Origin of the sequence: Pantoea sp. alder81 (genome assembly GCF_020179835.1) — a bacterium.
GTDB lineage: Bacteria > Pseudomonadota > Gammaproteobacteria > Enterobacterales > Enterobacteriaceae > Pantoea.
Window position 1 is genome coordinate 1 of sequence record NZ_JAIUDA010000016.1, and the last position, 43,694, is coordinate 43,694.

At 47.8% G+C, this 43,694-nt stretch carries 47 protein-coding genes and 2 pseudogenes; 7 read left to right on the top strand and 42 right to left on the bottom strand.

The features are described from left to right. Positions 1 to 123 precede the first annotated feature (123 nt). The 12 genes from LBW88_RS25325 to LBW88_RS25380 form a co-directional block, all read right to left on the bottom strand. Positions 124 to 951: a hypothetical protein gene (locus LBW88_RS25325; RefSeq protein ID WP_224935317.1), complete on the bottom strand. Its 828-nt coding sequence runs from the start codon at positions 949 to 951 to the stop codon at positions 124 to 126. A 58-nt stretch (positions 952 to 1,009) separates the two neighbouring features. Then, entirely contained in the window at positions 1,010 to 1,669 is a 660-nt protein-coding gene (locus tag LBW88_RS25330; RefSeq protein WP_224935319.1) for a hypothetical protein, read from the bottom strand. Then, positions 1,662 to 2,795 carry a baseplate J/gp47 family protein gene (locus tag LBW88_RS25335; RefSeq protein ID WP_224935322.1) on the bottom strand — a complete coding sequence of 378 codons (1,134 nt, stop codon included), beginning with the start codon at positions 2,793 to 2,795 and terminating at the stop codon, positions 1,662 to 1,664. The genes LBW88_RS25330 and LBW88_RS25335 overlap by 8 nt, the downstream gene beginning before the upstream one ends. A 3-nt stretch (positions 2,796 to 2,798) precedes the next feature. Beyond that, on the bottom strand, positions 2,799 to 3,164 hold the full coding sequence (locus LBW88_RS25340; protein ID WP_224935324.1) for a phage tail protein: 366 nt from the start codon (positions 3,162 to 3,164) through the stop codon (positions 2,799 to 2,801). Continuing rightward, entirely contained in the window at positions 3,164 to 3,778 is a 615-nt protein-coding gene (locus LBW88_RS25345; protein ID WP_224935327.1) for a phage baseplate assembly protein V, read from the bottom strand. The genes LBW88_RS25340 and LBW88_RS25345 overlap by 1 nt, the downstream gene beginning before the upstream one ends. Further along, the gene (locus LBW88_RS25350) at positions 3,775 to 4,890 is read right to left on the bottom strand and encodes a type IV secretion protein Rhs (RefSeq protein WP_224935329.1); all 1,116 of its coding nucleotides are present in this window, start codon (positions 4,888 to 4,890) and stop codon (positions 3,775 to 3,777) included. The genes LBW88_RS25345 and LBW88_RS25350 overlap by 4 nt, the downstream gene beginning before the upstream one ends. A gap of 2 nt (positions 4,891 to 4,892) precedes the next feature. Beyond that, the gene (locus tag LBW88_RS25355; protein ID WP_224935332.1) at positions 4,893 to 5,882 is read right to left on the bottom strand and encodes a hypothetical protein; all 990 of its coding nucleotides are present in this window, start codon (positions 5,880 to 5,882) and stop codon (positions 4,893 to 4,895) included. 639 nt (positions 5,883 to 6,521) lie between these two features. After that, complete coding sequence (locus LBW88_RS25360) at positions 6,522 to 6,893, bottom strand: hypothetical protein (RefSeq protein ID WP_224935335.1); 372 nt, start codon at positions 6,891 to 6,893, stop codon at positions 6,522 to 6,524. 125 nt (positions 6,894 to 7,018) lie between these two features. Then, the gene (locus LBW88_RS25365; RefSeq protein ID WP_224935337.1) at positions 7,019 to 7,303 is read right to left on the bottom strand and encodes a hypothetical protein; all 285 of its coding nucleotides are present in this window, start codon (positions 7,301 to 7,303) and stop codon (positions 7,019 to 7,021) included. 49 nt (positions 7,304 to 7,352) lie between these two features. Continuing rightward, positions 7,353 to 8,231, bottom strand: a complete 879-nt coding sequence (gene lepB, locus LBW88_RS25370) for a signal peptidase I (RefSeq protein WP_224935340.1) — start codon at positions 8,229 to 8,231, stop codon at positions 7,353 to 7,355. Positions 8,232 to 8,258: 27 nt separating this feature from the next. Further along, complete coding sequence (locus tag LBW88_RS25375; RefSeq protein WP_225031568.1) at positions 8,259 to 8,906, bottom strand: hypothetical protein; 648 nt, start codon at positions 8,904 to 8,906, stop codon at positions 8,259 to 8,261. A 163-nt stretch (positions 8,907 to 9,069) separates the two neighbouring features. After that, positions 9,070 to 11,349, bottom strand: coding sequence for a hypothetical protein (locus LBW88_RS25380; RefSeq protein ID WP_224935344.1), 2,280 nt, complete (start codon positions 11,347 to 11,349; stop codon positions 9,070 to 9,072). A gap of 136 nt (positions 11,350 to 11,485) precedes the next feature. Here LBW88_RS25380 and LBW88_RS25385 point away from each other — a divergent pair, with 136 nt between their 5' ends. The 3 genes from LBW88_RS25385 to LBW88_RS25395 all read left to right on the top strand — a co-directional run bounded on the left by LBW88_RS25385 (position 11,486) and on the right by LBW88_RS25395 (position 13,940). Further along, entirely contained in the window at positions 11,486 to 11,770 is a 285-nt protein-coding gene (locus LBW88_RS25385) for a hypothetical protein (RefSeq protein ID WP_224935347.1), read from the top strand. A gap of 596 nt (positions 11,771 to 12,366) precedes the next feature. After that, positions 12,367 to 13,113 carry a HipA family kinase gene (locus tag LBW88_RS25390; protein WP_224935350.1) on the top strand — a complete coding sequence of 249 codons (747 nt, stop codon included), beginning with the start codon at positions 12,367 to 12,369 and terminating at the stop codon, positions 13,111 to 13,113. Next, positions 13,110 to 13,940 (top strand): DUF3037 domain-containing protein, encoded by an 831-nt coding sequence (locus LBW88_RS25395; protein WP_224935353.1) that lies wholly within the window; start codon positions 13,110 to 13,112, stop codon positions 13,938 to 13,940. The genes LBW88_RS25390 and LBW88_RS25395 overlap by 4 nt, the downstream gene beginning before the upstream one ends. 193 nt (positions 13,941 to 14,133) lie before the next feature. Here LBW88_RS25395 and LBW88_RS25400 read toward each other — a convergent pair whose 3' ends face one another. From LBW88_RS25400 to LBW88_RS25495, 20 genes are all read right to left on the bottom strand, one after another. Next, a complete protein-coding gene (locus LBW88_RS25400) occupies positions 14,134 to 14,571 on the bottom strand; it encodes a hypothetical protein (protein ID WP_224935355.1) in 438 nt (145 codons plus the stop codon). Continuing rightward, positions 14,571 to 14,717, bottom strand: a complete 147-nt coding sequence (locus tag LBW88_RS25405) for a hypothetical protein (protein ID WP_224935358.1) — start codon at positions 14,715 to 14,717, stop codon at positions 14,571 to 14,573. The genes LBW88_RS25400 and LBW88_RS25405 overlap by 1 nt, the downstream gene beginning before the upstream one ends. Continuing rightward, entirely contained in the window at positions 14,717 to 15,127 is a 411-nt protein-coding gene (locus tag LBW88_RS25410; protein WP_224935360.1) for a hypothetical protein, read from the bottom strand. Before LBW88_RS25410 ends, LBW88_RS25405 begins: the two co-directional genes overlap by 1 nt. 9 nt (positions 15,128 to 15,136) lie before the next feature. Beyond that, a complete protein-coding gene (locus LBW88_RS25415; RefSeq protein WP_224935363.1) occupies positions 15,137 to 15,568 on the bottom strand; it encodes a hypothetical protein in 432 nt (143 codons plus the stop codon). Between the two features lie 32 nt (positions 15,569 to 15,600). Then, complete coding sequence (locus LBW88_RS25420) at positions 15,601 to 17,244, bottom strand: phage tail protein (RefSeq protein ID WP_224935366.1); 1,644 nt, start codon at positions 17,242 to 17,244, stop codon at positions 15,601 to 15,603. A 45-nt stretch (positions 17,245 to 17,289) separates the two neighbouring features. Beyond that, the gene (locus tag LBW88_RS25425) at positions 17,290 to 17,865 is read right to left on the bottom strand and encodes a hypothetical protein (RefSeq protein ID WP_224935369.1); all 576 of its coding nucleotides are present in this window, start codon (positions 17,863 to 17,865) and stop codon (positions 17,290 to 17,292) included. Between the two features lies 1 nt (position 17,866). After that, positions 17,867 to 18,508 (bottom strand): hypothetical protein, encoded by a 642-nt coding sequence (locus tag LBW88_RS25430; RefSeq protein ID WP_224935372.1) that lies wholly within the window; start codon positions 18,506 to 18,508, stop codon positions 17,867 to 17,869. Between the two features lies 1 nt (position 18,509). Then, entirely contained in the window at positions 18,510 to 18,902 is a 393-nt protein-coding gene (locus tag LBW88_RS25435) for a hypothetical protein (protein ID WP_224935375.1), read from the bottom strand. Between the two features lie 36 nt (positions 18,903 to 18,938). Beyond that, complete coding sequence (locus tag LBW88_RS25440; RefSeq protein ID WP_224935377.1) at positions 18,939 to 20,081, bottom strand: P22 phage major capsid protein family protein; 1,143 nt, start codon at positions 20,079 to 20,081, stop codon at positions 18,939 to 18,941. Between the two features lie 14 nt (positions 20,082 to 20,095). Further along, positions 20,096 to 20,848 carry a DUF6651 domain-containing protein gene (locus tag LBW88_RS25445; RefSeq protein WP_224935379.1) on the bottom strand — a complete coding sequence of 251 codons (753 nt, stop codon included), beginning with the start codon at positions 20,846 to 20,848 and terminating at the stop codon, positions 20,096 to 20,098. A 102-nt stretch (positions 20,849 to 20,950) separates the two neighbouring features. Then, complete coding sequence (locus LBW88_RS25450) at positions 20,951 to 22,354, bottom strand: DUF4055 domain-containing protein (protein ID WP_224935382.1); 1,404 nt, start codon at positions 22,352 to 22,354, stop codon at positions 20,951 to 20,953. A gap of 12 nt (positions 22,355 to 22,366) precedes the next feature. After that, positions 22,367 to 23,839, bottom strand: a complete 1,473-nt coding sequence (locus LBW88_RS25455; protein ID WP_224935385.1) for a DNA-packaging protein — start codon at positions 23,837 to 23,839, stop codon at positions 22,367 to 22,369. Further along, entirely contained in the window at positions 23,826 to 24,395 is a 570-nt protein-coding gene (locus LBW88_RS25460; protein WP_224935387.1) for a terminase small subunit, read from the bottom strand. The genes LBW88_RS25455 and LBW88_RS25460 overlap by 14 nt, the downstream gene beginning before the upstream one ends. Before the next feature lie 604 nt (positions 24,396 to 24,999). Next, positions 25,000 to 25,311, bottom strand: coding sequence for a hypothetical protein (locus LBW88_RS25465; protein WP_224935390.1), 312 nt, complete (start codon positions 25,309 to 25,311; stop codon positions 25,000 to 25,002). An 896-nt stretch (positions 25,312 to 26,207) separates the two neighbouring features. Then, complete coding sequence (locus LBW88_RS25470) at positions 26,208 to 26,564, bottom strand: hypothetical protein (RefSeq protein ID WP_224935393.1); 357 nt, start codon at positions 26,562 to 26,564, stop codon at positions 26,208 to 26,210. An 8-nt stretch (positions 26,565 to 26,572) separates the two neighbouring features. Beyond that, positions 26,573 to 26,875, bottom strand: a complete 303-nt coding sequence (locus LBW88_RS25475; protein ID WP_320442549.1) for a phage holin — start codon at positions 26,873 to 26,875, stop codon at positions 26,573 to 26,575. Between the two features lie 136 nt (positions 26,876 to 27,011). Then, on the bottom strand, positions 27,012 to 27,713 hold the full coding sequence (locus tag LBW88_RS25480) for an antitermination protein (protein WP_224935395.1): 702 nt from the start codon (positions 27,711 to 27,713) through the stop codon (positions 27,012 to 27,014). 171 nt (positions 27,714 to 27,884) lie between these two features. Further along, a complete protein-coding gene (locus LBW88_RS25485; protein ID WP_224935398.1) occupies positions 27,885 to 28,580 on the bottom strand; it encodes a hypothetical protein in 696 nt (231 codons plus the stop codon). A 272-nt stretch (positions 28,581 to 28,852) separates the two neighbouring features. After that, complete coding sequence (locus LBW88_RS25490; RefSeq protein ID WP_224935401.1) at positions 28,853 to 29,107, bottom strand: hypothetical protein; 255 nt, start codon at positions 29,105 to 29,107, stop codon at positions 28,853 to 28,855. Positions 29,108 to 29,126: 19 nt separating this feature from the next. Next, the gene (locus LBW88_RS25495; RefSeq protein WP_224935403.1) at positions 29,127 to 29,723 is read right to left on the bottom strand and encodes a helix-turn-helix transcriptional regulator; all 597 of its coding nucleotides are present in this window, start codon (positions 29,721 to 29,723) and stop codon (positions 29,127 to 29,129) included. A 413-nt stretch (positions 29,724 to 30,136) separates the two neighbouring features. Here LBW88_RS25495 and LBW88_RS25500 point away from each other — a divergent pair. Both LBW88_RS25500 and LBW88_RS26690 read left to right on the top strand, forming a co-directional pair. Beyond that, a pseudogene (locus tag LBW88_RS25500) lies at positions 30,137 to 30,409 on the top strand (hypothetical protein); the annotation flags it as partial. A 45-nt stretch (positions 30,410 to 30,454) separates the two neighbouring features. Continuing rightward, positions 30,455 to 30,646, top strand: a pseudogene (locus LBW88_RS26690) (fimbria/pilus periplasmic chaperone); the annotation flags it as partial. A 422-nt stretch (positions 30,647 to 31,068) separates the two neighbouring features. Here LBW88_RS26690 and LBW88_RS25510 read toward each other — a convergent pair. Then, complete coding sequence (locus tag LBW88_RS25510) at positions 31,069 to 32,577, bottom strand: UbiD family decarboxylase (RefSeq protein WP_224935410.1); 1,509 nt, start codon at positions 32,575 to 32,577, stop codon at positions 31,069 to 31,071. Between the two features lie 61 nt (positions 32,578 to 32,638). Then, on the bottom strand, positions 32,639 to 33,205 hold the full coding sequence (locus LBW88_RS25515) for a UbiX family flavin prenyltransferase (RefSeq protein WP_224935412.1): 567 nt from the start codon (positions 33,203 to 33,205) through the stop codon (positions 32,639 to 32,641). A 136-nt stretch (positions 33,206 to 33,341) separates the two neighbouring features. On the opposite strand from LBW88_RS25515, the gene LBW88_RS25520 reads away from it, so the two are divergent. Continuing rightward, positions 33,342 to 34,235 (top strand): LysR family transcriptional regulator, encoded by an 894-nt coding sequence (locus LBW88_RS25520; protein ID WP_224935413.1) that lies wholly within the window; start codon positions 33,342 to 33,344, stop codon positions 34,233 to 34,235. Positions 34,236 to 34,387: 152 nt separating this feature from the next. On the opposite strand, the gene LBW88_RS25525 is transcribed toward LBW88_RS25520, so the two are convergent. From LBW88_RS25525 to LBW88_RS25550, 6 genes are all read right to left on the bottom strand, one after another. Then, complete coding sequence (locus LBW88_RS25525; RefSeq protein WP_224935415.1) at positions 34,388 to 35,428, bottom strand: CAP-Gly protein; 1,041 nt, start codon at positions 35,426 to 35,428, stop codon at positions 34,388 to 34,390. A gap of 490 nt (positions 35,429 to 35,918) precedes the next feature. Further along, positions 35,919 to 36,149, bottom strand: a complete 231-nt coding sequence (locus LBW88_RS25530) for a hypothetical protein (protein WP_224935418.1) — start codon at positions 36,147 to 36,149, stop codon at positions 35,919 to 35,921. An 87-nt stretch (positions 36,150 to 36,236) separates the two neighbouring features. Then, positions 36,237 to 37,142, bottom strand: coding sequence for a DMT family transporter (locus LBW88_RS25535; RefSeq protein WP_224935420.1), 906 nt, complete (start codon positions 37,140 to 37,142; stop codon positions 36,237 to 36,239). A gap of 235 nt (positions 37,143 to 37,377) precedes the next feature. Beyond that, positions 37,378 to 37,677, bottom strand: a complete 300-nt coding sequence (locus LBW88_RS25540; RefSeq protein ID WP_224935422.1) for a hypothetical protein — start codon at positions 37,675 to 37,677, stop codon at positions 37,378 to 37,380. 73 nt (positions 37,678 to 37,750) lie between these two features. Beyond that, on the bottom strand, positions 37,751 to 39,412 hold the full coding sequence (locus LBW88_RS25545) for a methyl-accepting chemotaxis protein (protein WP_224935424.1): 1,662 nt from the start codon (positions 39,410 to 39,412) through the stop codon (positions 37,751 to 37,753). 134 nt (positions 39,413 to 39,546) lie between these two features. Next, complete coding sequence (locus tag LBW88_RS25550; RefSeq protein WP_224935427.1) at positions 39,547 to 40,572, bottom strand: GlxA family transcriptional regulator; 1,026 nt, start codon at positions 40,570 to 40,572, stop codon at positions 39,547 to 39,549. An 843-nt stretch (positions 40,573 to 41,415) separates the two neighbouring features. On the opposite strand from LBW88_RS25550, the gene LBW88_RS25555 reads away from it, so the two are divergent. Beyond that, positions 41,416 to 42,618 (top strand): MFS transporter, encoded by a 1,203-nt coding sequence (locus LBW88_RS25555; RefSeq protein WP_224935429.1) that lies wholly within the window; start codon positions 41,416 to 41,418, stop codon positions 42,616 to 42,618. Between the two features lie 160 nt (positions 42,619 to 42,778). On the opposite strand, the gene LBW88_RS25560 is transcribed toward LBW88_RS25555, so the two are convergent. Both LBW88_RS25560 and LBW88_RS25565 read right to left on the bottom strand, forming a co-directional pair. After that, positions 42,779 to 43,051, bottom strand: coding sequence for a DUF1471 domain-containing protein (locus tag LBW88_RS25560; protein ID WP_224935435.1), 273 nt, complete (start codon positions 43,049 to 43,051; stop codon positions 42,779 to 42,781). Positions 43,052 to 43,597: 546 nt separating this feature from the next. Further along, positions 43,598 to 43,694, bottom strand: a 97-nt coding sequence (locus LBW88_RS25565; RefSeq protein WP_224933018.1) for an IS3 family transposase, incomplete at its 5' end; no start/stop codon positions are given.

The window sequence follows — 43,694 nt, forward strand, 5'->3', positions numbered from 1 at the left end:
GCGATCAACAACCTGTTTGACTGCTTCAATTTTAAACTCTTCGGGATAACGCTTACCGCTCATGGGCACCTCTCTTTAAGCCATCTTAATTGACTCTGAGGTGTCTGTTAAACCCGTGGCGATTCAGTGGACCTCCCCGGGACGAACCGAGAATGTGCTTTTACCGCTATTTACTTCCCGGGCCTTGAAGGCAAGACGCATTCCATCAACCAGCGGCGGTAAAGGTGGTTGATAAAAGGCCTGATAGGCATTGGCCGATCCGGAATCATTTGCAAAGGTCGGCTTAGCCTGTTGAATAGCGGCATAAATCCCGCATGACGGGATGAAAGGTGCTCCAGGTGCGACATGTATGTCACAACTTTCAATCATCTTCATATCGCTGGAAACGTCGATGACCCAGGCGCTGACAAAACCAATATCGGGTAAGGGTGTCATCTGCATACCAGCGGATGCAGCGCTTGAAGCTTTAAGCGATACCACACATTTACCCGCACGCACATCAGGCTGAGCCTTACCATTATTGGCGGGGCCACTAAAAGTCATCGATGGGTCGGCGGCATTATAATAGGGTAATACTGAATCACCGACATCAACGTCTTCATAACCAACCTGAATCAGATAACTGATACTCATACCAGCCTGTGCAGGAGCCCGTAGTTCAAGGATTAAATCTTTGGTGAGACCCTGCTTTAGAATGGTATCGGAGTGGTCTGACGTCAGTGTTGAATACGCTGTCTGATCAATGTGCTGCAGACAGTAAATTTCACCGGCACTGATTACAACGTTGAGGGATGCTGGCAAAGTTGGCGTGCACTTAAGACCAGCCAGACAGGTATCAGAGCCCAATACTGCACTGGCTAGCTTTGCCAGTCCGATCATGGCGAACTTATTCGTGTTCAGTAAATCGGTTTCAAGGGGGATAGCCCCCGGATAAACAATCTGACGGTCCATAATTTTCCCAAAAAAAAGCCACCCTGTTGGTGGCTATGCAAACGCTGATGAAGTGATGCTATTGCACCCTCACCCACACAATGGTGCCTTCCATCTTTGTAGCGGTAATAGCGGCAAAAATTTGTGCATCCGTTACTGGATGAGTAAGCACTGAGTTCCGGTGTCGATCTTTTAAAAGGCTTTCATGCCCAGCGAAAACAATGTCTGAGTCCATATCTGAATTGCATTTTTCTTTGTCGGGACGATGAACGATGACAAAAGCCTGACAAGGGATTTGAAGCGAGCCATAGCGACCCGCTACACCGTAACCGGAGGTAGGCATACAATACCCCCCCGTATCAACTGCACACTGAGGTTCGATGATTTCAGGCTGATAGCCAGTAAGGTCATTAATAATGTTCAGGATGGCCTGCCGGGTTCCTCGTTCGCGAAACATACTTTTTTTGATGAGGTTCCTGAATTTAATATCTGTCATCCCCTCATCTCGTCTCAAGTGCGCGCCAAAAAAATCCTGTGCAGCAATATCAAGCCAGCCATCACTGGCTGTAGTGATTCGCGTTTGTTGTCTTGCGTAATTGTAGAGCGAATAGCACCATGACAGATACTGAGCGAATAAAGTCAGAACACCATCCAGTACCGGAGTTTCATCACAAAACCATCCTGCTGGTAGCAGTGCTTTAAGTCTGGAATGCATGTCATTCAAGTCACCGTTACTCATTTTGCACCTCAATAACGCCAGCACGTATCACCTCTTTTGCCGATACAGCCAGGTCACTATTTCCATTGTTTAATCTGACTGACGTGACATTACTGACCCTGGGACTTGCGTTGTAAGCCAAACGGATAAGCTTTGTATAAGACAATAACTGTCCCAGCGTTAGCCTGGAGATATGATCTTCAATCGCAATTTTGACTTGCGCTAACACGTCGAGATGATGTTCCGGCGAGTCCGTTTCAATGACTAACGAAACATTTGCAGTTACTATCACGGGCGGAAACACACCAAAACCTACGGTAAATCCTCGTGTTTTTTCTATAGCCTCATAGGATTTTTTGATGAATGACTGAGATGGCTTTCCTGTTCCGTCATCCACGACAGCAAAAAAATAACCCGACTGCGGCTTTCCAGCGTAAGAATAATTCTCCACCAGGGCGCATGATACGCCGCTCTGGATATGAAGAATTGCAAATTCGATGGCCTCTTTGGTGGCTTTAGACAGGGAGGAAAACCACTTAACAAAGCGCGCACGAAAGTCATCATCCTTTTCGGCATCTGCTCCCCCCTCAAACGCTTTCAGGTTCGTCACAGTGTCAACAAAGGATACAGAGCCGATAATAACGGTTACCGTCCCTGCACGAACATTACCGCTCAAGCCTGCCTGCCAGGCACGTACCGGCACGTCCAGTAAGGCCTGGTCTGCAGGCAGGACATAGCCTCGCTGAACAGGATCATAATTTTTGTGTTTAGTGTCGCTGACAACCGTAAAAAATTGCGTATCGTCAATGGTTTTAACATTTGTGCCGATGGGTATGAGAGCCTGATGTGATGCTGTGAAACGTCTAAAAGTTACCGTTCCAATTGCCTGAACAGCAGGGTTACGCTCGAAGTTAAAATCAGCCATCCAGCTATCCAGGTCCTCTCCTGAGCACGTGGAAGCACGCGTATTGACCAATAGTTTTACTATCAACTGCTGAAGCCAGCTAGCAACTCCTGCGTTTGATTCAGCTAATGAACGGAGAATACTGCCAATTGAGAAATCCACCATTCTTGCAGCTCTCGCTTCTACCGCCGTTTTCTGATCTTGGTAGAGCTCTTTAAAAGATTTGATGTTTAGAGATGCCATGCTTTACCTCGTAACGTCAAAGCTGAGTGTTTCCGATGTGCCGGTTGTAACATCGGTATAGGATATCGATACACTCACGCTATCTTGAGTCTGCGTTAATTTGATCACCGGAGGGGGGTGCTCGGCAACACTATGCTCCAAAAGCACTTGACCGGTAATTAGCGCCTTCCATTCGCCCGGTCTGAACGTTTCACCCACTTTTTGGCCCAAACCTGCACCGTATTCAGGATCAAAAATATTATCGCCAGGATTAGTTATCAGTCTGCGGAGAATACGTTGATTAATGCGTTCGCGATGTGAAACTAGCCGAACGTCTCCTGATAAAGTGATATTCAAATCCCCACCTGGAATGTGAAATAAGTCATTCATCAGTTCTCACTTATTACCGGTTTCACCTGATCAACAGGTAACTGAGTAAAGCTCCCCTGCCCATTTTCAAAATGTCTGTGGCCGTTGTATGTTGTGCGTAACCTATGGAGAGACCCATAAATACCTTTTTGGTCGTTCACGTTTTTCACGACAGTCAGATTTTCTTCGATCAGGACATCTCCACCAGTGAAGTGGTGCGCCGGGGCGCTATAGGTGATTTTGGTGGCAGAATTCAGCAACACATCTCCGCTGTTCAGGAATTTTAGAAGCGATCCGCTTTTGTGAATCAGCCAGAACTCTCCAGAAGGCGGCCCAGGACAGCGGTCTTCATCGTTATAGAACTGGCCCGAGGCCATGCCAGCCCCCATAAGGCCGGAATCAAACTCCACTTTTACTTCGGCACCGACCATTGGCCCAGCAGCCAATCCCCACCCACTGCCCACCCACGGAGAACTGAGTTGCATCCATCCTGTTTCCTCGCCAGTGGGCTGCAGTTGAACCTTTACCGCATAGCTGTCCGGGTCGTAGGCGGTGATAATCCCCTGTCGCGTTCCGCTAGCGCCAGCAGATGTCTGCTGCGCGGTGGCTGCCATAGCATTCAGAAGTGCTCTCACTGCGTCACCTCCAGCGCCGGGCTGTGATTTTTACCACTAACGCTCATCGTGTAGCCATTTTCCCAGCTCATTGATCGGCGAACGCTGTCACACCAGTAACGCTGATCAAACGGGCTTTGTGTTCCTTCAACTCGCACCAGAGTGTGCGGCGTTAAAAGATTATCCCCGGCGGTAGAGCCGCTGAATTTCATCTCATGCTGCACGACCTGCTGATAAATGGTCTGCGCCAGTTCGTTGGCATCTTCAGGGGAAAGCCCATTTCTGATTACCCGGTAAACCTGCGTTTTCGAGTTGGAATTTCCCGGAGTACTTCCTTTGGCATACTTCGGATAAGAGGCCACGAACTGCTTGTTTTTGCGCTTTGCATTCCAGCTAAGAATCTCGACGGTAACGCCCTTTGATATCGTCAGCGCGCGGGAAAATGACAGGTCATCTGACATATTGCATTGCGGGTAAGCCAGTGAGCCCGGAGGTTGCCAGCGGATGACGTAATTGTCTTCCTTAGACGAATCCTTGATGGGTTCAAAATGCAGATTTTCTCCATCGATATATACGGAGTAATTTTCAATAGCAGCCAGCGTAGTTATTAAGTCCCATTCCGTTTGCTCACCTGTCAGGTGTGTGCTGTCAATCTTGAAGAACTCACCAATGCGCTGCGTGGTTGCTGTTACAACCGGTTTCAAACCGTGTCGCTGAGCCAGCATCGTCGCTATTTGTGAACTGGTGTAATTCTTGAAGCTTTCACCGGCAGACTTGGCATCAATCATCAACGCGGTAAAGTCGCGACCATCAGCCAATATCTCAAACCGCGCCGGGTCGTAATGCCAGCTGTCGATATTTCCGATGATGAGTTTCTTCTCGTCTGTGCCTGAAAGAGTGATGATCGAGGCATACAGCTCAACCGTAATAGTTGTCTGTGTTGCCCACCAGTTCAGCATCTGCATGTTGGCCGGTAATGCGGATGATGCCAGGACAAGGTCAAACGTCGATGCACCACGAAATCCAACATCCTCAACACTAAACGATACGAAAGGAACCTCAGTGCCACTTAAACGACAACGCCCGCTGATATGGCGGGCGCTCGATTCAATTATCAGGTTATTTATATCCATAACTAACTCGTTGGGTTGACTGGAATCGTCAGTGAATTGATACCGGTTAGCTGCGGATCAGACAGGTCATTTGCAGATGCAATGCTGCTCCAGAGAGAAGCGTCGCCGTACTGATCAGCGGCCACCTGATAAAGGTTGCCGCCGGACAGAGTTACCGTCCGTACACCGTCTGCCGTCTGGCCGGAACTCACGTTTTTATTCAGGCGTCCGAGTACATTGTGAAGGCTGTACAGCGCCGGGATGCGCGTACTCTGATCCGCCTGTCTGAGCAGATTACTCACCGTGGTTGAAATCGGGTTGCCGGGAACCAGGCCGCCAAGGGTATTTATCTGGCTGGCTGCCGACTCAAGCTGGCTAATTTGCTGCTGAATAATCGTCTGTGCGGCTATGATTGGCCTTACCACTGACTGCACCTGTTCGACTGTGGCATGAGCAAAGTCAGTGACCTCTTTCACGGCGCTGTGTACCGCGGTAACTGCATTGGTGACTGTCGATATGTCAATGATGTTAGAGAGGCCCAAAGCCTGCCCAATGTTGCTGTCAAGCACTCCCTGCAGCGCCCCGGTCAGCGCATCCACTTTCAGCGGTGAGGCATTGTTGGCGACAATTGCCACCTCTATGCTGTACGGCCTGCGGTAGATGAATTCATATACCGGCGTAAAGGAGGTGATCACTACCGTGAAGCTGTAATTGTCCAGTGTCAGCCTTAACTTCTTACCAGCATCTCGCATCCTCTCAAGTGCATTAACGCGATCGCCGGATTGCGAGCCGGTAATGACACCTGACCACGTCAGGGGGGCATATTCCACTCCCAGCACATCGATGACACGCTTACCGCCGACCATCTGGTGCAGAACCGTCTTGTGTCTGCCGGCAATGGTCACTTTATCCGGAACTTCAAATTCCATAAATTCAAAGTCTCCCAACATTAGTCGGGTAACAGTAGGATCAATACCTTGTGCGAAGTGCGTCAGGGAATTCAGAAATGACATGTGACTTCACTACCTGTATCAGTGACATCCGGGGGCGGGCTGGCATTCGCCAGGCTACGCTGGAAAATACCTGTTTAATGATAGACAACGTGATGAAGTTTGAAAATCAGGATGCATTCAAGATGACGGCTGCCTACCTGCAGCGTAAAGAGAACCTCTCAGCGGCAACGGCTTATTTTAAAATTTTATAGAGACTTATGAAAAGTTCGACCGTTGGCTCTCCTCACCGGAGCCAATAAAAACCATGGATGAGGAAAAGAGAGCTGCCAAAGCCAGCCCAGACTCACTGCTCTGATAAAATCATGACATTAATTTGCGATAAGTTTGCAATGTTCTGAGGCCAGGTTAAGCTGAAGTTGTCCTTACCTCTTCAGGGACATCCGTCAAACTTTTGGCAATACCCCCACCCCTTTTCATTGCCGCCCGGCTTCCGCGCAGGTTCCGGGTCTTTATTTAATTGTGGTTGTTTTCAGCTAAACGCTGTCAATTTCAACCTTACCGCTTCGCATGCAATCTCCAACGTACCTACTATGCTCAAATTGTCTCTTACTGCCCTGTGATGAGATAAGCTGTGTTTGGAAATGTTGGGCACAGGATTGTGCCAGCCCGGTTGCCACCACTCCCGGGCTTTTTGTTTTTTTAGCCTTTCGGTTTTTTCTCTGCCACTTTCTTCAGAAACATCCACTGAATGCTGTAGGCGATGCCGCCGGGTGCCAGAACCCAGGCCGATGAAGAATGACCGTCCGTGCCCATGACCACGAATTTCATCCCGACCAGCTCCAGCAGTTCAACGACCTGTCGATCCCAGGTTTCCGCTATGCCGGTATCACCCGGAACGGCATCCACTTTGACGCGGGTGCCGGGCGGACAGGTTAAACGCGTGCAGGTGCCGTGCACTTTGGCCATGATGTTATCCCAGCTGTCACCGTAGTAAGTGTCACTGTCATTCACGTCCATCGCTGCGGCCCCGAGCGTCAGTGCCAGCAGGGATATTACCGTTAAGGTTTTCATAGCCTTCGCCCCTGAAATCACGCTGAGGCTAAACGCTGCCATTAATGGCATACGGTTTCCCGCAATTTTCAAAGGCTGTGACAGAGAATTAAAAAGCGGAATACTGTGCCTCACCGGCTCAGGGCTCAGCCAATCCGGGCATCTATGCGTAAAATTTCCTCTGCGGAAAGCTCACGCCAGCTGCTTCTGGTCAGAGCATAGTCTTTAAACACATCATCCATCGCTTCATTAAATGACATGTATAAATGATCGCCCTGCACCGAATGATTTTCATAGTCGAAGTAACGAATAATGAGATACACCACTTCACCATCAGTGGTTGTCATTCCGTACGCGACAAGGGCGTTGACGCCGTCCTCATCAGGTTCTGCCAGACCAGCGTGTAAAAACCGGGGCTTTTCAGTAATCATAATGACGTCCCTGTATAGACGGTTTCAACTGAGGTGATGACGGCCAGCATCAGTGCAGATGTCCGATACGGCTGAATCTTAGTCCAACCGGTAACAGCCCCGTCTGTTTAATCAGACTAAACCAGATGCCCACCGCTTTACCCACCAGATTGCGTTCTGGCACGAATCCCCAGTAGCGACTGTCATAACTGTTGTTGCGATTGTCTCCCATCATAAAGTACTGACCTTTAGGGACCAACCACTCACCTGCGGGTAGCCCTTCCTGGTGGAAGAACTGACCCGTATCAACCGTTCTGGCAGCGTCTTGCTGGATTTTATGGGTGATGCCACCCAACGTTTCATTCCGCTCAACAAGGTGCTGACCGTAATTAAATGATCCTAAATGGTCAGCCGGTACCGGAGGTGTGTAGCTGATTGGGATAGGGGTGCGATCATCTCCCGCCCGTGCTGATGCCGGGAGAATGGATAATGTCTGACTTTGCGGTTCAAACTTCACATGATCCCCGGGTAGTCCGATGACGCGCTTAATAAAAAGCTGTGAGTCGTCTGCCGGATATTGGAAAATCGCGATATCGCCCCGTTGCGGATGGCCTCGCTGTATTAGTGTTCTCTGATTGAAAGGATTTTTGAATCCATACGAAAATTTATCAGCGATAACAAAATCACCTTTAAGCAGAGTCGGCGTCATTGAGCCTGAAGGAATGTGAAACGACTCCCAGCCAAAAGAGCGAATCAGTAATATCAGCAACAGCAGAGGAAACAGGCATGCACCTGTCTCCAGCCAGGACTGGGTCAACGCTCGTGTTTTATGGGGGGGTGCAGGCACATCATCATGCCTTTTGTTAACCGCACGGTTTCGCCACAGCAGGATCCGGCACAAACCGGCCAGAACTATGGCTACCGCCAGAATGTAGGCGAAAATATTCACTGCAATGTCCCCCTGATGGTGCGCAGCTTAAGAGGATTTGGGTGCGGCATTCACGGCCCCCTCCAGCTCGCTGTATTTCGCAGAACCAGTCAGAACATTATCGCCGATTAGTAGTGAAGGGATTTCTGTCAGACCGAGCTTCATGATTAATGACCGGTTAAATGCCTGCGGGGAGAGCGTATCGGGACTGACCCTTGTGAAGTGCACATCCGCCGCCCGCATAGCCGCGCGGATACTGTAGCAATCAATCATCCCTTCATAAGCTATAAGTGCGAGGTGGAAGGCGTCAAACTTCTCAGACTGGTGTTGCCATACCGCCAGGGCCATGCGCGTAAAGGCTATGGAGCCGTCAGATCCATATGAAATCAGCTTGTTCGTGATGGCTATCTGAGGATATGCCTTGAGTAGATTTCCAAGCTTAACGTCGGGCGGCCGGAAATGGATGCATTCGTAATTCATAAAAGTGACAATATTCTGTGCGGGATGTCCAGCATCCATCACGGGACAAATGGGATCATTCACTAATTTCTCCTGAAGCAATGCTTCCACCTGGCTCAGGCTGGAAGACGATAGACCCTCAAGATGGGTCACTGTGAAACTGTCTAGCGACTGACGCCACAAATGATCGGTTGCCGCAGTCACAGTGCCAGCAATTATCAGCAAAAATGTCGTCACGAGTTTGTTGAGCGTTCCCGAATTCCTAGTATTAATGCGTAATTACCTTTGTCTTTGTGAATACGCGTGGCGTCTTTGAAATCACACCAGCTAAGCAGCATGGCAATTACGCCATTCAGTTATCTGAAAGACTGCATCACTTCAGGATTACGCAGGACGATAATTAAGGAATGGCAAGGCTGCTGACCTGGCCGGGATGAATCATCAGCATGGATGAGTCGAATGCGCTTGCGGATGATGGCGCTCTGGCGGCTTGCTGACTCATTTGATCAATCACCGTCGCGACTAATACCTGACGGCCTTCATGCGTCATCAGGAGATTGATTGACTGTTCCGTTCGGTTACCCGTTACCGGCGGTATGGGCGGATAAATGCCGGTTTTCCTGTATGCCTGCTCACGTGCTTGCTGTTTATCGAAGTCAGCCTGTGAGGGCATCCATGGTCTGTAGGTTGCGCCGTTGTCTCGGACATTCTGGCGTGCCAGTCTTTCACGCTCTTTCATTTCCTGACTCTGCGACGCGGTACTGGCAGGATAAAGTGCGGCAAGTGTCGCAGCGGCAATGATGGCCGGAAGCCCTGTAAGTGCAGCAGCCAGACCGGTCAGCCCCGTGGTGGCGCTTCTGCCAATGAGCACCTCAATACCCCAGCCCGCCAGCTTAAGAGGGGATAGCAAAGCACCCACCCCATGCTTCAGGACCCATAAACCTCCGCTAAGCGCAGCAAGGCCTGTTATGGCCAGACCTGCTTCTCCGGCAAACTTCGCCATTTCAGGATGCTTGTGTGCGATGTCGGTCATCCGTTTTAATGAGTGCGTCAGCCCATCAAGCCCTTTCGTAAACTTGTCCAGCAGGCCGCCGTCTTTACCCATCACCAGCTGCAGATTCTGCCATTTCTTCTGGAAGTCGATTTTCTTGCCGTTATAGGTACTGCCTACGGCGCCATAAGCATCATCCAGTCCCCGTGCGATAGCGTAGGCGTCAATACGGCGATGAATGGTATCCAGCTGCTTATCGATGAGGCTGAACATCTTGCCGCCCGTTCGCCCAAAAATCAGGGCGTTCTCGCGCTGCTTTTGTTCATCCGTGTAGTGATTCTTTTGATAAATGGGCAGTATCATCTTCTCGTAGTAATCCACCGGTGACTGGCTGAATAGCTGCGAGTTAATGAGGGGGTTACCATGCAGACGTTTCACGCCGCCAAGGTTGTTGAGTTCAACCCTGCTGGCGTCCCAGATACCCATTTTCAACAGGTCATGCGAAACCTGGCTGGGCAGCATCACTATGCCGTTGAGGCGGTTATAGGCTGTCATCAGCGCTTCACCCGCTGAACTGCCCTTCAGTTCACCGATAATCGGCTCCAGTTGGGCGAACAATGCTTTACTGCTCAGATTGAAAGCTGAAGTACCCGCCTTGGCCATAAACTGGCGATACTGAGTGAAATCGACGTTGCCGCCAGATGACTGGATGGCCCTGAATGCAGCGTCCATCAGCGCATTAAAACGCTCAGAGCTCTTGAGCCCACCCGCCGTTTCAGTAAAACGCAGCATGTCCATTTGCTTAGCGAACGTGGCCTCGCGCTGATGCTCATCAAGTCCACGTGAAGCAAAGTTCATGCGCGCCAGCACAGGCGCTGCAAGTTTAGCGGCACGCAGCTGCTCATCCAGGGACTTCATACCGGAATCGCTGAACACGCCCTGCGCTTCAACCATATATTTCAGCAAATCAGTCGTAGAGGAACCGCGGATGCGGGTCGTCTCTGCGAATTGCTGTGCTTCCTGTGTTGCTGCCTGCCTCAAACCGAACTGTCTGAATTTCTCAGTCATGGTCTGGTAGCGCGCAGCCTCATCCACGAAGCCACTCAGCAATTTGAATCCAAGGTAGCCGGTGGCCAGATTGGTCATGCCGTCTGAATAGGCGCCATGACCGGGAGAGCGGCCATGACCGCCACCATTCCCCGAACCGCCGCTACCCCAGCCGCCCGGCGGCACGCCGTTGCGCCAGCCGTGCCATCCAGCGCCAGAGTTCGAGGGAGGAGGCAGAACAAGCCCCCCACCATGGTTGCCATATCCGCCTCCACCAGCTGCGGCGGAACCCGCCGCGAGAACAGGCAGCGTCATCGCCGCGCCGTAGCCACCAGCAAGAGACGGGAGATTTCGGGTAGCGTTATTCATGCGCTGGGCGTGGTCAGCAGCAGAGCGGATGGCTTCAGCATAATCACGCGCGCCACGCGATGCGCCAGAAAATTGGTTGTTTAGGGAACGGTTGAGTGCCCGCAGCGCGGATGTTGCCTCTCTGGCGGCGCTGGTCAGTGCTTTAATGTTCTTTGTGATTTTGACGAACTTCTTATTGAGTTCGATCGCATCACGGCTGACTTGCATCAGGTTGCGTGTAATCTGGTCATCCAGCGCCAGCCGCACGGCTACGCGGTAAGCCTGAATATCCATAGGAACCTCGTTTTAAGGACATTAAAAACCCAGCCGGAGCTGACAGGCTTAGAGTAAGAAGAGCGGGAAAAAAAGCTGAATGTTAAAGCCAATCTGACGATAACATTTGCGAAGCTAATGAGAGGAAACCCCCGTTATGAATAAACTCGGTCGCCTGTTTAAAAAAAACCGGGATGCTCAATCGATGTATATCCGCAATTCAGAAACTGAGATCTCTCGCATCGCCAGAAGGTGTAACCGGGATCAGGTGGCTGCGATACACATAAAACTTAAGCTGTTTCGATCAGAGTTAGCAGCCTGCCCGGATTGGGACGGTGACACGCATGACCAGATATGGGATGCCATCGAATCACTTAAACGGCTTCTCACGCAGATTGAGTTGCTGGGGAAACACAGAGCATTACTCATTTCTGCTGAATGATGCATGCGACTGACGATACCTGTTCAAAATTTATTATTGAGAACTTTCAATGGAACAGCCCAACCCCCTCGCAATTCTGACGGTAATCATCTGGTTATGATGTTCATCCCCTGCTTCCGCATGGCTCAGAAAGCTGGCTCCGGATTGAAATTGGCCTGCTGCTATCTTGTCCGGGCATACACTTCATCATGCTATATGTCTTCGCTTACAAGAAGTGGCCCAGCGCACCTTATCGATAAGCACTAAACATATGTCAGGATGAGATGCGAATCAGAAACAAAAAGCCCACCGAAGTGGGCTTAGTTATCAATCAGGCTGCTTATCGCCTGATTCAGGTGCCAGGCTCTCATCGTCTTTATCATGATCTTCTGACTTAGCCTTCTTATCGTCTTCAAGCTCATCGGCTTCAATCGGTCTATCTGACATAAATCCCCCTCAGTCGCTTAGAGATTTAAGTTTAGGCGTACGCAGAGAGGTAAGCCTAGCGCTTAAGGGCAAATAAGTAAGTAGTGGTGCACGTCTTAAGCACTGATCATCTGTCAGGATATGGCAATCAGAACTATCCGTGTATCTTTGCTTAATTAATCAACGCATGGATGAACATCACGTTGGAATCTCCAAAAATCAGCGTCATTGAATTTATCAGGCGCATAAATGAAGGCAGTACTAAGCCCATTCTTTGTCGATGCGATGACGGTAACAAATACATCGTAAAATCAATGCCTTTAATGCCGCCCAAGCATCTACTGGCAGAATTCATTTCTGCTTGCCTAGCTCAAGATCTTGGTCTTCCGCTACCTGATTTTACCGTCGTTTACATCCCTAATGAGCTGCTAGAATTTTCGCCAGAACTCAAAAGTGACATTAATTCGGGATACGCGTTCGCTACGCTTTACATTGAAAATGCAGTTTCTTTGACATTTGCACATTCAAGAAACGAGCAAATTGTCCCTATTGACGATCAGAAGAGGATCTTCTTGTTTGACCGATGGATCATGAATGGTGACAGAAGCCTCACTGCACTAGGAGGCAATGTGAACATGCTCTACGACGTTCAGCATGATAGGTATTACCTTATTGACCACAATCTAGCCTTTGATCAGAATGCGAACGCTGCTGGAGATTTCGAGTACCACGTTTACTCTCACAAATCGAGGAAGTGGACCTTTGACATGGTCGATCGTGTTGAGCATAAAGAAAAACTTCTAAAAACCTATTGCCGTATGCCTCACTTCTGGGAAGATGTACCGGATGACTGGCGTAATGATCAGGATTTCATCAACAGCATTGACACTACGCTCATTAGAGCCGAAACAGATGATTTTTGGAGTAGTATCACATGACAACGCCTTGCTTATACAGCATCGTTCGATATTCACCCTATCCGGAAACTGAAGAGTTTGCGAACGTAGGTGTGGTCGTGTGCGCTCCAAAGGAGAATTATTTCGACTACATGATCACAAATCGAAATGACTCTCGCGTAAGGCGGTTTTTCCACGACGATTGCATTTTCCCTTTAGCTAAAGATGCATTCTCTAGCGAGCTGGGATTTGCTAAGAACACTGCTCTTGAAATAAGCGGTGCGCAGTCTCTTTCTCAGTTTTTCCACTACTTTACTGCAAAACGCGAATCAATCTTTCACTTCAGCCAGGCCAGAGTTGTACTTACAAATAACCCTAGAGAAGAAATGAAAAAAATCTATGATCGTTATGTAAATCATAGTGATTATACCAAAGCACGTAGAGAAGAGGTTTTAGCTAAAGAACTAAAAAGAAGCATCGACAGAATTGATGCCCTAAAGAATATGTTCAAAAATCAGACAATTAACGGGACGCTTGCTAAATTTTCTATGCCTCTTGTCGCCAAAAGAAGTGACGTCATATCACGAGCGATCAAGCCTCTAGCTTTTGAGCAATCCGAACCTGGAAAGATGATGGAGCATGGTGACACATGGGTAATGAGGGTTACTCGTGCTGCAGAAGAAAAGTTACTAGAAGTAAAAGATGTGTTATTTACTATTGAGGAACCTCTCTCACCGACCTTGGCGCAAGTTAAGGTGCTTGATTCTATAAAGCTCAATTTAGACAAGCATAAAATTGCGCATGTTCCTGCTAGCGATCATCGTGCGGCAATCGAATTTGCATCAAATATCATCGTTGATCGGTCATGATTGTAGGGCCTTTTACTTGGCCCTTACTATTGCGCACAGCTGCATTCGTTGAGTTTTAAATGTAGCCCGCATCACCCTGAATGAGATTGAATCGTTTCTTTTTTTTGCGTGTACTGAAATCTGATCTCATCAAGAAATGTTAGCGTTGTAGCACGTCACCCCAACTCTAGAATACCGACAAACCTTTCCTGATTTAGTAAACTTTGAAATTACCCGATATAACCACGCCAATCGCCTCCAGCAGCGGGTCAATCTTCCGCACGTACGCGGGACCGATAAAGGGGCGCGGCGGCATGTTTTCGGTTCCGACTTCCTGCCAGAATCCGATCTGACTTTTAGTGCCCACAATGGCCGCCAGACCTACCACTTCGCTCTCGATGGAATCCCGCAATTCACCAGAGCGCAACAGCGGATCGTCTTCTGTGTACCCCTGACGCACACGGTCGGCTTTCGTTGATTCAGCCAGGGGCGCCCAGGCCTCAAAAGGGCCGTAAGCGGGCTGGTACACCCCAATCTCTTCTTTCGCCGTTTCCTCAATCTCTTTCACGATGATGTGAAAACCCAGCTCAAGCTCTGACGCTATATTAGTGGAAGCAAACGACAGTTCCCGACCTAACTGTTCAAGGTTCATCAATTACTCTCCTCCCACTGGCCTGTATTCCAGTTGTACCTGCCGCCGTCGAACTCGCGAATCACCACGCCCATCGCAATACGTTCATGAGGCATCAGCCCAGCCAGTCCCGGGAAAATGATGCTGAACGGAACCCCGGATTTCATCAGCCAGCACTGATTGATGAACGCAGGGTTCCGGGCGAGTTTTTTGCGGCGGTCTCCGTGGCTTCATCCTCTTCCTCTTTCGACTTCTCACGTAACCAGGATGTCACCGCTTTCAGTCCGCTTTTACCGAGGATGGCCAGCATGCCTTCAATCTGTTTGGGGTTCTGCGGCACCGGGTATTCGTCACCGTCAATGTCAGCCACTGCCGCCACCGGGAAGGCATACATGTTCATGTACATCACGTTCATGGCCATTTCCGGGCCAACAGCAACCGTCAGGCGGGATTCCTGCACCGGGTCCAGCTCGCGCAGGGTGATAAGGCGCCCTGCTGTGTCCCTGACCTGGTTATATTCAATGGCCTTTAATGCCGGGGTGGGTTGCTTGCCTTCATGCACTGTGACCTTAACCATTCTTGTTCCTTAATGTACTTTTTTGCGACGGTTTGCCGTCCAGGACAGGGTCTGATTAACAGTCTTCTCTCCCTGCTTGTTGCCGGCATCGGTGAGATGAAACGAGACGCCTTCATAGCGAAAGACACTGACCGTGCCGTTCACTTCGGTGATGGTCTCAGTAATGGTGCCGCGAGGCTGATCGATACCGTTGTAATAGTTGTCTTCCCACTTCGCCCAGAAGTCATCCAGCGTGGCATCCATACGTTCAGCAGTAATGGTGCCATGCCAGCCAACGGGGATTTGCAGCTCATCGGTGATGCCATTGAGTGGCGTAATCTTCTGGGTCGAGACCTGCGGCTTTGAGTCAAAGCTAATGATTTTGGGAATGCGCAGCTTGCCCGATGGCGTGTTGATATCGACTGCGATGTCGCGGCCTACGGTATAGCCAAGGGTTGGCATGGTTTATCTCCGGAATTAAGAGCGCAGCGGCTTTAGCGGGGTGAATCATTTGAAACGGAGATGGACACGCTGCCACCTCCTTCCAGGTTCACCAGGAAGTAGCGAACCACGTTCAGGTATTTAACCTGCACATCTGCCGTCATGTAACCCAGCGCCACACGGGAATCCGGATTATTAGTCGCATCGAGACGCACAGAGAAAGCCGGCCCGCCGTTCGGGTCGCCAATCATCTTCATCGTCTCCAAATTCGACAGGAAAGACTCCAGGGTGCTTTTCGTTTCCCGCCGCAGGTCTGTTGTCTGATTATCCCCCACCACGCCACCAAATCCTGCCGCCAGGGTCAGTGACAGGAAGTTGGTCATACGGGTGTAGGTATCATCGTTCTGGGTCGGATTAGACGACGTGTTACGGCCTGAGCGCATGCCAAAGTAATGACCGCCCGGACAGGGATTGGTGATAACGTCCAGACGTGCCGAATTGATCGCACCGATTTCCGGTACCGAATAGGTTCGTCCCATCAGCTGTCGCTCGGTAGCGATGATGCCCGGGATGCGCTTATTCAGAGTGGAAATATGTGGTGATCGGGATGCAATATTCGCTGCTTCAAAAGTCGCGGGCGCAATCATGCGATTAGTGCCGTTATGCGTGTCTTTCCAGAATGGCCAGTCGCCTACCAATAGTTTGAAATGCCAGTCATCAACACCCGATGTATTCAGCGCTTCAGACAGTGCTTTGCAGTCGGTTGACGCCGGACCCTGACTGATGGCATACGCCCCTTCGGAGCGTGCGAAGGCGGCCATAGCGGGCCAGCAATCGCTGTTCGTTACATCAATAAGATTGATGACCTGCGAGCCTGAGCCGCGCAATGCGAACATCCCGGTCCGAAGGGTGTCAGTACCGTCCGCGCCCAGCAGCGTTTTCTCTGAAACTGCTTCTGATTGATTTTTCTTGTCGCTACTGGTGGCAGCTTCAATGCCATCTGTCCCGCCTGTAAGCTGAACGGGCTCGATGACATCTGCGGTTTTATTTTCCTCAGAGTTGTTATCAGTATCCTGATTGTCTGTTCCAGACACTGGTGCCGTTGTAATCGTACCCACTGAAGCGCGCACCAGCTGACTGGGGCCACGGATATTCATCTGACCGTGATTAACGGCGTGAGCCATCGCCTCCCATAACGCAGCCTCTTTGCCCTGAATATTATCGAAAACCTCAGCTCTCATGCCCGGCAGACTGATGGTCAGCTTTTTCGAGTTAACCGCCGTTCCTATACTGATTCCTGCGACAATCTGATTTCCCCGCGTTCCGCTGTAGAGGGCAGTCAGCATAAGGGCTTGCTTACCCCCCTTTTTACTAAGCTTTCCACAAGCAGTCTTATCCGTACCGTTAGTGACACGGATACAGTTCAGGTTCGAGGCACCCAGCTGAAGTGAAATCGCTACAGCCGTCGAGAGGTCGAATTTGCGATCTTCTGGATGCCCCAGAAAAAAAGCCATATCTGTATCTGAGTTGATACGGAAAACGCTGTTTACCGGCCCCCAGCTACCCACACCTACCAGACCTAATCCGTCAGTCGGCACGCCATTAATCAAGCGAGTCCGTGGCGGTACCACCTGGACGTATAAATCCGGTGCAGTTAATGCAGATGTGTTGAGATCGCCGGCTGAATAAATCGGCATGAAACATGACTCCATTGTGAATGCGCGGTAGCGATTGAAAGGGTGTTATTCAGGAGGCTGATGACCATTGAGGGTGACCACGGTATGAATGACTTCAGGTGCGGTAATGGTCTGCGTAGTAGCGAAGTTCACGCTGAAAATCAGGTCCCGGCGGTACACATGCCAGTTTTCCGCCCTGTCTGAATCAAATTGTCTGGCGTAAATCATCAGTGCAGGCGCACCATCTCCCAGATCGATATGGCATTCCTCAGAAAGCGTGGTGTCGACCGCCGCACCGACTTTGCTTCTCAACAGAGGCGTGGGGGCCCAGATGGTTATCTGAAAATCTTTGATCTGACGCCTCAGTTCCCGGACAACATTATCTGACTCAACTTTCGATAGCGCTGATTTACGAAATGGCCGTCCCAGCGGCGTGTTCACCCGGCGTTCTGTCGGTAGTGGCCAGACGGAGATGTGCACACCACCCGCATCAATATCCGGTTGCAGAATTCCTGGCACTGGCCATCCTGGATAAATTTGAACAGGCGCGTTAACGATACCAGGTTCAGCTTCGCCCTGGGGGTAGATCGCTTCGGCTAAACGCTTTGCCAGGAAACAGGAAACATCATCGGCACTGGCCATGTCACACCGTGACCTTGAATGCAGTGAGCCGCCAGCCCATATCCGTCAGCTCGGTACCGGTAATGACATAACGCTGAGCATTTTCATCTGTAGCAAAATCCCCGGAATGGACGTGCAGGCCTTTATAGGCAGGCATCTGGATAAGATGCCATGCACCCCGCGTTTCGCCTGGCAGCTTCATGGGGCTGTGCTCTCCGATACGGCTCAGCAAAATACTGGCAGGCCAGTCCAGCAAAATGACTTTCTCACTGCCAGCCTGAGTGCCGCCATAATCATGCAGTCCCGCACCACCGCTGACTGAAGCAGTTCGTCTGAGGGTAATTAACCGTTCTGCTTTAACACATAAAATGGGTTGCAGCAGCGGCATGGCGGCTACATAAAATGTTCCTTCGGATGAAACCAGCATATCGCCCACCTCAAACTCCGCCGCATCAAAGATGCCTATGCGTGCAGCCTGTCCAAACCGCGCTGACCGCATGTAGCCGTAGTCGGTGGTGAAAGAGGCGCAAAGGAGCTGAAGCGGCTCGGCTTTCAGTGGGCTGAAGGGTGAAGCCGCCCGGAAGTGACTGGCGATCGTGCCCAGTCGACTGGCAGCTCTGCCATTACCCTGATGAACCCTGGCCGCCAGTTGCATTGCATCCATATCAGCTCCTGACCACATGCACGTTATCGTTGCCCAGCGACGGTCCAGGCGCAATGCCGAGTAGTCCACACAACTGACGCCGCCACTGGTTATAGAGTCGCGTGCGTTCGGCCACCTCGGAACGGTTTCGCTGCCAGACAGCCGCTTTATCCGTATCCAGATTGTCAGCGGCACGGGTGATACCACTTTCAAGACCCGACAGCGTAATAAGATAGTTCGCCACAATCGCTTCTTCTTCGGGGCGCAGCGTCTTCAGACGGTGAGCCAGAGTCTGTAACCGTCCGGATGTCACCTGCGCGTAGGCAACATCCGAACGGTCATCGGGTGCTGTGTCACCCAGCATCTGATAGCCCATATAACGACGCGCGTCTGCCTGCTGTTGGGGTGTCAGCATAATTGCCTCTCAAATTTCGGAGTGGATGGCGGACGTTTAGGCAAGCAGCAAACAGGTATGCTCAGGTTTGATGTTCTGACAGCCCCATGCCGCGGCGATTTCGTAGCGCACACGGCGGTACTGTTTGTACATGGAGACTTCGAATGACATGTTGGTGCGCGGGTCAGTGATCATGATGCGGTCATCCGCCATATCACCCTCCTCGGGCAACGCGGGTGCGCGCGTAGCCAGGATTAGCGCAGAGCGACTGAAGGCGAAGTTAGCGGTAAATTCACTGATAACATCGAATTTTGTTCCCGCCTTAACCTCTTCTCTGAGGCCTGGTGCAAAGATATGAATGCCTTCAGATGAGGTTTTTGCCACAACGTATTTATGCTTGCCCAGCACGACAAGCGCCCCTGGTGTAACATTCTCAGGTTCCGCTGGTTTGCCTTCAGCACCTTTAGCGAGGGTAATGATCGTGTCGCCGGCATCAATGTCGCCACCGACGGAGAGTTTTTCGGTTTTTGCCCCCGTGTTTTGTGCCACCCCCGCAGACTCACGCAGAGTGAAACCATGCAGCTCCAGCAACGTGCCCTGCGCACGCAGCGCGGTTGTACCAGCTTCATTGGCTTTGGTCAGCTGCGCCATGGTACGTAATGCAGCACCGGCAGTCGTATCGATAACACACTGCAAATCGCTCAGTGGTGCGCCGTTATCAGTGAGGATTTTGCGTACCTGTGCTGTATCCGTCAGGGTATCTTTAAAAGGGGTTTTACCCGGTTCGCCCGCGGCACGGGAGGCGCGACGGAACAGCTGCCCCAAATCCACTTCGATTTCATTGACCAGCGTACGCATCGCCTGAGTAACCTGGTCGCGGCGGATACCGTGATAGCCCGGGCCTGATTTAATGCCCTTCTGTTGTTCGCCTTCCCAGCGGAACGGCACCATACGGGATTTCGTAATGGCCAGTGGCACATTACCGATGTCCTGGTCGCCGTCATCTGGCGGCAGCTGGGCAGGCACCACATCTTCTGCCTGTGATGCAGGCGTCAGTGGAATTCGGATTGGCTGGTTTAGCGCTGCACGTTCAGCCGAGGCGTCCAGCGTAATAGATGGAATGAACCCGCACAGTTCGCGGGAAACAATGTCCAGCGACTGGTAAAGATCGGGAATGAGTTGCGTCAGGGTATTAGGCATTCAGGGATATCCTGTTAATCGGTGATTTGTACACCCGCGCACGCTCTATCGCTCTGCTCCTGTGGGCTGAGAGACTCAAACTGTTCACGGGTGAGGATGTTCGGATTGGTGTTGCCATTTCCCCCACCGGAGCCGCCGCCGGATGCGCCTGTGCCTTTGAGGATCTGGTCTTTGTATGGGTAATGCTCGACGAGGATGCCCAGTGCCTCATCGAATCCGGCCGCTTCGCCGGGCTTAATGGCACTGAAGATCTTGTTACCTTCACGGTCAAACGCCGTGACAGCGTCACCTACCACCTGGAAATTGCTGCCAAAGCGGGCTTCGACGAGGTCAGCGGGGATACTCATCTTTTCAGAGATAAATTTTGACCGGGCAAAACTGCCGCCAATTTTTTCGGCGGTCAGCTTCTGGCTCAGGTCATCGCGTTCTTTCACGATAGGCGCATATTTCTCTTCCAGTGCGCGAACCGCTTCGGTACGTACCTTTTCGACTTCACCGGCATCCACCAGCGTTTTGTCTTCCATATTTTTCACAGTTTCTATGGCCGCCAGTGCGGCAGCAGGGTCTGCAATGCCTTCGAACGTTTTCAGGGAAGTTTCGGCTGTCTCGGCACGCTCGCGGTGGGCCTTCGCTTCACCGTTCAGGCGCGAGATAGTCTGCAGGGTGCCTGGTGCATCGAACGCCACCTCTTTGCCGTCATCCTGCACATACACAGGCTTGCCATCGTTCACGACAACATTGCCGTTTTCGTCAAGTTTCAGTTTCATGGGGGTCATCCAACCTTAAGAGCCATCCGGCTCGTGACGCCGCGCTGCATCCGCAACTGCAGGCAATAAAAAAGCCCATGCCGGGGCATGAGCCTGAATGCGTTACACCGCCGGAACCGGGGCGGGTTTTTCTGTTCGTGGTGGTGGCATGGCGCGAATACGCCCCTGCTCGTCTGCCCAGCGAAGTTCACTGCTGATAAGGCCACGACGCTGAATTTCGTTGAACAGCGTCTCGTTGGACAGGGCACGTTCTTTGTGCATGCCCACAAGGAAGTCGGCTGAGGCTTCGGCCAGGGTCGTGGCGCCAAAATCGCTGAAAATGGTGACGTGGCCACCGTCTGGCTCGCCAGTCCACTCGGCCAGATACTGCAGGGCCTGAGTGGCGGCATCCGTCAGGTCACAGACCATGCGCTGCAGTGCACTGGTGCCCGCTTCGTTGTCTGCCAGCGTCTGCACGACGGTACGGTGGCCGGGTTTGATCACCAGCAGTTCCGCCCCTATCTGCCGCATTTTTTCCTCCAGATCGAGGATGTCAGTGCGCCCGGCCTCAATGGCTTTACCCGTGTGCTCGACGTAGCGTAAATCCGCGTCGTCCTCTTCTGACATGATGGCCGAAGCCGCACCGACAGATATCGGTGCATCACCCAGTTTTTTGCCAAATAACACGGGCACGCGTGCGACATGCAAAATCGTCTGCTGGTCACTGCGGGACTGCCAGTGTTCGACGTTGAGCCAGGCCAGTTCGGCCAGCGGCGGCCTGCCGTTCATAAAGCCACGCTTGTCCCCGTAAACCGGAACAAAGGTGATTTTCTGCAGGCTGGTTGTGCCTTCGTCGTGCAGCTGCCACTCCAGGGTGCTGGTGACCGGGTTCAGTTTCTCGCGATAGATGCGCCAGCGGCCCGGGTTCAGCACCCTGACCTGCTCAATGTCTTTCACACTGAATTCATTTTCCGGGTCGCGTTCACTCACGGTCTCGACAAAGCGCAGCAGTGTGAAAGTCTCCTGACCGTTAACACGCTTGGAGTCATAATCCAGCAGGCTGTTTGCCGTCACTTTCACGAAGTATGGCCGCAGTCCACGCTGTCGCTCTTCGGCCAGGGAAAGCGGCTTATCGGCAGGTGGGTGTTCCACCAGAATGCCGCAGAGCCCGAACGCCATGGCCTCTTCACAGATGTCAGCTAGAAAGGAGTGCAGATTGGTGCCCTGCAGGTCTACATCCGCGAACATGTCACGAATACGCGCAGGCACGACTTTTTCATCCCAGGTCACCGGACGGGAAAAGGGTTTACCGCTCAGCACTTCAACCGTGCGGGAGAACGCAGGAAACAGCGTGGCCGTATTCAGCCGGTTCTGGTAGAACGCTGCTTCCTCATTGGGCCATCTGGGCAGGTAGGTTTTGCCCGCCAGCCGCATCGCTGCCGTTCCGCCCAGCAGGGCTGAAATCATGGGCCAGCATCCGGCCATCGACTCAATCTTTGGCGATCGCTTCCGGACGTCGTTGCTCATACTGGTCTCAGGTCAGGCGGAGAAAGGACGAACCGTGGTGCCTTTCGGCTGGAACAGTTCGGTAATAGCCCAGACCAGCGCATCGAGACGGTCCGGAGATTTTTTAGCGGTGGCGGGCACGTATTCCAGCAGCTGGTTCTCGAGCTGGTAGAGGTTGCCGCGGTGCGCCACACGGCCCTGCTCATACAGCGCGGAGATGGGTTCAGCGCGGGCAAACTTTCCCTTACTGGCATGGACACGAATGATACGGCCCCGAAAGCCGGCATTGCGCAGCGTGTCCTCTGCCATGTCACCGCCCTGATTGGTCTCGATGACGATGGCTTCGGCCCTGTGGTCTTCATTCGCCTGAATTGCCCGCTTTGCCCAGCCGTTTGGAGAGTACTTGCCCGAGTAATCTGCATCAGCTGAAAACAGCCGATCGTTGCCACGACCGTAGGAGCTGGCCACAACAATACCGGTTTCGTCACTCTCTTCAGTGTTGGTCGCCTGCGGGTCAATGGCCACAACGGTGCGGGAGGGTTGCACCTGAATATCCAGCGCACGCGCGCCGGAAACCATCGCTTCGGTCCAGAGCGCCCCTTCGGCATTGAAGCGGCGCGGCCGCTGCATGTACTGCGCTTCCGCCGTGCGACGGTGTGAGAACAGGGAAACACGGTGCGACTCGTTGTGCTTGTAAGGCCACAGCCAGCCGTCAGGCAGGCCATGATCAACCGATAGGGCGTGGCTGTTTTCCGGGTACTGCGCGGAGTACGACTGACAGTTGTCAATCAGCACCGGAAGATTCAGGTGATGCCACTTCTCACCACTGCCCCCGCGCAGCAGATAACCGCTCAGGTCGTGGTAATGGATGCGCTGCATGATGACCACGATGGGCGTGGTCTCGATGGCCAGTCGGGAGCGAATGGTTTCGTTGAAGCGGGTGTTCACCCCTTCGCGAATGATTTCGCTGTAGGCGTCGTCAGGTTTGACTGGATCGTCAATAATCAGACTGCCCTGCCAGCCCGGCTCCATATGCCCGGCACGGAAGCCGGTGACCTGTCCCGCAGCGGACGAGGCATATACCCCACCGCCGTATTCGGTCCACCACATGGCCTTACTGTCGGCATCGTCGCGCAGCGCCATCGGCCACATAGCCTGATAAGCGGAAGACTTCACGATACTGCGCGTGGTTGATGAGTTGAGTAAGGCCAGGTTGTGGGAATAAGACAGGTGCATAAACCGCGCGCGGCGGTTCAGCGCCAGCCCGCGCCCCATCATGTTGATAGTGGCCAGTTCGGTTTTGGTGTAGCCCGGTGGAACGTTAATGATGAGGCGATGGATGTCGCCATCAATCACGCGGTCCAGCGTCTGCTGAATGATCTGATGGTGTGGCGCGACGATCATCCGGCTGCCTGTGCGCTGCTTGAAGAAGTAACGGGCAAAGTACATCCCGTCCTCTTCACACTCTATCCGGCGTGCAGCGGTCTTATATTCAGCAGTCGTCATCCTCTAACATGTCCCGCCGCGCCTGCCGGTATTCCTCGCGGGAGAGCAGCTTAATTTCAACAGGGCCACCCTCTTTACCCGTGAGCGTATGCGAGGCCTGTTCGCGGAAGGCCTGCACCGAGATGTGCTTGCCCAGCAGCTCAAGATTTTTCACTTTGTCTGGCCACTTAATTTTTTTGAGGATGTTCTCGATGGTGGTTTCGTCAAAATTGGTGACTGTACTGAGAATGTCTAATCCGCTCAGTGTGGTGCGCCATACCTTTGGCCACTCATGGACTGGTTTAAGTCCAGAGTCATCCTTTAGGATGTCGAGCACATCCATCTGATCGATTTCAACAAGCCTGTGAAGAACATAATCTGCATTAACTTCTGTTCTTTCGTTACGCGCTGATTTAAGTTCAATGATGCGTTTCGCTACATCAGGTTTTGACAGGTTCTCGGACCCCGTGCGATTAGCGGTCTTTTGGCTATAGCCCGCTCTGACTGCAGCTTGAGTAGCATTTAAATCAATTAGGTACTCGCGACAAAACATCTCTTGTTTGTCGGTGAGTTTCATTTTAAATGGGCTCAAAAAATGGCCGCTCAAGCGGCCGTGTTATCTTTGGAGCATCAAGAGGTATGGCATGAAAAACTACAAGTTCTGCATCCGTTAGCTCTAGAGTAACCAAGCCGTCTTGCTTCTTGTACTGCAGATGAACAATTTGTATAACTTCCAAGAAAAACTCTGTTCTGCAATGCGGGCAAGTAACGGCATGAATCAGTATGGACTTCATGATCACCATTAGCTTGTTGATTTCTATTAACATAATAAGAAGTCATTGGTTAATTCCAAAAGCTTAACTGAACATTCAGCCATGAAACCTTAGCGCTTACCTTAAAAAGAAATAAGAATAATCTGACCCTATCTTGAGCTTTGTCACTAAAAATTTAATTTATAGAATGAATTCAAATTCATACCTTTGAGTGAATGAGTAATGTAGCTAGGATACACGTCCATAGTTAGGAAATTACCTAAAGCTTTTTTGTTTTAGACTGATTGATCAAGGCCGAAAAATGTAAAAAAACAGGGTATGCCGTCGATACCTCCTACGGAAGTAAAAAAAAGCCGCACCCCTTACGGGTACAGCTTTCAATTTTTAATGCTTAACCCCAGCATTCACTTATCGATTGAAGTGTTTTCTACTGTAAACTGCTGTCTGAATGCGGCTTTTGATACGGTGTCTGGCGTGCTTCATTACTTCCATCCACTTGGGGTCAGCCGTGTTCCTGCTAAATTTTTCAAGCGCAATTAAGAGCTCATTCCATTTTAAGGCTTGCTGAGTCTTGTCTTTTCCGATGGTATCCTTCATGTGCTGTATGGTGTTGTCAACCTGATGTTTTACATCAGTAATGCTGGTTCCAGACTGGTGAAAAGCGGCCAGTTTTCTCAACCGGATAGCAAAAGCTTCAACGTCTAAATCTAATGCGTTCAAACGTACCTCTACTATTATTATTTTGTTCTTTAGTTGTAGTCGTTTTTATGCCATTTGATAGGTCGACATGAAAAAATCGTTCACTGTCTGTTTAATGCCGCCTATTACGTCAAGTCAAAATGTTGGCTTCCTGAGTTCCGTCCACTCCAGGTCATTTGAACTTAGCTAAGTTGTACACTGTAGGCTGATGTATGGTGAGATAAATGTCACAACCATTACATAAAAAATACTTTTCTTTTTATCAATTCAAAGTCGAACCAAAGCCATCCTAATCAAAAAAAATCGATAAATTAATTAGAAATTCTTAATTCAATATAACATGCATTCTGCACACACCTCAGACCACTAAAACATTAGAATTTATTGTTGTACAAGTTATTCGGTATTGTATAGGTTTGTCGGGCGGTTAGAGCCGCATGTAACGAATGATGCTTTGCATCGCCTCTGTAAGTGTTTTGGATTTCCACTTACAGAGGTATTTTTTAATTTGAGACCGAAACCCTGACGAACCAGTTAGGATTTATGGCATTTATAATACGTAGCTCGGTGTTTACTACTGCTAGCCGTGATATGTGAACCAGGCGATTTTAGTTTTCCCTGAACAAGCATCGTGATGAAAGAGTGACAGTTGAAGCTGCACTTCTTACATAAATGTCATCAACAAAATAACCTCTTATGGAGATTTCTGTTGCTTGGTATAGGAAGTGTCGATAGCAATGCTGACGCCTACCAAGCTGCACTGGGAATATAATTTAAGAGATGGCATTTGATATGACTTTCTGAACTTTTGCTGTGTGTAAAATCAAGTGAACAAGGATGTTTGTCTCCTCGCGTACCAACATAATATTGCCCCATGGAATGGGGCTTTTTTACTGAAACAAACTGAGGCATGCTCGTTATGACGTTTTACATTCCAGGGTAGCGATGCCAGCCGATGGCGTCTCAATCGTTACTTTCTTGTGAATTGCATTCCACAAAGAAATGGCCGCATCAACAAGAACACTGAAGTGCTCTTTAATGCTATCCCAGTTCTCACCTAATACATCTGCCACTGCCTGAAGTGCCGCCATTACGCATTCTTTTTTAGATTTACCAGCATTAACCTGTCCATGAAATGTTTTTTCAGCGTTTACGACAGCTTCACGCATAATTTGATAAAGCCTGAAACCATGATATGGGACGTTAAAGAGATCGAACTGGGATACACTGACGGAACTCATTACTGTATTAAGAGAAGTTAATTGCGGAGACATAATCAACCTTAATGATCTGAACTGCTTGATTTAGAGGTGGGATATCGAGACGCCGTAAAACTGTTAATTTTGGCAAGCGTTAGCTTTCTTTTATAATAGAAATTAACACAAAAGGTCATTACAGCGAGCAATATGCCAATTATGAGACTGAGTACACTCCATTGCTGTGGAGTCAGCCAAGACAGTATGCTTTGAAGCATGGCACCAGCCGAAAAGCTGTAAGCAACTCCGGTGGTTAGTTTACTCATCGGGTTATAACCGGTCTGGGTCCGGGCGGACTTGATGTGCCCGGAAATGCCTTGTTGAGGCATAAAAAAAGCCCTGACCAAAAAGGACAGGGCTGGAAATTTATCTATAGGGTCAGTGACCCATCGTTAGAACCAAAATAACACAAAAAATGGAAAAGTAAATAGCAAGCTATAATATAGTTCGATGATTAATAGCACGCTACTTTATAAGGCGATTAAGCTGCTTTTCAGCCCACGCTTCTTCCTCATCAAGACGCGTGATAAGACTGAAGTAGAGATTCTTGAGGCACTTGTTCCAGACATCACGGGATATTTTGTCTGTAATCTGAGTAAGCGCCCGGTACACCACGGTAGCCGGTATGCGTGAATACCCGCGCCCGTCACAGCGCTTGCAGTTTTTATAAACCGGAACGCCCTGGAGTGCAGTTTTCTGACGATCAATAGAAACTCCTCGTCCCCGGCAATCCTTGCAGGATGCGCGAGTGAAGCCTTTCCCCTGACATTTGACACATGCTTTTCCAGAATGCATCCCTGAACCATTGCAAACATGACATTTCGTTTGGGTTTGAGCGCTTCTGGACCAGTCTGAAAAAGCATACTGCGCGATGACACTAACCACCTTTCGGCGCTCTGACTCAGAGAGTTTGCTCATAACAGGATATCCACATGCGACTTTTATACCTTCGCTGCTGAGCAGCGACACGGCTCTTTCAACATCAGAAGTCATGAGAAATGTTTTACCGCAGAAGGCACTGTATCCCAGTGGAAAACGGCTTTGAAGAATCCCTGTAATGTTCAGGAAATCTTTAGATGAAAGCACATTCGCATATGGGCCATTGCCCCGCTGTTGAAAATTACACGTTCGTGGGTTCTGAAATTTAATAAGATGTTCAAGTTTCATCGAGAATAATCCTTCAGATACGATATCGAGCACACATAATCTGAAGGATTGAAAGTTCATTTTTCTGAATATATCGAGTGTATTTAATGAGCAGCACTATCTAAAAACCGAACAAGCATAAGATGGGGATATTCAGATTCATAAAAACACACCTGAGAATTGCGGCAGCTGTTATTTATGCTCCATCATTAAGCGCTCATGCACAACATTGAGTTTTATTTCGTCTGAATAGTTGAGCCCAAAATATGGACTGAGATATTCTGTTAATGCATTGAAAATTGAATCATCAAATTCATCCTCAGAAGTCACATAGATTTCGGTTGCCCATAGAAATGACTTACCATTTTCGTCAGTCGCTTGATTGTCGTAGGCCCTGAAAGTAAGACGAGCGTTATAATAAGTGTGATAGTTTACTGCTTTTCTGTAACCAGTGATGCCATAATTTGGTTCAACTACCTTGTGAGAGACGTAAGCATGCTGTTTGCGGTCATAAGTGGTTCGATCTCGAGTGACAACATCCGTTACTCCATAAATTGCCTCTTCATACTCATAGGTAGTCGTATGCGAATAAACGGGCGTGATCTCAACTCTAATTAACTGACGTGGATTGTCAGAATTTCCTTTAAGTTCATAGCCTCTTACTGAAAGAGATTGGTTAAGAGCCTTTTGAACATCAGAAAAAATCCTGAGTTTGCGCTTCGATTGATTAACTCCATATAAAACAGAGTAGTATGTACGAGGTATGTTTTGCCCTGCGACTTTGGGATTGGTTCTAGCATTGATGGTGATTGAGTCTTGTACAGGGAAGAAAAAAGCACAGCTGGTAAGTGATAAAATCAGTAAAATGATCGAATAAATTTTTTTCATTAATCCTCCACCATCAGCAGCTTTCACCCTAGCGGAAACGAAGTTCATTTTTATGAGTTATTACTTAGAAGCACCCTACAAGCTGATTAAAAACGGATATCTATCTGGATATACATATGCGAATTTTTGTAGTCGTGGCTCATGTTGCCAAGAAAAGTAACTAATCAGTGATGTTTATACGCAGCAAGTAAAATGTCTATAAAAACACTTGGTGCCAGATATTTATGAGAAGAAAACGGGAGAACATACCCCCTCATGTAGGGGGTAAAAATTCAAACTTTATGAATAAATCTACTGGATAATTTTTCCTGAGGAAGGTCTTTCCTGTCTTTTTTTGTCACCCGGCACCACATGCTTATCAGGGCTTCCCCCTTGTGATGACGGGGCACAGAACCTTTTTTCCAGCCGATAAGCGTAGACGCCACAACGTCAATTTCACTGGCAATACTTTGCAGTGAATACCCCGCGCGGTTGATATCAGCCAAAACCCTGAACCAGTCAATCTTATAAGCGTGAACTACTGGCATTTTCCGATTTCCCGGACCTCTACAGATGGATGAGTGCTTTTAAACTTCTTAAGCCCAGCTTGTTTGCACAGTTTTTTCTGTGATGATACAGCGTCTTCAGGCTAATATTAAAAAATGACGCTTGCTGAGCCGCACTCATACCCTTGACATAGCCATCGATGATCCGCATCTCACGGCATGACAAGCTGCAACGAGATTTTCTTAGAACAGGCTTATCAATTTTTTCACTAATTATGTGACTGATGTAAGCACCGGCCATTCCCGGGTGTAGAACGTAGTCAAGGACATTAAATCTTTTCAGTATTGCACGTCTTTCTGCATTCATAAGTTCAAGCCCATCAGTGAAAATCAATAAGTTACCATTCGCTTCTGCATTCAACTTCAGGAACAGACTGAACCAGAGAGGGAAAAAATCCTTATGACTGATAAACATTACTGCCAGTGAATACCACCCCTCCCTGCACGCTGATTGACGGTGCTCAAGCTGGCTTAAATCTTTCGCGAAGACTGTTTTTTTGCATTTTAAGAGGCTTTCAAATTCGATCAACCTAAAAACACCGCAATGGAGAATACTCTGCTCCCCAAACACCAACACACATTTCTCTCTGCCGAACATATTGATACTTCCTTTTAAAATCGAAGCACAAAACGTTAAAGCAAAATATTTCTATGTGGAAATCAATAAAAATCCCCAAAACCGACGATCGTTAAATTTTACTAATATATACAACTTCCTAAAAAACAGAGACCAACCTGAGATAAACTGATGTTGTGAATCATTATTTCTTGAGATGCAAACAGCTATTGTTATCTCAGTTAGGAGAAACACCTAGGTATAATTCGCCCCTGGGATTGCACTGGTGAGGTTATTTTTTTAACCAAAAAAACCACTTAAAATGAAACTGATTGAGTCGCTGAGGCATCCTAATAATTTCGACTAAAAAGCCATGCCGTATGAAAATGTCATTATGACTTTCATATCTAAACTTAAATTATGTCTTTGCAACACATACTTACCGATGAGTGTGAGGCGAAGCCTTAAATTTGTTACCGGATATCAGAACAATCGGTACAGGGAATGAACGGGGCTGATATGAATATAAAGACCTGACTTCATTTGTTTCTTCAAACGACAGCGTCGAAGTTTCCAGCGGCGATTTTATTGCTTCACTCGAAGCACTTAGTGGACAGCAAGTCACTCTAGGTAAAGTTAATGCACAATTACATGTCATTATTATTTTCCAGTACAGTTCTGTTTACATTTATTATGTTCTATTCACCTTCTTCAATATCTATAGTTAACGTGGATAGAACCCGGATTGTATTTAACAAACTGATACATCAAAATCAATCATGTTAAAAAATGATAGTGACCATCCTGCACTGGTCCTGATGCGGACCGACGAGGGTGAAATTGATAGAACCCCTGACAGTATCATACCCCCTGTTATCGCGCTCCCTCCCGTAAGCAAAGTGTTCGGTGGTGAACTTCGCTCAATAATGCTGATTGTAACCTCCAGAAGACAACAAAAAAAATAGGGCAAGAGACGCTTTACTGGCTCAGGATTTTCCAAAGTAATTCAACTGGAAAGGATTTTCTTGTTCAGACAGCATTTTGCAGTTACCGCTTCGATATTCTATCTCTTCAATGCCAGAGCTTATCTTTTAGTTCAACCAGCTGGGTTATTTGAAGACGGTATGAGTAAAACTCACAAATGCATCGCATTGCGTTCAGCTCGACGAAAATGCACACATTAAAAATGAAGTTTAATAATTAATGCTTACTTTGTCCTCCCAAAACGATTTTTTCATCTTGATTTGAGCCGCCCGGCTATCTATGAACACGCTGGGCGGTCTGATACGTGGAAGACTTAATATCAACACTCATATAAGGTGATTATATTGAGATACTCTTTTATTCAGTGATGCATGAATAAAGTTCCTCCCAATCTTTATTTAGGCTATGCCTGACCTGCAGCAAATCCCGGCAGAAACCGGCTTACATCCACTTCCATAAACTGTGAGCGCTTAAAGTCAGATTTAAGCTCATAGGGAACCGTACAATCATAGATAGTCTTGCAGGTAATCCCCGGTGCGCGTATGGAAGGACTAAAAGCCGGATGCTGAGAAGGGTCAAGCGGATGACAGCGGACGCCCGGTATAAAAATTGTATCAACATCACCCTGATAACGCGTCGTCATCGCCCATATGACATCGCTCAGATCAAAAATATCGACGTCTTCATCAACAAGGAAAACGTGTTTTAATTCTGAGAACGCTGAGAATGCCAGTAAAGCTGCCTGTCGCTGGCGCCCCTCATCCTGTGGACCTCGCTTATTAATCTGTAAGACAGCCATGTACTTACCGGTTCCCGGCGACGGGCAATGTACATTTTTAACCAAGCCCGGCAGCGCTCTTTCGACCATATCCAGAATGCTGGCTTCAGTCGGAATGCCGGCAAGATTCGTATGTTCGTCGCTCGGCCCGATGCAGGTCTGAAGAATAGGATTTTTACGGTGCGTTACGGCCTTAACCTTAATGACCGGCACGGCGGCCTGGGCCTCTCCGGTATAACCAGGGAATTCCGGCATCGCTTTACCGCTGTGCGTATGCTGGTCCTCCTGCACCCGGTAATCCGGTATCAGCTCGCCTTCAATGACAATTTCAGCATTGGCTATTGCCCTGGCGTTCACAGACACCCCCTGGACAAGCTCAACGGCGCGGCCCCGCAGGCCGCCTGCAATCGCCAGCTCGTCAAAGCCAAGAGGTGTGGTGGGTGGCTCAAAGCAAGCACCAATTTCAATAGCAGGATCAACGCCAATACTGATGGTGATGGGCAATGCCTGTCCGGCCTGCTCTGCTTTGATTCGGAACTGATCGAGATGGCGACCCGGCACGAAATACATTGAAATCTCATCACGACCCTGCACGCACAAACGATGGATGGTGACATCATGTTCGCCCGTTTCCGGGTCAGCCGCGTAACACATTCCCATCGTAAAATAGGGACCTGCATCTTCAGGCGTGTTGGTGGGAGCCGGCAGCAATGTGCGGATATCAAAATCATCATCCGAAGCGAGATGAACAACCTCCTGGCACACGGCCTGTTCTGCCGGGATCACCACGGGAGCAATCGCAGAATGTACGGATTTCCGCAGGAGCTGCGCCAGTTCTTCCTTCGGTACGCCGAAAAGGCGAGCGACACGCTGACGGGACGCCAGTAATCCGATTAAAACCCGGAAGTTGTCATAGCCTTTAATCGTGTTAAACACCATCGCCGGCCCCGTCCGGGTCGGCCGCATAACGGTACCACCGGCTCCCACATAGCGATAAACGCCTGACAGCTCAGCAGCGGGGTCAACCGGCTCGCTGGTTTCGACATATTCATTCTCGTATTTGCTGAGGATCTCCAGGGCAGATCGTAAATCGTAGGTCTGGTTAGCCGGCAGGTTTTGCTTGACGTCTGACATAATGACTCCTGAAAGGTGTTAGGGAAGTGCATGTTTACGGGCATGTGAAAATGCCACGCGCTCATCGGCTGAGGCCTTTCCAGCGCGTCGCGTCGGGCATATTGATGCCGAACTGATCGAGGACGCGCCCGGCAATGTGCTGTTCGACATCGGCAAGGGTGGATGGGTGGTTATACCAGGCCGGAACGGGGGGAATGATGCTGACTCCCATTCGGGACAGCGCGAGCATATTTTCAAAATGAATGGTATTGAGGGGCGTTTCACGCGGCACAAGCACAAGCTTGCGCTGCTCTTTAAGGATGACATCAGCTGCGCGGCCAATCAGGCCTTCCGCATAACCGCTGCGAATGCCAGCCAGCGTCTTCATACTGCAGGGGATGATAATCATCCCGTCGGTAATGAACGATCCGGAAGAGAGTGTTGCAGCCTGATCGCCCGCATTATGATACACATCTGCCATCTCTTTAAATTCGTTCAGGTGCAGACCCGTCTCATGCTCCAGCGTGGTCTTACCCCATCGTGAAATAATGAGATGGGTTTCCACATCAGGTATTGCACTGAGTTTTCTCAGGAGCGCGACGGCAAGCGGTGCACCCGTAGCGCCCGTAACTCCGACTATGATCCTCATATGTCATCCTTAAATCTGGCCGCTCTGTTCACACTGTCCGGCCTGTTTAACAAGAAGACCTGACAGTAATGACTTCGTTGATAACTTCCCAATCAGGAATTAACATTTATTAATAAGGGTTTGTTATCAGGTGGGTATGGATAAGAGAAAACTGGATTCATTTCTGGCGCTGGGGCGCACGCTCCATTTCGGAAAAGCGGCCGCTGAAGTCTGCATCACCCAGCCAGCCCTGACACAGCATATTCAGTCGCTGGAGCAGAGTTGGGGGATAAGGTTGTTTGAAAGAAACAAGCGCCACGTCAGCCTGACGCCTGCAGGAATGATGCTCATGCCGGAGGTCACCCGCACCGTGCATCAACTGGAGCGGTTATCCACCACGGTTAAGCATATTGCTGCCGGGGGCGCCACGGTCCTGAGGCTGGGTTATGTCGGAACATCTGTACTAGAGACGCTTGTTGTGAGCGCCATCAGGGAATTTCGATCATCCTCTCCGGACGTGCGCCTTGAGGCCAGGGAGTACAGCGTGAGTGAACAGTTTAGCCTGCTTCATAATGGTGAGCTGGACGTAGGGGTTATTCGTGGACCAATGCCTGCGGATCGATTTATCACCCACCGCCTGATACAACGGTCTCCCCTGATGCTGGTGGTCGCAGATAATCATGCACAACTCCGCGGGCCGTCAGTAAACATGGCGTTGCTAGCCGGGGAAACTCTAATTATTCAGGACGATCCGGAAGGCGTTGGGCTGGCGGGGACGGTGCTGAATCTTTATGGAGATTACGAGCTCATTCCTGCCCAGGTGGTCCGTGTACGCGATGTGAATACTGCTGTTGATTTGGCTGCTTTAGGGATGGGCGTCACATTCATACCGGCCTCTCAGCTGAGCGTTATACGCCGTGACGTTGCCGTTCTGGACATCTTCGACGCAAAACCAGAAACGTCATTATTCTTGTGCTGGAAGAAGGGGAATGACAGTAAGGATTTATGGCATTTCAATAAGCTGGTACAGTCAAAAAATGGTCAATCTTGACAATTATACTGGAATCGATTTGGCTACGGGACAGTTCCCCTCAATATTTTTGATGGCAAGTAGTCATCACGCAAACTAACTTCAAAATTATTATAGGGGCCTATGGCCCCTATTTTGTTAATAAAAGTTCATGATGGGGTTAACGATTCATTTTAAGCACGTATTTTACGTATTTCAGGATGAGTATTAACACCCCATAATCCGGCGAATGCGCTGACTATCGCACCAACCAGCAGACCTATGAATGACCACAATGATATTTTAGCCCCTACCCTAGCTGCCTCATCAGCTTTTTCTTTAGCCTTTTGTTTGAGATCTGCATACTGAGCTTTAGCATCATTTAAGTTCTTTTCAAGTTCATTCATACGCTGATTAAACTCATCAACTAGATTTTTCCTACCTTGAATGAAATTGTCAACGGCGGAATTTGCTTCGTCAGGAGTTAATTGGGTATTATCAGCTAAAGCTTTTTTTACCTCGTTTGGATCGATATTTTTACTGACAGTATCAACTCTTGATTTAAGCTTCTGATTCAGACTATCGATGATGGCATCGCTATTCCCCGGGTTAACTACAAGTTCTTTGACAGACTGAGCGAGATCTTTTCCTGCGGCTTGAAGTTGAGATTGAAGAAACTCTGGCTGAAGTTCCTTAATGTTACTCTTCTTAAGAGCATCCAAAACTTGTTTGTCTGTGTCCTGATTTGAGAGTTGAGTATCCAGGCCAAGTCGCTCCGCTATATTTTTACCAACATCTAAAGCACCACTTGCAGTCTTACCTGCTGCGCTTCCAAGACCACTTACAACTGAGCCTGTTGCTGAAGCTACAGAGCCAATTGCGCTACCCGCCATATTTAAAATCCCGCCAGCGAGCGCGAAGCCGAGTAAGGAGGCTACCAGCAAAGATGAAGCCCAAGAAAGAAATCCATGTATTGTCCCATCAGCCCCTGCAAGCCGACCAGACACAAACCCTCCGCAAGCTAGACTAAACACGATTGAAACTACAGACCAGATGATGACTGTTTTATCTGCACCGTTAATGATGTCATCAGATTTAGGGGATAACATTGACAACCCTAAGCTTGTCCCAAGTGTGGTGAGAAGAATAGATATAGCCAATACAGTGACAACACCTGCTAAGATGCTTCCCCACGAAACACGCCTTTGTAATACATTTTCTCTAACGATATCCATTTTATTCTCCTGATACGTAATACGCTTACTTGATCTTGAATATCAGCGTTCAATTATATCGTAGACAATTAATAACTTTCAGTTGTAAAACATTTCATTAAGAAAGATTATTTTTTATATCCCATTGATTTATATTGCTATTTAGGGTTGCCGGAACTGAAAATTAACTCTGACAACGTGTCAATCGCGAATTAATTCTACAGTCTTGATGGTAATGCATGTAAAACAACGAGTTGTAGATACGAGCAAAGAAAGTTGAGAGCAATTCTCTTAATGAAAATTTTAAGCATATCTATTACTTTCAATAAGATATGATTGTCATGATTAGTTGCAGTAGAATGAATAGTTTGAATATAAAACAATACAGGCTTAAGAGTTCTGCTGAACTCCTAATTTTCCGGAGCAATAGCATAAACTAGACAATTTCACAACTTGATCCAATTAAATTTAAATGCTATCAAAGATTGCTTACACTGAGATCATTTGATGATTACGTGATAGTTGTTACTCCAACTCCCAAATAAGGGAATCTCAGCAAAAACACTGAAAGTGGTGTTTTTACCTTCTTTCCCCTAATCTCGTGGACGATAATTTGCTTTCCCTGTTTCATACGAACGTCAATGACTTTAGTCATTGTGGCAAAAGTATAATCATCACGGGAAGAAAATATCTTACCTGTCAACTCACTAAATTCAGCATCATCAAGCTTAAGAATAATCATCAAAAAAATCCGGTTTTTTCATACAGGAATTATTCTAGCCTAAGTCTGGAAGTTCTTACATAAGATTCAATGGAAATTGGTTCAAGCTTATCCCCTATTTACTAAAAACCTACGCCGACGGTTATGTTCAATAAAGAATGAGTAACATCCACCTGTCACTATCAGTAAAGCACCTGTTAACGTTGCGGATCCGGGTAATGTCCCAAGTGTTATGAATACGATTATTATTGACCAAATGAGCGTTGTGTAATCAAAGGGCGCTAAAAGTGATGCATCAGCATGGCGTAGACTCAATGTTAAAAGAATCTGCGTTACTCCACCAAAAAGACCACAACCTAAAAGTAATAATAACTGACTACTATCAGGTATTTTCCAGCCAAAAATGAGGGTAAACATTGATGTCAATGCAGTCATTACTGCGAACCAGAACGCTATAGCGCCAGGATTTTCATTTCGATTAAGGAATCGAATCTGAATTGACGCGCCAGCTGTACAAAGGGCTGCCAGCAGAGCCAGGCATATGCCGATGACATTAATTGATGTAAATGACGAGGGTGTAAAAGACAGGTATCCTGATAGCATAACCAGAATACCCGAAAATCCAGCTACAACGGCAACCCAACGATGAAAAATCACTTCTTCACGCAGAAATAGAGCTGCCATGACTACAGTAAAAAGCGGCGCTGAATAGTTAATCAATGTGGCGTCGGAGAGCGATATGTAGAGTAATGATAGGTAACTGAGATACATTCCCCCCGTGCCGGCAAGCCCCCTTAGCATGTGACCGGAAACGTTTCGTGTACGAATTCCGCCTACTATGCCTCCACTCATGCTTAGCCACCCCAGCAGAGGTAATAGTGCAATTGCGGATCGAAAAAAAATGACTTCGCCTACAGGAATTGTTCCGTTTAAGGCTTTTACGCAGGCTAGCATCAGTGTTGAGCTGAGTGCTGCACCAAGCTTCATTGCAATCCCTGTTGATATACTGCTCATGAAATTTCCTGGACATTACTTACATAGACTGTTCTAAATCTAAACTAATAGAAAAAATTTGGATGTCGTTTCTTGCCACACTTAGGTATTTTAAGTGGGTTTTCGACGTTAGACTTAGCTTATATTCCTTATACAATGAAGTTCTGATGTGAGTTTTGGCACATTTTGAGTGGTCAGGTTAGTCCAGCACTTTAACCTTCTTCCGGTTAAAGTACTGAACTCATCTAATCATTTTTTAGGCGTATTGGTTTTCTAACATTGAAGGTTGAAGTATGGAATGTTTCATAGTACCAGCTAAATTTTCTAGCAAATTTTTAAGCATTTGCATGGCCAACATAACACTTTGCAAGTTGTAGTAAAGTGCAGCATCATTTTCAATGATATATTCTTCAAAATTACGCTCTCTAAGTAAGCTCATAGCGCCATTGATGTGTTCACGAAGATGGTTACAATTATTAAGATAAGTATCTAGAGCATTATAGCTCCCATCGGTCAGCTGAAGAAGAAGCGAATTGATATGTTCAAACCGTGCCATCAGCTCGCGGTGTTCCTTACTGTGCTTGATACTTATTAATATCCATACTGTCCGCCAGTTTAATTAATATTGACTAGAAACTTTGCCACTGGGCAAGGTCGTTCTGGCTAGGACCAATTTTAGTGGTGACCGGAATACCTTTTTTCAAAACTGGTAATGCAGTATTGTCTTGGTTTGATGAATTTGAAAAATTTTTTGGCAACTTAAACTGCTTAACGAGTTCTGAAAGTGATTGGGCTTGTTCTTGCAGAGATGAAGAGGCAGCAGATGCTTCTTCAACAAGTGCAGAATTTTGCTGGGTTACGTCATCCATTTGGCTTATAGCAAGATGCGCCTGGGTTATGCCGGTATTTTGCTCTTCTGCTGCTGCAGCTATTTCATTAATCAGATCATTAACCTGACGAAATGCCGATTTCAGTTCCGCCATATTGCTTTCAACTGTAGCTGCCTGAATAACACCTGACTCAACGAAGTTATATGATGTATCGATTAAATGTTTTATTTCTCGTGCCGCTTGTGTTGAGCGCTGTGAAAGATTACGAACCTCACCGGCAACGACGGCAAACCCTTTCCCTTGTTCACCCGCCCTTGCTGCCTCAACCGCTGCGTTAAGAGCAAGAATATTAGTCTGGAAAGCTATCCCCTCAATTAGCGCGACGATTTCGGTGATTTTTTTTGAACTCTGCCTGATTTCGGACATTGTAGTCATCATGCCTCCCAACGACTCAACACTTGCGTCTGAAAGCTCTGAAGCATTGCCTGACAGGCGGCTTGCTTGTCGTGAGTTATCCGCTGTCATACGAACTGTTTCACTGAGCTCTGCCATGCTGGCGGCGGTTTGTTCAAGGGAAGCCGCCTGCTGCTCTGTACGAGATGAGAGGTCTTCATTACCAGCAGCAATTTGCGCAGATGCTGAACTTACCGATAGTGAGGCATTGCTAACAGACCAAAGCGCAGCACTCATTCGGTGAAGAAGCTGATTGAAGGCTTTAGCCATCATTCCTACTTCATCTCTTCTACTTTCATCAGCGGTCACACTTAAGTCCAATGTTTCACCAGCACATTGCATTATTCCGCCAATAGCGTTCAAACTCCTTTTGATATACAAAATAGTAATTAAAACTAAGTAACCTATCAGGATGATTGCTGCAATGATGCTAGCTGACATAATCCATAATGTTTGTTTAAAAATAGAGTGATTCTCCCTACGCAAACCATCTGAGTGCGATATGTTGAGAGCAAGTTGCTTTCGGTAGCCCTCCTTCAATTGTGTTATTGCGCCGCCGATTCCGTTTTCACTCTCGAGTAATCCCAGCGTTGTATCATCCTGATGAGCCCTGGATGCTGTTAGAAACACAGGCAACCTTGACTCAACCAGGCGCAGGGTTTCCATTCCCTTTTGGGTCATGGCTCTGTCTTCGCCGCTTGAGATATCGTTTTTGAGGTAATAATTAGCTAAATCACGAATTTCACTTATACGCTTCGTAATTTCACTTTCCACCGCTGGCATGCGCGAGTTATCTGTCTGACTCTGATGCCTATATAAGGTGGTTGTTAGTTTATTGCTTAGATCAATGAGTTGCCCCAAATCCTGTATTGAAGGGATTGCATTGGCCTGTACGAACTCGAAACGGTCCTGAAACCCTGATAAAAGACGCAGGGAGACTGCACCTGTAACAACGATTGAAGCTGAGAGTAAAACGAAAGCCAGGGTAAGCCTTTGAGTGATGTTCATCATATTTACCTGGAAAGTTAGTGAAAATTTTCATAGCTTTCGTTTTATCGGCAAAAAGTGAGCACATAACATTTCAAATAAAGTGAAGAATAATCGCTCTTTTGTTCAATGGTTTTGATTTGTGTTCAAATTGTTCACTCAACATCCTCATTAATCGAACTTTTTACTTGGAGGGATTTGGTTTTCATCCACTCACGATACTGAGCTGGTGACATGTCCATCAGCTGGTTAAAAGCCTTACGGAATGCAGTATCTTCCGTATACCCACAATCTTGTGCCACCTTATGAATACTGACATTGGTGCTGACTAGCATGGTACATGCCATTTCAACTCGCACTCGGGTAATAAATTCTTTAGGCGTCTCTTGAGAGAGCTTTTTTATCCTGCGCTGTAAAGTACGTTCAGTCATGCCTAACACTTCAGCCAACTCAGAGGCGGTAATTGAAGGTTTCCGAAAACGAATGAATTCCTGAGCTCGTATTAGGAGTGACATGTTTTGATCAATGTTGGAAGGGTGTGGGAACAAAACCTGACGAAGTAAATCATTATCTCTAAGAGACATCTCGGTAGTCAGTCTTGCTACTTCTGATCCAGCTCCTTTTTCAATAATATGTAAGGCAAGGGATATCCATGAAAAGCACCCTCCTGTAGTGATTACCCCCCTATCCTCCTCTAGTTTCTTTCCTTTGACCGCATGGGCTTGTGGATAGCGCTCTTGTAGCATATGGCTTACCCACCAGGTGGTAGAATAAGATCGTTCATCAAGTAAGCCTGCTTCACCTAACACAACGCTCCCTGTTCCTGCTCCGGCAACCAAGGTTCCATCGTTATAAAGTGTCCTGAACCATTCGGCAGCAAGCTTGATACTCTCAATATTGATTGGTTGCAAATCGTGTCCTAATAACATACCCGGGGCAATAACGACATCGACTTTACCGGCCATCTTAAATGAGCTGTCTATGTGGATGAGTCTGCCTTCAGCATCCCATACAGGAGCACCATCGGAACTGACAACTAGGGTTTTAAATGCTCTGGTATGGAACGTTGATGCGTGCAGAGGGGACGACTCTATGGCCTTATTAGTGATCCAGAACATATCGGTCAAACCTGAAATGGCGGACAATACACTTCCTTCTAAAGCGAGTATGGCAATACGCATGATAAACTCCCTAGTATAACTGTCGCTTTTTGCGTGAAAAAAGTTTCTTTTTTTAGTTTCTTTAGTACAGATGAATCTGTTAGTGAAAATTCATCGTTAATCTACGGTTTTTTTTGGACTGATGATTAAGTTTCAAACACTTAAACTTTTGAAATTCACTTGTAAGTATTTTCCTAAATGTAAACATCAGCCGTAACTATATACTGCATCCTGATAAAAAATATTGCTTTTCATAATTCTTTTGAACACAATGTCTCTAAGGCTGCTACTGAACTATTGTAGTCAGAGTAAAGCCTTAATTCAGGACGCTTAGGTATGCATCTTTATCTAAGTCAATGAATATAATAGACTTATGTTTTATCAATTTACTTTCGTGTTTCAAGTTTTAAATCCAGAGTTAGCGTGTGTTTAACACACATATGAAAGAGTGTTTATAAATATATTTAAAATATATAATGAGCACTTAAAATTATCTAAGGCTAGGTGGCGGGATTTTTCGCCACCTAGCCTTAGCCATAACTCGTAATTCTAATCCCCTGAGTTCATTCCAGACTAATTGGCAAAAAAATAATTGGTCTTTTAATCAAATTGTGCATGGTTGGCGCTGTCTCCCACAATCTACCTTTGATGAACTTTGCAGGATTAATCATTCATTCATCCACACAAAAAACATAAAAAGCAGCTAAGCTGTGATTCTCGTTTGCATGATATAGCCTGTTCAGAACTATAAAACTTCCTAACCTAAGCACATAGATATGGAGCAAAACGAGTAAAGACTTTTGAAATTAGTGGTTTAAGAACTTTGATTTGATATTTAAACTTACTTTTTTGAGGATTTATTCAATGAGGCTACGCTCCCTTCAAGCACTCTGCTTGCTTAACTTTTTTATTGCTGACGTGCGCGACGGATTAGGGCCATTTTTAGGAATATTTTTGGTTTCACACAACTGGAAAGCTGAAGAAATTGGACTGATGATGACGCTGGGTGGTTTAGCCGGACTGATTGCCACTTTCCCTTCCGGTCTCATAGTAGACGCTACGTGCCACAAAAGAATGATACTCATTTTATCATCAATGCTTATAACACTGAGCACACTCGCCCTATGGTATTTCCCTACCACAGGCATCGTTACTACGGCTCAAATCATCACCGGCATTGCCGCAGCTATTGTCGCACCAGCGATCACTGGATTGACATTAGGCATCACTGGACAGAAGAATTTCTTGAAACAGATGGGCCGAAACGAAGCATTCAATCATAGTGGCAATATGTCAGTGGCTCTTATTGCCGCGGTTACATGCTGGATCTGGGGTACGGACTCCGTATTCATACTCATGACAGCAATGGCTACGTGTGCAATCGTATGCACATTCGCAATTAACAAAAATGATGTCGATCATGATGTGGCTAGAGGAATCAACTCAAGCGAAGGAACTGCAGTTTCCGTTTCGGTAATGGGGTTGCTAAAGCGGCCAGAACTTATTGTCATAGGAGTTACGTTACTTCTCTTTCATCTGGCCAATGCAGCTCAATTACCGTTATTGAGTATGCAATTTGCCTCCTCTCACATGAACTCATTATTGACTCCTGGCACCTATGCAGCGCTCACAGTGGCCATTTCTCAGGCGGTGATGATTCCTGTTGCATTGGTTACTGCAAGGTATGCATCAACATTTGGATATTCAAATTTGTTCGTTGTTGCACTGATAGTGCTGCCAATACGTGCAGCAATTGCATGTTTATGGAGTGATGAATTCATCATCTTTCCTGTACAGATACTTGATGGGATTTCGGCCGGAATTCTGGGGGTAGCTGTTCCAGGGCTAATAGCATCAATGTTTAATGGTACAGGCCACATAAATGCAGTGCTAGGAATTGTTATGCTACTACAAGGCGTGGGGGCTTCACTTAGTCCGGGTTTGGCAGGTTATATAGTGAGTAACAAAACATGGAGTTTCGCTTTTGCCAGTTTAAGTTTAATTGCGCTTTTTGCACTTGCAATATGGATTGTTTTTGGCCGACGATACAAGCTCAACAAAAATTAAGCGGATCCAGTCCGCTGTTAATGCGCTCTGAGCAATAAGTGTATACCAGCTGAATTCTCCTGATTACATAAGTAGTCTTGTGTCTAACCCAGTCTGAACAACAAAACGTAAAAGGCCGCCAATGGGCGGCCGTTTCAGACACATCATTTGCTGTCATGCGTTATTTGTATACAACGGCGGTCGCCACGAAGTTAGGTCCCTTTTCTGTGGCGGCAGTTATTACGTAGTATTTTCCACCTTTCTCGTCAGCCAGAGAAGAGAGCTTGTCGTGTAAGTCCGACGGGGATGAGACTTCGCCCCCTGACTGGGATACATGGATGTTACCAACTTTAGTTAACTTGAAATGTTTAACTTCTTCTTTTGTTATTAATTGAGCTGCACTTGCTCCAAAGGCTAAGACTGAAAGTGTTAAAGCTATGATTATTCTACGCATCATCAGATTTACCTTGTAGTTAGGAAAGTGGTTGTTAGATACATTGTTGCTATTGAAATATAGAACAGAATTTGATTAGTTGATCTGCTCCCCGTTAACTAACACGGTATACTGTAAGCAATTTCCCCAGATCGCTCATACCGGACCTGTGGCTAAATTATTCACCACGCATCACTTAACCCTATCACCCGCCTCTAAACCTCTCTGGTATCTCACAATCAACACTCGGCATGATTGTGATGTCGCGTTATGCTGAGGAGTGCTTATGCCCTCGCCGCTACACTGCTGCCCAGAGATGTCACACCTTAAGAAAAATACTTAATCCATAAATCTGGGAGGGGTCTATTATATTTTTCTAATTTCTGGGTGGGTGACAGATGACCCTAATAATAAGGGACACCCTTTAATAATAATTACACTTTTATTTATCATTAAAAAAATCTGATGGAAGTTGGCCTGGTGGCTTGTTGATAACCTCATCGTTATCGGGGCCTTCATTTTTCATATACGTCACTCTGATCCTACCCACGTAATGTGGACACGGCCCTAAGCGAGATTCAGATTTTCAAATTGTTCCGGGCTGAGTCCCCCACAGGCACTGTGGCGGCGCCACCGATTGTAATCACACTCGATATAATTAAAC

What these genes read in the sequence shown, in the direction of transcription:
- LBW88_RS25325 (WP_224935317.1), bottom strand. Translation starts at nt 951, where the DNA reads ATGGACCGTCAGATTGTTTATCCGGGGGCTATCCCCCTTGAAACCGAT.
- LBW88_RS25330 (WP_224935319.1), bottom strand. Translation starts at nt 1,669, where the DNA reads ATGAGTAACGGTGACTTGAATGACATGCATTCCAGACTTAAAGCACTG.
- LBW88_RS25335 (WP_224935322.1), bottom strand. Translation starts at nt 2,795, where the DNA reads ATGGCATCTCTAAACATCAAATCTTTTAAAGAGCTCTACCAAGATCAG.
- LBW88_RS25340 (WP_224935324.1), bottom strand. Translation starts at nt 3,164, where the DNA reads ATGAATGACTTATTTCACATTCCAGGTGGGGATTTGAATATCACTTTA.
- LBW88_RS25350 (WP_224935329.1), bottom strand. Translation starts at nt 4,890, where the DNA reads ATGGATATAAATAACCTGATAATTGAATCGAGCGCCCGCCATATCAGC.
- LBW88_RS25355 (WP_224935332.1), bottom strand. Translation starts at nt 5,882, where the DNA reads ATGTCATTTCTGAATTCCCTGACGCACTTCGCACAAGGTATTGATCCT.
- LBW88_RS25360 (WP_224935335.1), bottom strand. Translation starts at nt 6,893, where the DNA reads ATGAAAACCTTAACGGTAATATCCCTGCTGGCACTGACGCTCGGGGCC.
- LBW88_RS25365 (WP_224935337.1), bottom strand. Translation starts at nt 7,303, where the DNA reads ATGATTACTGAAAAGCCCCGGTTTTTACACGCTGGTCTGGCAGAACCT.
- LBW88_RS25380 (WP_224935344.1), bottom strand. Translation starts at nt 11,349, where the DNA reads ATGGATATTCAGGCTTACCGCGTAGCCGTGCGGCTGGCGCTGGATGAC.
- LBW88_RS25385 (WP_224935347.1), top strand. Translation starts at nt 11,486, where the DNA reads ATGAATAAACTCGGTCGCCTGTTTAAAAAAAACCGGGATGCTCAATCG.
- LBW88_RS25390 (WP_224935350.1), top strand. Translation starts at nt 12,367, where the DNA reads ATGAACATCACGTTGGAATCTCCAAAAATCAGCGTCATTGAATTTATC.
- LBW88_RS25395 (WP_224935353.1), top strand. Translation starts at nt 13,110, where the DNA reads ATGACAACGCCTTGCTTATACAGCATCGTTCGATATTCACCCTATCCG.
- LBW88_RS25400 (WP_224935355.1), bottom strand. Translation starts at nt 14,571, where the DNA reads ATGAACCTTGAACAGTTAGGTCGGGAACTGTCGTTTGCTTCCACTAAT.
- LBW88_RS25405 (WP_224935358.1), bottom strand. Translation starts at nt 14,717, where the DNA reads ATGAAATCCGGGGTTCCGTTCAGCATCATTTTCCCGGGACTGGCTGGG.
- LBW88_RS25410 (WP_224935360.1), bottom strand. Translation starts at nt 15,127, where the DNA reads ATGGTTAAGGTCACAGTGCATGAAGGCAAGCAACCCACCCCGGCATTA.
- LBW88_RS25415 (WP_224935363.1), bottom strand. Translation starts at nt 15,568, where the DNA reads ATGCCAACCCTTGGCTATACCGTAGGCCGCGACATCGCAGTCGATATC.
- LBW88_RS25420 (WP_224935366.1), bottom strand. Translation starts at nt 17,244, where the DNA reads ATGCCGATTTATTCAGCCGGCGATCTCAACACATCTGCATTAACTGCA.
- LBW88_RS25425 (WP_224935369.1), bottom strand. Translation starts at nt 17,865, where the DNA reads ATGGCCAGTGCCGATGATGTTTCCTGTTTCCTGGCAAAGCGTTTAGCC.
- LBW88_RS25430 (WP_224935372.1), bottom strand. Translation starts at nt 18,508, where the DNA reads ATGGATGCAATGCAACTGGCGGCCAGGGTTCATCAGGGTAATGGCAGA.
- LBW88_RS25435 (WP_224935375.1), bottom strand. Translation starts at nt 18,902, where the DNA reads ATGCTGACACCCCAACAGCAGGCAGACGCGCGTCGTTATATGGGCTAT.
- LBW88_RS25440 (WP_224935377.1), bottom strand. Translation starts at nt 20,081, where the DNA reads ATGCCTAATACCCTGACGCAACTCATTCCCGATCTTTACCAGTCGCTG.
- LBW88_RS25445 (WP_224935379.1), bottom strand. Translation starts at nt 20,848, where the DNA reads ATGAAACTGAAACTTGACGAAAACGGCAATGTTGTCGTGAACGATGGC.
- LBW88_RS25450 (WP_224935382.1), bottom strand. Translation starts at nt 22,354, where the DNA reads ATGAGCAACGACGTCCGGAAGCGATCGCCAAAGATTGAGTCGATGGCC.
- LBW88_RS25455 (WP_224935385.1), bottom strand. Translation starts at nt 23,839, where the DNA reads ATGACGACTGCTGAATATAAGACCGCTGCACGCCGGATAGAGTGTGAA.
- LBW88_RS25460 (WP_224935387.1), bottom strand. Translation starts at nt 24,395, where the DNA reads ATGAAACTCACCGACAAACAAGAGATGTTTTGTCGCGAGTACCTAATT.
- LBW88_RS25470 (WP_224935393.1), bottom strand. Translation starts at nt 26,564, where the DNA reads ATGTCTCCGCAATTAACTTCTCTTAATACAGTAATGAGTTCCGTCAGT.
- LBW88_RS25475 (WP_320442549.1), bottom strand. Translation starts at nt 26,875, where the DNA reads ATGCCTCAACAAGGCATTTCCGGGCACATCAAGTCCGCCCGGACCCAG.
- LBW88_RS25480 (WP_224935395.1), bottom strand. Translation starts at nt 27,713, where the DNA reads ATGAAACTTGAACATCTTATTAAATTTCAGAACCCACGAACGTGTAAT.
- LBW88_RS25485 (WP_224935398.1), bottom strand. Translation starts at nt 28,580, where the DNA reads ATGAAAAAAATTTATTCGATCATTTTACTGATTTTATCACTTACCAGC.
- LBW88_RS25490 (WP_224935401.1), bottom strand. Translation starts at nt 29,107, where the DNA reads ATGCCAGTAGTTCACGCTTATAAGATTGACTGGTTCAGGGTTTTGGCT.
- LBW88_RS25495 (WP_224935403.1), bottom strand. Translation starts at nt 29,723, where the DNA reads ATGTTCGGCAGAGAGAAATGTGTGTTGGTGTTTGGGGAGCAGAGTATT.
- LBW88_RS25510 (WP_224935410.1), bottom strand. Translation starts at nt 32,577, where the DNA reads ATGTCAGACGTCAAGCAAAACCTGCCGGCTAACCAGACCTACGATTTA.
- LBW88_RS25515 (WP_224935412.1), bottom strand. Translation starts at nt 33,205, where the DNA reads ATGAGGATCATAGTCGGAGTTACGGGCGCTACGGGTGCACCGCTTGCC.
- LBW88_RS25520 (WP_224935413.1), top strand. Translation starts at nt 33,342, where the DNA reads ATGGATAAGAGAAAACTGGATTCATTTCTGGCGCTGGGGCGCACGCTC.
- LBW88_RS25525 (WP_224935415.1), bottom strand. Translation starts at nt 35,428, where the DNA reads ATGGATATCGTTAGAGAAAATGTATTACAAAGGCGTGTTTCGTGGGGA.
- LBW88_RS25530 (WP_224935418.1), bottom strand. Translation starts at nt 36,149, where the DNA reads ATGATTATTCTTAAGCTTGATGATGCTGAATTTAGTGAGTTGACAGGT.
- LBW88_RS25535 (WP_224935420.1), bottom strand. Translation starts at nt 37,142, where the DNA reads ATGAGCAGTATATCAACAGGGATTGCAATGAAGCTTGGTGCAGCACTC.
- LBW88_RS25540 (WP_224935422.1), bottom strand. Translation starts at nt 37,677, where the DNA reads ATGGCACGGTTTGAACATATCAATTCGCTTCTTCTTCAGCTGACCGAT.
- LBW88_RS25545 (WP_224935424.1), bottom strand. Translation starts at nt 39,412, where the DNA reads ATGAACATCACTCAAAGGCTTACCCTGGCTTTCGTTTTACTCTCAGCT.
- LBW88_RS25550 (WP_224935427.1), bottom strand. Translation starts at nt 40,572, where the DNA reads ATGCGTATTGCCATACTCGCTTTAGAAGGAAGTGTATTGTCCGCCATT.
- LBW88_RS25555 (WP_224935429.1), top strand. Translation starts at nt 41,416, where the DNA reads ATGAGGCTACGCTCCCTTCAAGCACTCTGCTTGCTTAACTTTTTTATT.
- LBW88_RS25560 (WP_224935435.1), bottom strand. Translation starts at nt 43,051, where the DNA reads ATGCGTAGAATAATCATAGCTTTAACACTTTCAGTCTTAGCCTTTGGA.